Raw genomic sequence first — 43,023 nt, forward strand, 5'->3', positions numbered from 1 at the left:
TCGCGGGTCGGGACGATCACCGAGACCAGCGGCGCCGGTTCCGGCAGTGACCGCACCAGGCGGTTGAAGCCCAGGGGCCCCCGCACGGCGCTGGCCCCCATCGGCGCGGCGATGTCCGCGAGAGCGTTCAGCCGTGCCGCCTCGGCCCTCGCCAGGGCCCGGTCCGAGAAGGTCCCCGAGCCGCTCGCGGCGCGCCAGTGATAGAGGACGCGCGGCACATGGCGGATGCGCGCGGCCTCGAGCCTCGCGGTCACGCGCAGGAGAAGGTCGTGATCCTGGCTCCCCTCGAAGCCGGGGCGCAAGCCGCCGGCCGCGCGCAGGATCTCGGCGCCGATCACCGTGAGGTGATTGATGTAGTTCTGGCCGTAGAGCAGCTCCCGATCGAAATCCGACTTGAAATGCGGCTCGAATCGGCGCCCGCGCCCATCGATCTTATCCTCGTCGCTGTAGATCAGCCCGAGCTCGGGATCGGATCGGATCGCGGCGGCGACGTGATAGAGCGCCGTCTCGGCCAGCACGTCGTCATGGTCCAGGAACGCGATATAGGCGCCGCGGGCCTCGGCCAGCGCGTCGTTGGTGGCACGGGCGATGTGACCGTTCCGCGCCCGTCGCGTCACGCGGATGCGCGGTTCCTCGGCGGCATGGCGGGCGAGGAGCCGGGGGATCGCCGGATCGGTCGAGGCATCGTCGGTGATGCGGAGTTCCCAATGCGGGTAGAGCTGGTTCCGCACGGAGCGGATCGCCGCCTCCAGAACGCGGGGGGCGGGGTCGTGGACCGGCATCACGACGGAGATCAGCGGGGGCGCGTCCCCGGCCGGGCCTCGCCCGCCCCAGGTCGCGATCTCCTCGCGGATGCGCCGGCGATCCGGATCGGTCAGGGTGTCGAACCGGGCGATCCAGGTGCCGTAGCTCGTCTCCGCGCGGCGATCGAGCGCCCGCAGGAGCAGGCCCCGTCCCCGGACCTTCAGGCCGAGGCCGCGCCAGTAGACCGCTCGGGCCGTCATGGCGAAATCCCGGCGCAGGGCCTGCGCCACCAGGCCGAGGCGGCTCCGGCGCCGGATGGCGAAAACCGAGAGGTGGAACGGGGCTTCGCGCCCCAGGGGCGAGAGCCGCAGCGACCGCAGGCCCTCCGGCAGCCGCCCCGTCCAGGCGTAATCGTCGCCGCCGACCGCCTCTTCCGACAGCGTGACCGTGATGCCGGCGCCGTCCGCGCCGCGCGCCAGCGCGCTGAGGACGAGACGCCCGACGCCGCCGCTGCCCGCATCGCGATAGCGGATCGTCACCCAGGCCTCGCCGAGAGCCGCGTCCGCCAGATCCAGGGTCAGGGTCGCCCCATCCTGCGTGAAGGCCCGGTTGCCGGGCCCACCGCGCGGCCGGGGGAGGGTCGCCACCGGCGCTGCCGTCATGCTCAGACGGTCCAGCCCTTGGACACCGCGTCGCGGACCGCATCCGTCATGGCGATGTCGAAGACCAGCATTTCCTGGGCGGCCTTCAGCCCGCGCAGACGGTCCGCGAGCACCAGCGTCTCGGCCGGAATCGGCTCGGGCGTCGGAGGCTGCGCGTCGATTCCGAGCCGGTCGAACAGGGTGGCGGCGAAGGCCTCGAAATAGTCGCGGTGCCCGACGATGCCCACGCGGGCGATGATCTCGATGGCGATGATCGAGTGCCCCGGCATGAGGCGCTCGTCGGGCAGCTTGGTGCTGAACTGCCGCGTCGTGGGGTTGTAGAGCATGCGGTAGGCCGTCTCCGGCAGCATCCGGAAGAAGCGCTTGAGGCTCCTGTTGTCCGACAGATCGTACTCGGTGATCGCCTCCACCGCATCCTTGAGCTGGCCCGCGCGCCAGGCCTGCACGGGATCGGCCGTCACGGAGGCCCGGGCCTTCAGCCAGAGCAGGCGGCTCGCCATCTCCACATAGGGATCGTGGAGCAGTGCCGTCGTGAGGAGGTTGTCGCCGACGAAGTAGCCCTCGTAGCGGGCCAGCGCGATCGTGCCGGAGAGGAACGACGAGGTCAGCCACGGACTCTCGAACAGGACGCGCAGCACCTCGTCCGAGAGGGAGCCGATCCTGAAATAGCTCTGTTGGAACCGGTCGAACACGATGGATTGGAGCGCGCTGTCGCTGTTGATGCTGGCATCCACGAGCAGCACCTTGCCCTGGATCGGGCTGGGGTTCGGCGAGCGCCGGTAGATCAGCACGTTCGTGTCGGCATCGTAGATCTCGACCCGCCGCGCGGCGCTCACCCCCGGAACCTCGTCATCGGTGATCTCGAACACGCATTGCCCGGTGGAGTGCCAGCCCTGCGCCCGGATGACCGGATCGACGAGCCAGGCCTCCATCTCGGCGACCCGGCGTCCCTCGAGGCCCACATAGACCCGGCTGATGGCGGCCGGGTTGTCGGGAATGACCCAGCACCGGATGCGGTAGCCCAGGTCATGATCGACGTAGAAGCGCATTCCTCGTCCGTTGCTCGTTGCACAGCAGACCCGCCCGAGGCGGATCAGGTTCGGGACGACCCATCCCGCAATCGTCCGGCCCCGACCCGGTGACCTGTCGGAGGCGGCGACCCGTCGGGGCCGAGGCGGGCGGACCCACGTCCCCGCGCGCCATCCACCCGATCGATCATCGAACCGACATGCGGGCCTTAGCGCATTTTTCATCGCAGTGCAGCGTCATCCGGACGCCGCGCATCTTCGATGCGCGATGGGCCTTGCGCGCCTCCGGACCCCACGCTATAGCCCCCGTCATCGGCGCCGGACGGCACCGGTGAGGGCGCGTAGCTCAGCGGGAGAGCACTACCTTGACATGGTAGGGGTCACAGGTTCGATCCCTGTCGCGCCCACCATTCCACCTCGATGGAATGGTCGAGAAAAACGGGCTCCCTCGCGGGGGCCCTTTCTCGTTGGAGATCGGCGTGCCGTCACCGTCCGCCATGCGGGCACCGAGCGGAACCGCCCGGCGGAGCAGTCCCCGACGCCCGGCGAACCGGTCCCGACGCGATCGGTCCTCGACCCCTATCGCGGCCCCTCGATCGGGGCCTGTCCGAGCGGCGACGGCCGACGGTCCCGACGCTCACGGAATCCACCGGAGCGCCGCGCAGCCCGGACGATCCGGCGGCTCGAACGGGCCCCTATCGGTTCGACTGCGCTTCCGCCAGATCGGAGCGCACCATCTCCTCGACCAGTTCGAGGAACGTCACGGTGTGCTTCCAGCCGAGCTTCTCGCGGGCCTTGGTCGGGTCGCCCAGGAGTTGCTCCACCTCCGTCGGGCGGAAATGGCGCGGGTCGATCTTGACGAGGATGTTGCCGGTTCTGGCGTCGATCCCCTCCTCGTCAACGCCCGCGCCCCGCCATTCGATCGTCTTGCCGACGACCGCGAAGGAACGCTCCACGAACTCGCGCACCGAGTGCATCTCACCGGTCGCCAGCACGTAATCGTCCGGCTCGTCCTGCTGGACGATGCGCCACATGCCCTCGACGTAGTCGCGGGCATGCCCCCAGTCGCGCAGCGCATCGAGATTGCCCAGGAACAGCGTGGGTTGCTGGCCGACCTCGATCGCCGCCACCGCGCGCGTGATCTTCCGGGTCACGAAGGTCTCGCCACGCCGCGGACTCTCGTGGTTGAAGAGGATGCCGTTCGACGCGTGCATCTTGTAGGCCTCGCGGTAGTTCACCGCGATCCAGTAGGCGTAGAGCTTCGCGACCGCATAGGGACTGCGGGGATAGAACGGCGTGGTCTCCCGCTGCGGGACTTCCTGAACCTTGCCGTAGAGTTCCGACGTCGAGGCCTGATAGAAGCGCGTCTTCTCGCTCAGTCCGAGGATGCGGATCGCCTCCAGAATGCGCAGGGTGCCCACCGCGTCGGAGTTGGCGGTGTATTCGGGCGTCTCGAAGCTGACGGCGACGTGGCTCTGCGCGCCGAGGTTGTAGACCTCGTCCGGAACCGTTTCCTGCATGATCCGGATCAGATTGGTCGCATCGGTCAGCTCACCGTAATGCATGTAGAAGTTCGTCGATTTGATCCGAGGGTCGGTGTAGAGATGATCGACCCGTCCGGTGTTGAACGACGAGGATCGCCGCTTGAGGCCATGGACGACGTAGCCTTTTTCGAGCAACAGGGAGGCGAGATAGCTTCCATCCTGACCCGTCACGCCCGTGATCAGAGCTGTCTTCTGTGTCATTGCTATGCATGGCTCCCTGATGACCCGAAGATCAAGCTCCGGTCCGATCGAGTCTCTTATCTGATCTCAAAACCGTGTTGCATAGACGTTTACGCCTCCGGATGATTTTGACGGAACCACGCGTAAGCTCCGGCGATCCCCGTTCGGAGATCGATCCGGGCCTGCCATCCGAGATCGTGGAGGCGCGTGACGTCGAGAAGCTTTCGCGGCGTGCCGTCCGGCTTCGTGGTGTCGAACGCCAGTTCGCCCTCCCAATCCAGGACTCGGGCGATGGTTTCGGCCAGTTCGCGGATCGTGAGTTCCTGACCGGACCCGACGTTGACCGGTTCGTCGCCCGAATAGTGCTTCATCAGAAACACGCAGGCATCGGCGAGATCGTCGACGTGGAGGAATTCGCGGAACGGCGTCCCGGTGCCCCACAGCGTGATCATGCCGAGACCGGCGCGCTTGGCCTCGTGGACCTTGCGAAGCAGCGCGGGAAGAACGTGGCTGTTCTCGAGGTCGTAATTGTCGGCCGGTCCGTAGAGGTTCGTCGGCATCGCCGAGATGAAATCGGCCCCGTGCTGGCGCCGATAGGCCTGGCACAGCTTCAGCCCCGCGATCTTGGCGATGGCGTACCACTCGTTGGTGGGCTCCAGCGGCCCCGTCAGAAGCGCGCTTTCCTTGATCGGCTGGTCGGCCATCTTCGGGTAGATGCAGGACGAGCCGAGAAACAGCAGCTTCTCGACACCGACCGCATGCGCACTCCGGATCAGGTTCGCCTCGATCATGAGGTTGTCGTACAGGAAGTCGGCCGGATAGGTGTCGTTGGCGCCGATCCCGCCGACCTTGGCGGCGGCGAGGAAGAGGGCCTGTGGGCGTTCCGAGGCCATCCACCGCTCGACCTCGGCCTGCCGGCGCAGGTCGACCTCGTCGCGCCCGATCGTCAGCACCGTGCAGTTCTCGGAGGCCAGCCGCCGAACCAGGGCCGAGCCAACCATGCCGCGATGGCCCGCCACGAGAACGCGCTTCCTGGAGAGGTCGTACATCTTGTTCATGGGACAACCCGATTCCCGAGCCCGGCTTGGGTCGGCGAGACCTGTCTCGCCATGATCCAATTCATTTCGATCCCGCGGCAGTAGCAGAACCGGATCACCGAAATCTGCGCCTCGCAGATCGGGAGGTCGAGGTCCCACGCAATTTTACAGATTTGCGTTGCGAAGTTCATAATGAGGAACCGCGAATGACGCGGTGGCGCTTCACGTCGATGAAGCGGACGTGGAACGGACCGCTTCCGACCCTCGCGGACGGGGCCTTTCGCCGGGGCGTACTGCGAATCTTCCCGCACGCGGCACCGGGCTGCGTGAACGGCGTCCGCGCGACGACCGGCACCTCGACGGTTCGCCCGCGGAATGCGGGCCCGGCCGATGGGACGAACCGAGGCGAAATGGACACACGGGCCGGTTTCGTCCGGATCGGTACGACGTCACGCCGGCTTTTCGCCCGCGACCGACATCCCGATCACCACGACCTTTGGTAGGGTGAAACGGCGGCAGCCGGATGCCTTCCGATCCGCACGACGCTCTCCCCTCGTGGAAACGGCCATGCAGCGCGGCGTCTTCCGCGATCAGATCCGCCAGCGGAGACATCCCGGACAGCCCACCCCACGGCCTGGAACGCGCGTCTTCGTCCGCGCGAGGCTTCTGTGCGCCCTTCCGCTCGGAGCGATCCTCGCTCCGGTCCTCGCCATGGCGGAGGCTCCGACCGAGGGCGTCACCCTGGAGGAACTCTCGGTCGGGCGTTCGGAAGGGGGAATCCCCTTCGGCGTCATGGCGCCGCCGGGTTCGGCGCCCGGCGTGATCGAGCATCCCGTGGGTCAGGTCGTCAGCACGGTGGGGCGGGACGACACCATCGCGAACCGCGCCGCCACCGATATCGGCGCGGTCCTCGTCAACAGCCCCGGCGTCACCGTACGGCCGGGCAGCGGCGGGCGCGACGTGGTGGTCTCGATCCGGGGCAACAACGCGCGCTCCACGGCCGTCCTGCGCAACATGGTGGTGCTGGAGGACGGGTTCGTCCTGACCCAGCCCGACGGCGTCTCGCGCTTCGACCTCGTGGATCCGCGCGCCTATAGCCGCATCGACGTGTTCCGGGGTCCGCAATCGGCCCTGTTCGGCAATTACGCCACCGGCGGCGCGCTCGCCTTCCGCACCCGCACGGGGCGGGAGATCGACGGCTACGAGATCGGCACCGATGCGGGCAGCTTCGGCTACCTCAGCAATTACTTTACCGTGGGCGGGGCCAGCGGCCCCTTCGAGATCAGCCTGTTCGCCAGCAGGGTCCGCTCGGACGGTTTTCAGGAGAACAGTGCCTACGACACCCAGACCGTCAACCTGCTGGCGAGCTATACGCCATCGCCCGACACGCGGCTGACCCTCAAGGTCATCAGCAACGCGCTCCAGGCGAGGGTGCCGGCGCGCGCCTCCCTCGACCAGTATCGGATCAACCCCGACCAGCGGGGCTGCGCCACCGCCGCCACGGCGGCCCCCGGCTGCACCCTGACGAACCTCTTCCGCAACGGCGCCTTCGGAGCCACCGTGCCGGTGACCGCCGCTCAGGCCGCCTTCGGGCGCGACGACCCCCGCACATTCGTGGCGGCGCGCCTGGAGCACGACATCGACGCGCAGACGACCTGGCGCGTGCAGGCCGGCTTCGACGACCGCAACTTCAACCAGCTCTTCTACACCTCGGCGTTTCTGGGGTCCGATCCGTCCTGGAACCTCCTGACCGACGTGACCCGGCGCTTCGACCTGTTCGGCCTGCCGGCGGTCGGATACGCGGTGCTGAACTACGAGACGCTCGACATCCAGGTGACGACGTTCAACCGGGTGCTCGGCGACGGGCCGGCGCTGGGCGCCCTCGTCGGCGACCAGCGGGGACGTCAGACCAATCTCGGCGGCCGCGCGCGCACCGAGGTGGCGCTCTCGGACCAGTGGACAGGCATCCTCGGGCTGGGCGCGACGCAGACGGGCATCACGGGGCGCAATCTCGCCTATGCCTATTCGCAGGCGGGGCGGACGACCAGCGTGGTCGATGCCCGGCGCAGCTTCCAGAACATCGCGCCCGAACTGGCGCTCCTCTACCGGCCGAACCCGGCCTGGGCCCTTCGCGGCCGGGCCGCGACCGGATACGCCACGCCGAGCGGCAGCAATCTCTTCGTCAACACCAATGGGATGCCCGGCAACAACACCGAGCTCCAGGCACAGGAAAATCTCGGTTTCGACCTGGGGGCGGACTGGACGCCCACGGAGACCCTACGCCTCAGCCTCACGGGCTTTCGCGAGTTCTTCCGCAACGAACTCCTGTCGCAATCCCCGGGAGGGGGGCGCCTCAGCTACTTCGTCAACGCACCCGCCTCTGAACATCGCGGCATCGAATTCGGGGGCGCGTGGAGCTTCGCGCCGGGCTGGCGCGGCGTGCTCGCCTACACCTTCGACGATCAGATCTATACCCGCTTCTCCGAACAGCTGAGCGCCGGGGCCGTCACCGCGCGCTTCGACCGGGCGGGCAAGCGCATTCCCGGCGTGCCGGCGCACCAGCTCCTGGCACGGGTCGGCTACGACCAGGCGGGCGGCCCCCTGGATGGCCTGGGCGGCTTCGTCGAGATGGTGGCCCAGGACGGCGTCTTCATCGACAACGGAAACCAGCTTCGGACGCCGGGCTATGCCATCCTCAACGCCAATCTCCACTATGTCACGAACCTGACGGGCGCCGCCGCCAAGCGCCTCAACCTGTACGTCGAGGTCCGAAACCTGCTCGACACCACCACCGTGGCCTCCGCCCAAAACCTCGCCAGTTCCCTCGATGCGGTCACGCGCCAGCCGAACAATGCCGCGGTCCTGTCCGCGACGACGGGCTCCATCCTGCCCGGCGCCCCGCGAACCATCGTGGGGGGATTGAAACTGTCGTTCTGACGGTGCCACGAATTCGGGCGCGGGCCGCGCCGAGCCGCCGCCGAGTTCGGGGCGATGAGCGGCGCTCCGCCCGTGCGGGCGGCGACGTTCGCCCGAGCCCGGCGGTCACGGGCGGGGCGGCATCACGCTCGGGCGAGCCTCGGGATCGTCACCCCGACCGCAACCCGGCCTTCGCCCTGCGCCGCTGGAGATACAGGCTGGTTCCCAGGGCGAGGCCGATCACCGCGAGCGACAGGCCCGTGGTGAGGGTGCCGAGGGCGTAGATTTCCGGCGTCGTCACGGTCGTGGTCAGTCCCTGCAGCTCGAGCGGCAACGTATTGCGGCCGCCGATGGCCTGGCTGGTGCGGGCGAGTTCGTCGAAGGACAGGGTGAAGCCGAACAGGGCGACGCCGACGAGGGAGGGGCCGAGGATCGGCACGACCACGTGCCGCAGGGTCTGCGGGCCGGTGGCGCCGAGGTCGCGGGCGGCCTCCTCGTAGGCCGGATCGAACCGGTTGAAGACCGCGAACATGATCAGCAGCCCGAAGGGCAGGGTCCAGGTCAGGTGCGCGCCCAAGGCCGAGGTGTAGAGGCCCATCAGCGTGCCGTGCTCCTGGAGCCAGCCCCAGCCGCTCCGGGCGGCGGCCCAGTTCACCGCCTCGTCGAGGAGGCGGAATTCCAAACCGATGCCGAGCGAGACCACGATGGAGGGCACGATCAGGCTCGCCACCGCGACCGTGAAGAGCGCGCCCTCGCCGCGGAAGCGCTTGCGGAAGGCGAGGCCGGCGAAGAACGCGATGCCGACGGTGAGCAGCATCACCACGAGACCGAGGCGGAGCGAGCGCCAGAGGGCGCCCCAGATGTCGACGATGCCGAGCCCCGCCCAGAGCTTGCCGAACCAGTGGGTCGAGACCCCGTTCATCGGGAAGGTCAGGCCGCCCTGCGGTCCCTGGAAGCTGAGGACCAGGATAGTCAGCGTCGGCCCGTACAGGAACGCGACGAACAGGGCGAAGAACGCCGCCAGGGCGTAGAAGGCCGGGGAGCGGGGCCCGTCGCCCATCCTAGAGTTCCTTCCGGAGGTCGATGAGCCGGGTCATGGCCACGATCATCAGCATCACGGCGCCCAGCAGCACCACCGCGTTGGCGGCCGCCGCCGGAAGCTGCAGGGCCGACATCTGGACCTGGATGACCTTGCCGACCGAGGCGATCTGCTGGCCGCCCATGACGCCGACGGTCACGAAGTCGCCCATCACCAGGGTCACCACGAAGATCGACCCGATGGCGATGCCGGGCTTGGCCAGGGGCACCACCACGTTCCAGAGCGTCTGCCAGCCGGTGGCCCCGCAATCGTGGGCCGCCTCGATCAGCGACCGGTCGATGCGCGCCATGCTGTTGAAGATCGGCACGATCATGAAGACCGTGTTGAGGTGGACGAAGGCGAGCACCACCGAGAAGTCGGAATAGAGCAGCCCCTCGATCGGCGTCCTGATGATCCCCATCCCCATCAGCGTGTCGTTGACGAGGCCGTTGCGGCCGAGCAGCGGGATCCACGAGATCATCCGGATCACGTTCGAGGTCCAGAACGGGATCGTGCAGAGGAGGAAGAGCGCCATCTGCACGGTGCGCGAGCGGACGTGGAAGGCGACGAAATACGCCACCGTGAAGCCGATCAGCAGGGTGCAGATCCAGGTCAGGACGCAGAATTTCAGGGTCGAGAGGTAGGTGCGCACGGTGGTGCAGACATCGGCCGTATCGAGGCAGCCCTCGAACACGTCGAGGTAGTTCCGCACCGTGAAGGCGGGGATGATCTCGTACTCGTTGTACGCCCAGAAGCTGACGATCACGGTCAGCGCCAGGGGCACCACGAAGAACACCAGGAACACCAGCGCCATCGGCAGGGCCTGGAGATAGGCCAAGGCCCGCCGGCGCCGGGTCTTCGCCGTGAGGCTAGCGGCCGATGCCGGTGCGGCCGGGATGTTCGCGGCGGCGGGCATCGCGGAAAGGGCAGTGTCGGTCATGGCTCACCCCTCATGACACGCGAAACCCTCCCCCCTCTGCGGGGGAGGGTGGCCCGCGCGTGAGCGCGGGTCGGGCCGGGACGAAATCCCGCAAGAGGGGAGCGCGTTGTCCGGAGAAGTCGCCCCCTCTCCCGCCCGCTCCGCGGGCACCCTCTCCCGCAGAGGGGAGAGGGTCGTGCCGCGCCCCCGCTCACGCGGCGATGAACTCGTTCCACTTGCGGACCATGTAGGTGTTCTCGTCCATCACGGCGTTCCAGCAGGCGACGCCGCCCATGCGGGCCTCGAAGGAACCGCCGTCGCGGATGGCGCCGGCCTTCTCCAGCACGCCGCCATCCGGCCCCTTGATGTCCTTCTCGGCGGCCTTGCCCTCCATCCAGTAGGCCCACTCGTAGGGCTCCATATGCGCCTTGGCGGTCTCCGGCACCGCCGAGTAGTAGCCCTGGCGGTTGAGGTAGGCGCCGGCCCAGCCGGACAGGAACCAGTTGATGAAATCGTAGGCGGCGTCGAGCTTCCGGCCCGCCAGGGTCTTGGGCAGGCCGAAGCCCGTGGCCCAGGCGCGGTAGCCCTCCTTGAGCGGCTGGTAGGTGCAGGCGACGCCCTGTGAGCGCACCTTGGTGACGGCGGGCGACCACATCGACTGGATCACGGTCTCGCCGGAGGCCATCAGGTTCACGGATTCGTTGAAGTCCTGCCAGAAGGCCCGGAACTGACCGGCGCGCTTGGCCTCGATCAAGAGCTTGATGGTGCGGTCGATCTCCGCCTTCGTCATGTTGCCCTTGTCGGGATAGGTGTAGTCGCCTGTCGCCTCGATCACCATGGCGGCATCCATGATGCCGATGGACGGAATGTTGAGGATCGAGGCCTTGCCCTTGAACTCGGGGTTCAGGAGTTCCTTCCAGCTCGTGATCGGGCGCTTGATCAGGTCGGGGCGGATGCCCAGCGTGTCGGCGTTGTAGGTGGTGGGGATGAGGGTGATCCACTCGGTGGCCGAGGCCGCGAAGGCCTTGGAGTTCTGGCCCTCGAGGTAGAACACCTTCTTGGGCGCGGTGCCCTGGTCGCCGATCGTCTTGCCCGCGACCTCGCCCTTGGTGAAGACCGGGGTGATGTTGTCGGCCTGCTTGATCCGGCGGGCATCCATGCCCTGGATGTTGCCGGAGGGGATGAGCTTCTTGAGGCTGAAGAACTCGGTGTCGAGGAGGTCGAACGAGTTCGGCTGCGTCACCACCCGCTTCGTCACCTCGTCGGTGACGACGGGGATGTACTCGATGGTGATGCCGAGATCCTCCTTCACCTTGCGGGCGATGTCGCCGGACTGATTCACGGCGGTGCCGAGGTAGCGCAGGGTCACGGGCTCGGCGGCGATCACGTTGGGAAAGCCGGTGATCGGGCCGGCGCCGAGCGCCAGTCCGGTGGCGCCCGCGCCCTGGAGCAGGGTGCGGCGACTCAGCTTGATCGTGGTCGTCATGCGGAATCCTTTGTGGAAACGGATCGGGTCAGGCGCTCAGGCGATGGGCGGCGTCGGCGTCCCAGCCGAGCGGCACGGTCTGGCCGAGGGCGAGGGGATGGCCCGCATAGGCGCGGTCGTCGATCACCGCCGTGAGCGCGGTGGCGGCCTCGCCCAGGCCCTCCGCCTCGAAGCCCACATGCACGCTGGCGCCCTGGTACTCCACGGAGACGACGCGGGCCGGCACCGCCTCCGGGCCGGCCTCGAGGCCGACGCGCATCCGGTCGGCGCGGACCGCGACTTCGGTCGCGTCGGGGAGGCGGATGACGTTGTGGCCGCCGATGAAGCGGGCGACGAAGGCGGTGGCCGGGCGCTCGAACACCGTGCGAGGGTCGGCCGCCTGCTCGATGCGCCCGCCATTCATCACCACCACGAGGTCGGAGAGCGCCATCGCCTCCTCCTGGCTGTGGGTGACGTGGATGAAGGTGAGCCCGAGCTCGGCCTGGAGCCGCTTCAGTTCGGTCCGCATCCGCACCCGCAGGAACGGATCGAGGGCCGAGAGCGGCTCGTCGAGGAGCAGGACCTTGGGTCCGGTGACCAGCGCACGGGCGAGCGCCACGCGCTGCTGCTGGCCACCGGAGAGCTGCGCCGGCAAGCGCTCCGCCAGATGACGCATCTGCACGAGGTCGAGCATGGCCAGCGCCTTGGCGCGGCGCTCGGCCTTGGGCAGGCCCCGCATCTTCAGGCTGAAGGCGACGTTGTCGCGGCAATCGAGGTGGGGAAACAGGGCGTAGCTCTGGAACATCATCGCGGTGCCGCGCTCGGCCGGCGTGGCATCCCCCACGGCGCGCGGACCGATGACCACGTCGCCGGAGGACACGGTCTCGTGCCCGCCGATCATCCGCAGGGTCGTGGTCTTGCCGCAGCCCGAGGGACCGAGCAGGCAGCAATAGGCGCCCGAGCGCACCTTCAGGTCGATGCCGTCCACGGCGGTCGTGTGGCCGTAGCGCTTGGTCAGGCGGATCAGCTCGACGTCCATGATTGTCTCCCCGCCCGGTCCCAGCAAGGGACGGGCCAGCCGACCGGCGGTCCGGCGCCGCGCTTCTCGCCCGATCGCGGCCCGGCGGATCAGACCGCCGGCCCGGGCGTCACCCTTCGGTCGAGGACCCGCCCCCGCCCCGGCGTCCCGACCACCCGCCCGTCCTCGGCCACCACCTCACCCCGCGCGATGGTCATCACCGGCCAGCCCGTCACCGCGAACCCCTCCCAGGGCGTGTAATCCGCGCCGTGGTGCAGGTCGGACTGCCGGATCGTCTCGCGGCGGTTGGGGTCCCAGAGCGTGAGGTCGGCGTCGAACCCGATCCCGATCGAGCCCTTTCGCGGATAGAGCCCGTAGAGCTTGGCGTGGTTGGTGGCGGTCAGGTCCACGAAGCGGTTGAGCGAAATGCGCCCGGTCGAGACGCCCTCGGAGAACAGGACGGCCAGGCGCGTCTCGATGCCCGGGATGCCGTTGGGCACCCAGCGGAACGAGGTCCGACCCTTCGGGTTCAGCTTGCCGGCCGGATCGTCGTAGCGGAACGGGCAATGGTCGGAGGAGACCACGTCGAACAGGCCGGTCTGGATGCCGCGCCAGATCGCGGCCTGGTCGGAAGCCTCGCGCGGAGGCGGCGAGCAGACGTATTTCGCCCCCGCCATCGGGTCGTCGGAGCCGAGGCCCTTCATGTGGTCGGCGGTGAGGGTCAGGTATTGCGGGCAGGTCTCGGCATGGATCTTCAGGCCGCGCTCCCGGGCCCAGGCGATCTGCTCCATCGCCTCCGCCCCGGAGACGTGGACGATGACGATCGGCAGGTCGACGAGTTCGGCGTGGGCGATCGCCCGGTGCGCCGCCTCGCGCTCCACCACCTGCGGACGGGACAGGGCATGGCCGAAGGGACGGGTCTCGCCGGCCTTCTCCAGCCGCTCGGTCATGTACCGGATGGCATCGTAGCCCTCGGCATGGACCATGACGCGCGCGCCTTCCCGCCGCGCGAGGTCGAACACGTCGAGGATCTGGCGGTCGTTCAGGACGAGGTCGTCATAGGTCATGAAGACCTTGAACGAGGTGTAGCCCTCGGCGATCAGGGCTGGCAGTTCCTGGCCGAGCACGGCCGGCGTCGGGTCCGAGACGATGAGGTGGATGGCCACATCGATGTGGCACTGCCCCTCCGCCAGTGCCCGGTAGGCGTGGGTCGCCGCCCGCAGGGAAGCGCCGCGCGGCTGCAGCGCGAAGGGCATTACGCAGGTGTTGCCGCCGGCCGCCGCCGCCCGGGTCGCGGAAGCGAAGTCGTCCGCCATGACGATGCCGGGACCCGAGGCCTGCGCGATGTGGACGTGGCTGTCGATGCCGCCGGGCAGGACGAGAAGGCCGGAGGCGTCGAGGGTGCGGGCCGCGTCCGTGATCCGCTCGGCCAATGCCGCGATGCGTCCGTCGCGGATGCCGAGATCGGCGGGAAACGTGTCGGTGGCGGTGACCACGGTGCCGCCCCGGATCGCGAGGTCGAATTCGGGCATGCCGCTCATTCCTTCAGGCGGGCGATGTTCGCCTCGGGGCCGCCGGAGATGCGGGGGGCCGGTGCGTCCGGCCTATCGGCCCCCCCGACGCGGGCGCGGCCGGTCCCGCACGCGCGAAACCGGCATCGTCGGGCAGGCATCGTCCCGCGGGACCTCACGCCGGGTCGGGCGGCCCGTCCCCCGTGCCCACGAAGGGAATCCCCTCGATCGGGCATTCCTCGGTGCCGACGCTCTGACGGGTGATGGCGCGGACCGCGTCGCGGGTGGCGTCGGGGTCCTCGATCCAACGGCGATAGAAGTCGTAGGGGCATTCGGAGAGGCCGTGGCGATTCTCCTTCGAGGCGATCATGCCGGTGTAGCCCCGGTGGAGCAGCTTGAAGAGATGGTTCTCCGATTGCCCGTGCGCGCGGGCATCGCGGATCAGGAACTTCGAGAGGGCGGCGTACTGGATGCCCATCTCCTCCTCGCCGCACTCGCCGAGGGTGCGCCCGTCGAAGCCGACGATCGCCGAGTGGCCGAAATAGCTGTAGACGCCGTCGAAGCCCGCCGCGTTGGCCACCGCCACGTAGGTGTTGTTGGCGAACGCCATGGCCTTCGACATCAGGATCTGCTGCTCCTTGGCCGGATACATGTAGCCCTGGCAGCGGACGATGAGTTCGGCGCCCCGCATGGCGCAGTCGCGCCAGATCTCGGGGTAGTTGCCGTCGTCGCAGATGATGAGGCTGACCTTCAGGCCCTTCGGGCCGTCGGAGACGTAGGTCCGGTCGCCCGGATACCAGCCCTCGATCGGGGTCCAGGGCATGATCTTGCGGTACTTCTGCACGATCTCGCCCTGGTCGTTCATCAGGATCAGGGTGTTGTAGGGCGCCTTGTTCGGATGCTCCTCGTGCCGCTCGCCGGTGAGCGAGAACACGCCCCAGACCCGCGCCTTGCGGCAGGCGGCGGCGAAGATGTCGGTCTCCGGCCCCGGGATCGTGGTGGCCGTCTCGTACATCTCGGCCCCGTCGTACATGATCCCGTGGGTCGAGTATTCGGGGAAGATCACGAGGTCCAAGCCCGGCAGGCCGGACTTCATGCCGACGAGCATGTCGCCGATCTTGTTCGCGTTCTCCAGGACTTCCGCCTTGGTGTGGAGGCGGGGCATCTTGTAGTTCACCACCGCGACGCCGACGCTGTCGGCGCTGGACGAGATGTCTCCGTGCATCATGGCGTCGGTTCCTCAGGGTTTCCGCATCTTTCCTCCCCCCTCTGCGGGGGAGGGTGGGCCTCGCGTCAGCGAGGGTCGGGAGAGGGGAGCGCCGTATCCGGAAGCGTCGCTCCCCTCTCCCGACCCGCTTCGCGGGCCACCCTCCCCCGCAGAGGGGAGAGGGGGTGTTGGCGGTGTCAGTGGCTGATCATCCACGGCCGCGCGTTGGGGAAGCTCTTGGCAGCAGCCGGTTGCTTTGGTTTCGCGGCACCCGAGCAGCAGCCGCAGCCGGCCCCGTGCCCGGACGATTTGCGGGGCGCGTGCTGGCTCCGCTCGTTCGTGGCGAAGGCCTTGCGCCGGCCCGCATCCATGGAGGCGAGGTTGGGCGCGTTAAGAAAGGCGCGCCCGCACGCCGTCCCGCAATCGGGGCAGTCGTGCGGGTCCCGGAACTGCGCCATCGGGCGCAGCACCGTGAACGGCCCGCAAGTGTCGCAACTGTAATCGTAGACGGGCATGGAGACGCTCCCGAAGCCTGAAGCATGAAGCCAGCCCGCCACGCCAGTGAGGGGCACGACCGTGCTCCCTCTCCTGAAAGGAGAGGGTTGGGGTGAGGTGTGGGACATCTCCGAAAAGGTCACACACCTCACCCTGTCCCTCTCCTTCCAGGAGAGGGGACCCGCGCCCGATCCGACGCGCGGGCGTACCCTCAAAGGTCCGGCGAGAGCGGCATCTGGATCGAGCCGTCGAGGAACTTCGTCGGTCCGTCCGCACCGGGATTGATGTCGAACTCGAAGATCTTCGTCGGAATCCACAGGGTCGCGCAGGCGTTGGGGATGTCGACCACGCCCGAGATGTGGCCCTGGACCGGCGCGGTGCCGAGGATCGAGTAGGCCTGCGCGCCCGAATAGCCGAACTTCTTCAGGTACTCGATCGCGTTGAGGCAGGCCTGGCGGTAGGCCACCGTGACGTCGAGGTAGTGCTGCTTGCCGTACTCGTCGACGGAGACGCCCTCGAAGATGAGGTGGTCGTCGAATTTCGGCGTGATCGGCGACGGCTTGAAGATCGGGTTCCTGATCCCGTACTTCGACATGCCGTCCTTGATCAGGCTGACCTTGAGATGGACCCAGCCCGCCATCTCGATGGCGCCGCAGAAGGTGATCTCGCCGTCGCCCTGGCTGAAATGCAGGTCGCCCATGGAGAGGCCGGCACCCGGCACGTAGACGGGGAAGTAGATCTTCGAGCCGCGCGACAGGTCCTTGATGTCGCAATTGCCGCCGTGCTCGCGCCCCGGCACCGTGCGGGCGCCCGTGGCCGCCGCCTTGTCGCGGCCCTCGCCCTTGAGCCGGCCCATATGGGCGGTGGGCGCGAAGGGGAGGGTAGCGAGCGCCGGAACCCGGTTGGGGTCGGTGTCGAACAGGGCCTTCTCGCGGGTGTTCCAGGTCTCCAGCATCTTCGGGTCGGGCAGGCAGCCGATCAGGCCCGGATGGATCAGGCCGGGGAAGCGCACGCCGGGGATGTGGCGAGACTTCGTGAACATGCCCTCGAAGTCCCAGATCGACTTCTGGGCCAGGGGGAAGTGCTCGTCGAGGAAGCCGCCGCCGTTCTTCTTGGAGAAGAAGCCGTTGAAGCCCCACTGGCTCTCGGGCTTGGCGCCGATGTCGAGGAGGTCGACCACGAGGAGGTCGCCGGGCTCGGCGCCCTCGACGCCGATCGGGCCGGACAGGAAGTGGACGATGGAGAGATCGATGTCGCGCACGTCGTCGGCGGAATCGTTGTTCTTGATGAAGCCGCCGGTCCAGTCGTAGGTCTCGACGATGAAGTCGTCGCCGGGGTTGACCATGGCCACCATCGGGATGTCCGGGTGCCAGCGGTTGTGGACCATGTCGTTGTCGTAGGCCGATTGCGTGAGATCGACCTTGATCAGGGTCTCTGCCATCGTCACGTGCTCCCTTCCCTAGATTCGGGACTTGCCCTGGTTCGGGACTTGCCCTGACTTGAGGACATGCGTCCCCGTTCGCGCGGGCCGGTTGCTGGCCCCGCAAGTGGTGTGTTCGGCAGTGGCGATGGGGGCAGCGCCCCCGGACGCTCAGACGGAGAGGAAGCGCGCCACCTGGGCCTCGTCGATCTCGGCGCGCGCGGCCTCGTGCACGATCGCGCCGTTCTCGATGACGAGCACCCGGTCGGCGACGTCGAGGGCGAAGCTCAGCACCTGCTCGGAGACCACGATGGAGAGGCCGCCCGCGTCGCGGATCGCCTTCAGGGTCCGGCCCATCTCGCGGATGATCGAGGGCTGGATGCCCTCGGTCGGCTCGTCGAGGAGCAGCACCTTCGGCCGGCTCGCCAGCGCCCGGGCGATGGCGAGCTGCTGCTGCTGGCCGCCCGAGAGGTTGCCGCCGCGCCGGCCCTTCATCTCCAGCAGCACCGGGAACATCTCGTAGAGCTCGCCCGGCACCCGGCGCTCGTTCGTGACGGTCAGCCCCGTCTCGATGTTCTCCTGCACGGTCATGGCCGAGAAGATCATCCGGCCCTGCGGCACGTAGGCGAGGCCGCGCGCCACGCGCTGGTGGCTCTTCAGGCCGCCGACCTCGACGCCGTCGACCCGGATCGAGCCGGATTTCACCGGCACGATACCCATGAGGGTCTTCATCAGGGTGGTCTTGCCCATGCCGTTGCGGCCCATCACGGCGACGATCTCGCCGGGCGCCACCGCGATGTCGAGGCCGTGCAGCACCTCGCTCTGGCCGTAGGCGGCGTGGAGGTCGCGGATCGCCAGCATCGGCTCGACGCCGGCCTGGATCGGGGGGACGGCGGAGGATGTGGGCGCGGTCTGCAGCATGGGGCCGTTCCTCCTCAATGGCCGAGATAGACTTCGATGACCTTGGGGTCGTTCTTCACCCGCTCCATCGAGCCCTCCGAGAGGACCTTGCCCTGGTGGAGCACGGTGACCCGGTGGGCGATGTCCTCGACGAACTTCATGTCGTGCTCGATCACCAGCACCGAGCGGCCCTTGATGATCTCGTTGAGGAGTTCGGCGGTCTTGATGCGCTCGCCGACGCTCATGCCGGCCACCGGCTCGTCGAGCATGAGGAGTTCGGGGTCCTGGATCAGCAGCATGCCGATCTCGAGCCACTGCTTCTGGCCGTGGCTGAGGAACTCGGCCCGCTCCAGGAGCTGGTCCTTGAGGAAGATCATGCTCGCGACCTCCTCGATGCGGTCGCGCACCTGGGCGTCGCGCTTGAAGGTGAGGGCGCCCAGCACCGAGCGGCCGCGCGGATAGGAGATCTCCAGGTTCTCGAACACCGTGAGATCATCGTAGATCGACGGCGTCTGGAACTTGCGCCCCACCCCGGCCAGCACGATGGCGCTCTCGGAGAGCTTCGTGAGTTCCTGACCCTTGTACTTGATGGAGCCGGAACTGGCCTTGGTGCGGCCGCAGATGAGGTCGAGCACCGTGGTCTTGCCGGCCCCGTTGGGGCCGATGATGACCCGGATCTCGTTGGGATCGACGTAGAACGAGACGTCGTTGACCGCCTTGAAGCCGTCGAAGGAGACGGTGAGCCCCTCCACCGCCAGCAGGAAGTTCTTCTCCGCCGGGTCGGCCCCGATGAGGTGCGAGGGCAGGATGGCTGCGTTCATCGGGGCTCCTACTCGGCCGCGTGGGGCAGGGCGACGGCGGGCGCGGGCTCCAGGGCCTTCACGCGCCGGGTCAGGCGGGGCTCGACATAGGTCCGATAGATCCCCGCCAGACCGTTGGGGAAGGCCAGCACCACGGCGATGAAGAGCGCGCCGAGGCCGAAGAGCCAGAGCTCCGGAAAGCTCTCCGAGAAGGTGGTCTTGGCCCAGTTGACCAGCAGCGTGCCCCAGACGGCGCCGAACAGGGACAGGCGCCCGCCGACGGCGGCGTAGATCACCATCTCGATGGAGGGCACGATGCCGACGAACGAGGGCGACATGAACCCGACCTGCAGGGTGAACATCGCACCCCCGATGGCGGCGAACACGGCGGCGAGGCAGAACGCGAAGGTCTTGAAGCTCGCGACCTGGTAGCCCGAGAACCGGACCCGGTCCTCCTTGTCGCGCATGGCGAGCAGGATGCGCCCGAGCTTCGAGCGCTTCACGTATTGCGCGAACAGGATGCAGGCCACGAGCAGGCCGCCGTTGACGAAGTAGAGGATGTTGTGGGCGCTGTCGGTGCGGATGTCCCAGCCGTGGAGGGTGCGAAGATCCGTGATGCCGTTGATGCCGCCGGTATAGCCCTGCTGGCCGACGATGAGGATCGTCAGGATGGCGGCGATGGCCTGGGTGATGATGGCGAAGTAGGTGCCGCCGACGCGCCGCCGGAACATGGCCGTGCCGATGACGAAGGCGAAGAGGGCCGGCACCACGAGCACCGCCAGGATGGTGAAGGGCAGGCTGGTGAACGGCTTCCAGAACCACGGCAGCGCGGTGATCTGGTTCCAGTCCATGAAGTCGGGGATGCCCGGCGTCGATTGGATCTTCGTGTTCTCGATGCTGGAGGCCTCGAGCTTCAGGTACATGGCCATGAGGTAGCCGCCGAGGCCGAAGAACACGCCCTGGCCCAGCGACAGGATGCCGCCGAAGCCCCAGCAGATGACGAGGCCGAGCGCCACGAAGGAATAGGTGAGGTACTTGCCGACGAGGTTGAGCCGGAAGGCGTCGAGCAGCATCGGCAGGACGAGGAAGATCACGGCGGCGAGGAGCGCGAGGCTGATCCACTCCATGGGCTTCATGAAGGGGTTGTCGTGGACGTTCGAGGCAGGGGAGCGGGTCATGTCGGGCATCTCCTCAGCGCCGGACCTTCAGGGTGAAGAGACCCTGCGGCCGCAGCATCAGGATGCCGACGACGGACAGCAGCGTGATCACCTTGGCGGTGGAGCCGGACAGGAAGAATTCGAGGGTCGACTGGGTCTGCGAGATCGAGAAGGCCGAGGCGATGGTGCCGAGGAGCGAGGCGGCGCCGCCGAAGACCACGATCAGGAAGGTGTCGACGATGTAGAGCTGGCCCGAGGTCGGCCCCGTCGAGCCCACCATGGTGAAGGCCGAGCCCGCGATGCCCGCGATGCCGCAGCCGAGGCCGAAGGTGAGGCGATCGACCTTTTCCGTGTCGATGCCCACCGCCCCAGCCATGGGCCGGTTCTGCACCACGGCGCGGACCTGGGCGCCGAAGCGCGAGCGGTACATCAGGAGCGCGACGCCGGCGGTGATAAGGAGGGTGACAGCCATCACGAACATGCCGTTGATGGGGATCTCGATGGTGTCGGTGACCTGCACCGAGCCGATGAGCCAGGCGGGGAGCTCGACGCCGACCTCGCGGGGCCCGAAGATCGTCCGGTAGGCCTGCTGCAGGATGAGCGACAGACCCCAGGTGGCGAGCAGCGTGTCGAGGGGACGCTTGTAGAGGTGGCGGATCAGCGCCCATTCCACCAGCATCCCCAGTGCGCCGGAGGCCAGGAAGGCCAGCGCCATGGCGACGAAGAAGTAGGCGGGGAACAGGGCGGGCAGGTGGGTCTGGAAGAAGCCCGAGCAGAGATAGGTCATGTAGGCGCCGAGGATCATGAACTCCCCGTGGGCCATGTTGATCACGCCCATCTGGCCGAAGATAATCGCCAGCCCGAGGGCCATGAGCGTGTAGACCGAGAACAGGATCAGCCCGGCGAAGCCCTGCATCACGAAGATCGAGCTGAGGTCCGTGAGGGAATAGTCGCCGAGCATGTCTTGTGACCTTCCGAGGAATGCGGCCATCGCTTTGCAAGCATCGGGCCGCCGAGGGCGGACGCGGCCCTCTCGAAGGGCTCGCGACAGGCTCCCTCTCCTGCAAGGAGAGGGGACCCGCGGAAACTTCGAAAAACCGACCCGTCCGCTAGCGGCGCAAGTCTTACTGGTAGCCCTTCGGGAAGGGGTTCGGCTCGATCAGATCGGGGCTCTCGTAGACCACCTCGAACTGGCCCGTGGGCAGGGCCCGCGCGACGCGGGTCTTCGACCAGAGGTGATGGTTCGGGTGGATCTTGACGTAGCCTTCCGGCGCTTCCTTGAACTCGATGCCCGGAGAGGCGGCGACCACCTTGTCGACGTCGAACGAGCCGGCCTTCTCCACGGCCATCTTCCACAGGAACGGCCCGAGATAGGCGGCCTGGGTGACGTCGCCGATGACGGTCTTCTCGCCCCACATCTTGTGGAAGGCGGCGACGAACTTCTCGTTGTTGGGGTTCTTGAGCGACTGGAAGTACTTCATGCAGGAATAGGCGCCCGCGATGTTGTCGCCGCCGATGCCGTCGATCTCGTCCTCGGTGACGGAGATGGTGAGCAGGGTCTGCTTCGAGAGGTCGATGCCGGCCGCTTTCAGCTGCTTGTAGAACGCCACGTTCGAGCCGCCGACCACGTCGGTGAAGATCACGTCCGGCTTGGTGAGCTTGAGCTTGTTGATCACCGAATTGAACTGCGTGTGGCCGAGCGGGAAGTATTCCTCACCCACCACCTTGGTCTTGAGCACGTTCTCGATGTGCTTGCGGGCGATCTTGTTCGAGGTGCGCGGCCAGATGTAGTCCGAGCCGATGAAGAAGAACGTCTTGGCGCCCTTCTCCTTGGCGACCCAGTTCAGCGATTCGAGGATCTGCTGCGTGGCCTCCTGACCGGTGTAGATGACGTTCTTGGACTGCTCCAGGCCCTCGTAGAAGGTCGGGTAGTACAGCAGGCCGTTATACTGCTCGAAGACCGGCAGCGCGGCCTTGCGCGAGGCCGAGGTCCAGCAGCCCATCACGGCGGCGCAATGGTCGTTGACGAGGAGCTTCTTCGCCTTCTCGGCGAAGGTCGGCCAGTCGGAGGCGCCGTCCTCCTGGATGACCTTGATCTTGCGGCCCAGCACGCCGCCGGCCTCGTTGATCTGCGCGATCGCGAGCTTCTCGGCCTGGATCGAACCGGTCTCGGAGATCGCCATCGTGCCGGTGGCCGAGTGCAGGATGCCCACCGTCACCTCGGTGTCGGTGACCGCGAGGCCGGTGGTGTTCACCGCCGAGGTGGGAGGCGCGGCCGCGAAGCTCGTGCGCGGCAGCAGCGCGATCGCCGGAACGCCGGCGAGCCCCATGAGAAGCCTGCGCCGCAGCGCCGATTGCAGGCCGTTGCCCTTGTCCTCTGCCATCGTGCCCAAAACCCCTGTCGGTCGTCGCACGGCGCATCGGACGGCCGTGGATCGACGAGGGGAAGGCTAGGCCGCGTTGTGCAATGCGGTCGATACGCTGTTTTGCGTATGTCGGGCGCCCGCGCGCCGGGCCATGCTGGCGAACTTTTCGCGATTCCCCACGGCGCCGGGTCCGTCGGCCCCGGAACGACCGCTCCGCCCATGGGCGCGTCCCACGGGGCGGGGGTGGGGCGGCCCTGCCCACGGGGCATGGTCTTTGCTAAGGTGTGGAACGGCGGGGCATCGCGGCCCCGCCCGCCATCGGACGGACCGGGACGCCGCGCGCTCCCGCGCGCCGCATGGTAGCGTCCGCGCCGAACAGTATGACCGAGCACCAGCGCATCCTCCCGATCCGGCGCGACTACAACCGCCTCGTGGCCGACGAGACGCTGGAGGATTATGCCCTTCGCTTCACCGCCAAGAAGGCGCGGCGCTGGTCGGGGTTCCGGGTGGCGCAGACGGCGCTCGGGGCGCTCTCCTTCCTGGCCCTGGAGGCGATCGGCGGCACCCTGGTGCTCACGGTGGGCTTCACCAACACGCTGGCGGCCCTCCTCGTGGTGAGCGCGATCATCTTCGCCACCGCGACGCCGATCAGCCTCTACGCCGCCCGCTACGGCGTCGACATCGACCTGCTCACCCGGGGCGCCGGCTTCGGCTATATCGGCTCCACCGTGACCTCGCTGATCTACGCGAGCTTCACCTTCCTGTTCCTGGCCATCGAGGCCGCCATCATGGCGCTGGCGCTGGAACTCTGCTTCGGCCTGCCCCCAAGTCTCGGCTACCTCGTGAGCGCGCTGGCGGTGATTCCGCTCGTGGTCTACGGCATCACCCTGATCAGCCGGTTCCAGATCTGGACCCAGCCGATCTGGATCGTCCTCAACCTGGTGCCGCTCGCCTGCATCGTCTGGGCGGGCGACGCGCCCGTGGCGGCCTGGCTCAGCCATCCGGCCGCGGACGGGGCCGGCGGCTTCGATTGGGCGAAGTTCGGGCTCGCCTCCGGCATCCTCCTCGCCCTCCTGGCCCAGGTCGGCGAGCAGGTCGACTTCCTGCGCTTCGTGCCGGCCCGGGAACCCGGACGGGAGGGGCGCTGGTGGGCGGCGGTGCTGGGGGCGGGCGGCGGCTGGATCCTGCCCGGAATGCTCAAGATCCTGCTCGGCTCCTTCCTCGCCGTGCTGGCGCTGGCGCACGGGGTGCCGGCCGAGCACGCCGCCGAGCCGACCCGGATGTACGCGGTGGCCTTCGGCTACGTGGTGCCCTCGCCCGCCGCCGCCGTGGCGCTGATGACGCTGTTCGTGGTGGTGTCGCAGCTCAAGATCAACGTCACGAACGCCTATGCGGGCTCGATCGCCTGGTCGAACTTCTTCTCGCGCCTGACCCACAGCCATCCGGGCCGGGTGGTCTGGCTCGTCTTCAACGTCGCCATCGCGCTGCTGCTGATGGAACTGGGCATCGACAAGACCATCGTCAGCACGCTCTCGCTCTACGCCGTGGTGGTCTCGGCCTGGGTCGGGGCGCTGGCGGCGGATCTCGCCGTCAACAAGCCGTTCGGGCTGTCCCCTCCCGGCATCGAGTTCAAGCGCGCGCATCTCTACGCCATCAACCCCGTCGGCACCGGCGCGATGGCGGCGGCGATCCTCACCGGGTTCGTCGCCCATGCGGGCTGGCTCGGCACGCCGGCCGTGCCCTTCGCGCCGATGCTGGCGCTGGCCGTGGCGTTCGCGAGCGCCCCCGCCATCGCCTGGGCGACGGGCGGGCGCTACTACCTCGCCCGCAGCCCGCGGACCGACTGGCACGGGGCCTCCGAGATCACCTGCCGGGTCTGCGAGCACCCGTTCGAGCCCGAGGACATGGCCCAATGCCCCGCCTACGGGGGGCCGATCTGCTCGCTCTGCTGCTCGCTGGACGCCCGCTGCGGCGACCTGTGCAAGCCGCACGGACGCCTGGAGGCGCAGGCGCAGGGGCTGCTCGCCCGCATCGCTCCGGCCCGCACCGCCGCCTGGATCGGCGCGCCGCTGGGGCGCTACCTCGCCCTGATGCTGACGCTGGTGGCGGCGATCGCCCTCATCCTCGGCATCGTGCATGCGGGGGCCAGCGCCGAGCATCCCGAGCACCGGGCCGTCCTCGGCGCGGCGCTGACCAGCGTCTTCCTGATCCTCATCGTGATCCTGGGCATCGTCGCCTGGCTCTTCGTGCTGGCGCAGGAGAGCCGCCGGGTCGCCCTGGAGGAGACCGCCCGCCAGACCGGCCTCTACCAGGCCGAGATCGAGGCTCACAAAGTCACCGACGCCAAGCTGCAGCAGGCCAAGGAGATCGCCGAGGCCGCCAACCTCGCCAAGAGCCGCTACGTCGTCGGGATCAGCCACGAGTTGCGCACGCCGCTCAACGCGGTGCTGGGCTATGCGCAACTGCTCGAAGGGGACCCCACCATCCCGGCCCCGCGCCAGAACGGCATCCGGGTGATCCGGCGCTCGGCCCAGCACCTCTCGGGCCTGATCGACGGCCTCCTCGACATCTCCCGGATGGAGGCGGGGCGCCTGCAGATCCACCGCAACGAGGTGCGGCTGACCGAGTTTCTCGACCAGATCGTCGACATGATCCGGCTCCAGGCGCAGGGCGCCGCCCTCGCGTTCCGCTTCACCCGGCCGGATTCCCTGCCGGCGGTGGTCGCCACCGACGAGAAGCGCCTGCGCCAGATCCTGCTCAACCTGCTCTCGAACGCCATCAAGTTCACGCCCGAGGGCCACGTGGCGCTGGAACTGACCTATCGCAGCCAGATCGCGGTGTTCACCATCCGCGACACCGGCCTCGGCATCCGGGAGGCCGACCTGGAGCGCATCTTCGAACCCTTCGAGCGCGGCTCGATGGCGGCCGCCCGCTCCACGCCCGGCACCGGGCTCGGGCTCACCATCGCGCATCTGCTGGCGCAGGTGATGGGCGGCGAGATCACCGTGGAGAGCGAGGTGGGGCGCGGCACCTGCTTTCGCCTGCGTCTCATGCTCGCCTCGGTGGCGCGGCCGAAGCCCGTCCTGGCGGCGCAGGCGGGCGCCCCGGCGCGGACCTATGCGGGTGCCCGCCGCACCATTCTGGTCGCCGACGACGATGCCGCCCATCGCGGCCTGATGCGCGACATCCTCGAACCCCTCGGCCTCGTGGTGCTGGAGGCCGCCGACGGCCCGGCCTGCCTGGACCTAGCCGCGACGCGCCCGCCCGACCTGTTCCTCCTCGACATCGCCATGCCGGGCATGAGCGGCTGGGTGCTGGCCAAGGCCCTGCGCGAGGCCGGCCACACGGCCCGCATCGCGATGATGTCGGCCAACGTGCACGAGATCAGCCCGTCGCGCGGCGACGACGCCCCCCACGACGCGATCATCGCCAAGCCCTTCGACCTGCGCGATTTCCTGGAATGCATCACCGGCCTGCTCGGCCTTGCCTGGACGGCGTCGGAGCCGGCCGCGCCTCCCGTTTCCGACCCCATGCCGGCCTCGAAGCCCGGCGCGGGGGATGTCGCCGACCTGCTGCGCCTCGTGCGGATCGGCCACGTGCGCGGCATCGAGGCCAAGCTCGCGGAGATGGAGGCGCGGACCGGGGCGCCGATGGCGTTCATTGCCCGGATGCGGGAACTCGCCGCGACCTTCGACCTGCGCCGCGCACGCGCCGTGCTGGAAGGCCTGACGGAGGCCGCCTCCGATGAGTGAGGCGCAGCGCGACGTCGTCCTCGTGGTCGACGATTCCCCCGAGACCCTGAGCTTCCTGACCGAGGCCATCGAGCGCTCGGGCGCCACCGTGCTGGTGGCGGTGGCGGGCGACCTCGCCCTGGCGCTGGTCGAGGAGGTCACCCCCGACGTGATCCTGCTCGACGCGATGATGCCGGGCATGGACGGATTCGAGACCTGCCGCCGCCTCAAGGCCCGGGGCCACCTCGCCCACGTGCCCGTCATCTTCATGACCGGCCTGTCGGAGACCGAGCACATCGTGAAGGGCCTGGAGGCGGGCGGAATCGACTACGTCACCAAGCCCATCGCGCCCGACGAGATCCTGGCCCGCATCCGGGTCCATCTGGCGAGCGCCCGCGCGGCGCAGAGCGCGCGGGCCGCCCTCGACACCACCGGGCGCACCCTGTTCGCGGTGGACCGGGCCGGGCGCGTCCAATGGTGCACGCCCCAGGCGGCGCGCCTGCTCGGCGGCTTCACCGAGCCCGGCGCCCCCTTGAGCCTGCCGCCGCAGGGCGCCGCCTGGCTGCGCGCCTGCCTCGCCGGCGCGAGCCCCGCCCTCACCCTCGCCGACCGCGCGGGCGCGGTCCACACGCTGAGCTTCATCGGCGGCAGCGGCGACGAGATCCTGCTGCGGCTGGCGCGGGACGGCACGGAGGCCGGGCTGGAGCGTCTGCGCGCGCGCCTGCGCGTCACCGGCCGCGAGGCGGAGGTGCTGCTCTGGCTCTCGCGGGGCAAGTCGAGCCGCGACATCGGCGAGATCCTGGGCCTCAGCCCGCGCACGGTGACGAAGCACCTGGAGGGCATCTACGCGAAGCTCGGGGTCGAGAACCGCACCGCCGCCTCGGTCATCGCCGCGCGCCACCTGCAGGACCTCGACTGAGGCCGGACGACGCCCCGGCGCGATCCGCGTCCGGCGGCGCGGGAGAGGCGGATATTTGCACCAGTGGCCCTCGCTTTGGCGCGACCGCACCCGATCTATCCCAACAGGAACAGGGCGGGAGCTTCGTGATGAACTGGATGACGTGGTTGGTGGGCCGCTGCGTGGACCTCACGGAGCGGGTCTCGCCGGGAGCGGACAGGCGTGAGCCGGGACGCGCGGCCGGAACCGCGGCCCCGCGCGGCCGGGTGCGGGGCTCCGGCTCGGAGCCCTCCGTGATGCGGCCAAGCGCGGGAATCCGGCCTGAGTAGCCCGCGCCAACGCGGGGGGCGGTCCCGTCAGGCCAGCGCCCGGGCGGCGGCGCTGACCTGGCGCACCGCCCCGTCGACGTTCGAGGCGGCGAGGGCGATCCCGTCCATGTTCTGGCGGACCAGTTCGACGCTGCGCGCGGCGGTGTGCATGTTCACCGACATGTCGCGCGTGACCGCGGCCTGCTCCGTCACCGCCGAGGACACGCTGAGCGAGATCTCGCTGAGATGCGCGATCGTGCGGGCGATGGCCTCGATGGCGTTCACCGCCTGGTTCGTGGAGTCCTGAACCGCGGCGATCTGGGTGCCGATCTCCTCGGTGGCCCGCGACGACTGGTTGGCGAGCGCCTTCACCTCCGCCGCCACCACGGCGAAGCCGCGCCCGGCCTCCCCGGCCCGCGCCGCCTCGATGGTGGCGTTGAGCGCTAGGAGGTTGGTCTGGTCCGCGATCGAGCGGATGACCGAGATCACCTCGCCGATCTTGTCGGCGGCCGAGGTCAGGCCCGCGATGATGCCGCCGGCCTCCTCGGCCCGGATCACGGCCTCGTCGGAGGCGGATTTCGCCTCGATCGCGTGGCGGTTCAACTCCTCGATGGAGGCCGAGAATTCCTCGGCGCCGGCGGCCACCGCCTGGACGTTGCCGGAGGTCCGGGCCGCCGCCTCGGCGGTGACGGTCGCCTGACGGCTGACATCGGCGATCGAGCCGGTGATGCTTCCGAGATCCTGGTCGATGGCGCGCTGGCCCTCCACGCGCCGCAGCCGGTCGGCCACCTGCGCCGTGACGTCGCTGGCGAACTTCACCACCGCGATGGGTCGTCCGTCCGGCCCGAGCACGGGCGTGTAGGCCCCGTAGATCCAGACCTCGCGCCCGCCCTTGGCCATCCGGCGGAACTCGCCCGCCTGGTAGGTGCCACCGGCGAGGGCCCGCCAGAACGCCGCGTAGGCGGGGGTGTCCCGCTCGCCCGGCGCCATGAACTGGCTGTGATGCCGGCCCTTGATCTCGTCGAGGCGATAGCCGAGCGCCTCGAGGAAATGCGCGTTCGCATCGGTCACGATGCCGTCCGGCGTGAAGTGGATCACCGCCTGCGAGCGGTTGATCGCCGCGATCTGCCCCTCGTAGGCCGCGTTGCGCTGGGTCTGCGCGGTGATGTCGGTGGCGAATTTCACGACCTTGATCGGTCGGCCGCGCCGGTCGAGGATCGGGTTGTACGAGGCCTGGATCCAGACGTCGCGCCCGTCCTTGGCGATCCGCCGGAAGTCCCGCGATTGGTGCTCGCCCCGCCGCAGGCTTTCCCAGAAGGCCCGATAGGCCGCCGAGTCACGATCTTCGGGCGTGACGAAAAGACTGTGCGGCCGGCCGCGGACCTCGTCGAGCGTGTATCCGACCAGATCGAGGAAGATCTTGTTCGCGTCACGAACGTTTCCGCCCATGTCGAACTCGACTCGGCCCTGGGATCGATCAATGGCGTCCAACATGGCACGAAGACCTGAACCCAACATCGAGCCTGCCCTTCCAATCGAATATAGGGCGCGAAGGACACCATTCCTGTCTCGCCGGATTATTTTTTACTTATAATCTAATCGTCATAAACTTATTAATTTTGCATTTAATTTCACCGGACCTGTCTTCGCTCGCATAGCAACCCCGGCGAACATTTGCATAACGAATCCGTGAGCCGAAGGTCCGTTCAGAATCCGCGCATCCTTGGATCCCCGCCGCTCCGGATTTCGGAGGTTTCCCGGAACGCGCCGTGCGATGAACCTTGGCCGCGTCCTCGTGCGTTGGGCCTGAGATGATCGACGACGATCGCCGAACACCCGAGAGACGCGAAAGAATGACGATGACGCGCAGCCAGTCCTTCGCCCGCACACGCCTATCCAGCACCTCCGCCCCGTCGCGGATGCGGCCCTTGCTCGCCCGGAGGGCCGGCATGGGGTCGACGACGGCCGCCTGCCTCGCGATGGTCCTCTCGGGAGCGGTCCTGGCCTCCGGTGCCGCCGAGGCCCAGACCCCGCAACCCGCTTCGGGCGCGACCCTCAGCAAGGTCGCGAGCTTCGAGCATCAGGTCACGGGCGTCACCGTCGCGAAGGATGGACGGATCTTCGTCAACTTCCCGCGCTGGACCGAGGACACCGAAGTCTCGGTGGGCGAACTCAAGGACGGCAAGGTGGTGCCCTTCCCGGATGCCGCCTGGAATTCCTGGCGCAACGCCCGCAAGGACGAGGTCACGGCCAAGGATCACTGGATCTGCGTCCAGAGCGTGGTGGCGAGCCCGGACGGCAATCTCTGGGTGCTCGACCCGGCAGCCCCCGCCATGGCGGCCCTGGTGCCGGGCGGCGCCAAGCTGGTCGAGATCGACCTGAAGACTAATCAGCCCGCCCGGACCATCGCTTTCGACGAGACCGTGGCACCCCAGGGCTCCTATCTCAACGACGTGCGCTTCTCGCCCGACGGCAAGACCGCCTACCTCACGGATTCCGGCGCCAAGGGTGCGCTGGTGGTGGTCGACCTCGACAGTGGCCGGGCGCGCCGCGTCCTCGACGGCGATCCCTCGACCCAACCCGACACGAGCGTGACCGTGACCTATGACGGCAAGCCCCTGCGCCGACCCGACGGGCGCGGCGTCGAGTTCGCCGCCGACGGCATCGCCCTCTCGCCCGACGGCAAGACGCTGTACTGGCAGGCGATCAAGGGCAAGACGCTCTACAGCCTGCCCACCGAGACCCTGGCCGGCGGCATCACCACGGCGCTGATGCCCACGACGCTCGCCGACAAGAGCGTGGCGGGCCGCATCGAGACGGTGGGTGAGAACGGCCCGGCGGACGGCCTGATCATCGCCCGCCGCGACGGCCGCATGTACGTGACCTCCCCGCAGGACGATTCGATCAAGGTCCGCGACCTCTCGGCCAAGAACGCCGCGCTCGCCACCGTGGTGCAGGACAAGCGCCTGCGCTGGCCCGACACCTTCGCGGAGGGGCCGGACGGGACGCTCTACGTCACGACCTCGCACATTCAGGACTCCGCCTTCTACAAGCCCGACGCTCCGGCGGCCCTGCCGACCGAGTTGTGGAGCCTGAAGTTCGGCCCGGCCGAGACCACCGGCTCGACCACGCCCGCGCCGGCCGCCCGCTGAAGACGCCGCGCGCCGCCTCCGAACCGGAGCGGCGCGCCGCGCTGCGCATCCTCGATTGTCTCCAGACCCGGACCCCGATGCCGACGATTCGACGACGCACGCTCATCGGTGGCGCCCTGGCGGGCCTCGCCCTGTCGGCGTCCCGCGCCCCGGCGGCGCCGGTCCTGCGCGGCGACGACCCGCGCTTCGCCGACGTGGTCGCGCCCGGCACGCCGCTGCTCACCCTGTACGCGCAGGGGCGCTGGTGCGAGGGATTGTGCTACGCCAAAGCCCTCGGCGGCCTGATCGTCAGCGACGTTCGGGCCAACCGGATGCTGTGCGTCGCCGATGACGGCGGGACACGGGTCTTCCGTGATCCCTCGAACAACGCCAACGGCAACACGCTCGACGGCGAGGGCCGCCTCGTCACCTGCGAGCATCGCGGGCGGCGCGTGGTCCGGCGTGAGCATGACGGCCGCCTCACCGTGCTCGCCGACGCCTTCGAGGGGCGGCCCCTGAATTCCCCCAACGACGCCGCGCTGGCGCCGGACGGGGCGATCTGGTTCACCGACCCCGTCTTCGGCATCACCATGCCGGACGAGGGCCTGATGGCGACGCCCGCGCAAAGGGCGCGGCGCGTCTACAGGATCGATCCCTCCGGCACCCTCACGGGCATGACCGAGGCGGTGGGGCAGCCCAACGGCATCGCCTTCAGCCCGGACGGACGGCGCCTCTACGTCAGCGACACCAGCGCCGCGCTGAAGAACCCGGAGGGCGCCCGCTCCATCCTGGCCTTTCCGGTCGAGGGCGGGCTCAAGCTCGGCGCGCCCGCGACCTTCGCCACCCTGGAGGCCGGCGTGCCGGACGGGCTGGCCGTCGATGCCGATGGCCGGCTCTACGCGGCCTGCTTCGACGGGGTCCGGGTCTACGCGCCCGACGGCACCCGCCTCGGCCGCATCGCCACCGCCACGGATGCCGCCAACGTGGCCTTCGGCGGGCCGGACGGGCGCCGCCTGTTCATCGCCGCCGGCCCCTGTCTCCACGCCATCGACCTCACGGTGCGCGGCTGAGCCGCCCCACGCGCCCGAACCGGAATCGTCCCCATGACACTCGCTCGCCGTGACCTCCTCGCCGCCGGCCTCACCGGCGCGGCCACCCTCTCGCTCGGGCGTGAAGCCTCGGCGGAAACGCAGGTGGCCGAGCGGCGCGCGGCGGGCGGACTCGAACTCGCCTTCACGGCGAACGCGCCCTCCACGCCCACCGGCCTCGCGATCGCGCGCGGCGGCCGGCGCTTCGTGATGATGCCGCGCTTCAACGCGAAGGTGCCCTACACCCTCGGCGAGGTCATGCCCGACGGCGCGGTGCGCCCCTATCCGGACCTCGCCACCAACCAGCCCGACCCGGAGCAGCCGCAGGCCCGGCTGTTCCACGTCCCCAACGGCGTCTTCGACCGGGACGACACCCTGTGGTGCCTCGATGCCGGGCTGCCCGACGGCTCCGGTCCGCCGGTCAAGGGCGGCGCGAAGCTGGTGCAGATCGACCTCTCCGACGACCGCATCCACCGCGTGGTGCCGCTGGAGGCCGGCATCACCCCGACCTCGTCGCTGAACGACCTGCGCGTGGACATCCGCGATGGCCATGCCCGCGCCTACATCACCGACCAGGGCCAAGACGGGGAGGGCGCCATCCTGGCCGTCGACCTCGCCACCGGCCGGGTGGTGCGGCGCCTGGCCGGCCATGCCAGCACCAAGTCGCAGAAGGGGCTCCTCAAGATCGTGGAGGATCGCGCCGTGATGCAGCGGAAGGGCGAGGGGCCGCCGCGCCCGGTCCAGGGCGGCGCCAACGGCATCGCCCTCAGCCCGGACGGATCGCGGCTCTACTACGCGCCCCTGATCGGCCGGCGGCTCTACTCCGTCGGCACCGCCGCCCTCCTCGACCCCGAGACCGGCGATGCCGGGGTGGCGGCCGGGGTCGAGGACCTCGGCGAAAAGGGCATGACGGGCGGCCTCACCACGGATTCGAAGGACCGGGTCTACCTCGCCATGCAGGAGTTCAACGCGGTCGGCCGGCGCAACCCGGACGGCAGCGTGGAGATCCTCGCTTCCGACCCGCGCCTGATCTGGGCCGACACGTTCTGGATCACCCCCGACCGCTGGCTCCACGTCTCGGCCGCGCAGGTGAACCGGCGCCCGGAATACAACGGCGGCGAGGACAGGCAGACCCCGCCCTACGCGATCCTGCGGATGCGCATCGACGCCGACCCGGCGTGATCCCTACTCGGACCAGCGCAGGGCCGCGGCCGCCGCGAGCGTGCCGATCACCCCCGCGATCAGGCTGAGCGCGCACAGGATGGCCAGCGGCGTGGTGAAGGGCACCGTGCCGCCGAGCGCCGCCTCGCTCGCCGAGACGCCGAAGATCAGCGTCGGGATCATAAGCGGCAGCACCACCACCGCGAGGATGAGCCCGCCGCGCCGGATCGAGGCGGTGAGCGCCGCGCCCACCGCGCCCACGAAGGTCAGCGCCGGCGTGCCGACCAGCAGGGTGAGGGCGGTGGCGCCCATGGCCCGGTCGTCGAGGGCGACGAGCAGCCCGAAGAGCGGGGAGGCGAGGGCGAGCGGCAGGCCCGTGGTCAGCCAATGCGCCAGCACCTTGGCCAGAACCACGCCCTCCAGCGGCACCGGCGATCCCGTCATCAGATCGAGGGACCCGTCCTCCTCGTCGGCCTGGAACAGGCGGTCGAGGCCGATCAGGGTGGAGAGCACGGCGGCCAGCCACAGGATCGCGGGGCCGATCCGTGACAGGAGGTTGAGGTCGGGTCCGAGCGCGAACGGCACCAGGGCGACGATCATCAGGAAGAACACCAGGGAGAGCGCCCCGGAGCCGCCGACCCGGGCGGCGAGCGCGAGATCGCGGGCGACGAGGGCCCGCAGGGCACGGGTCACCACCAGACCTCCTCCGCCGGAGCGCGCGCCCCGATGTCATCAGGCCGAGGCTTGGCCGCCTCGATCCGCAATTCCCGCGCGTCCTCCAGGCCGAGCGCCTGGTGGGTCGCCGCGATGACGAGGCCGCCCTCCGCCCTGTGCCGGGCCATCATGCCGGCGAGCAAGCCCTGCGAGGCCGTGTCGAGGGCCGCCGTCGGTTCGTCGAGGAGCCAGAGCGGGCGCCGGCAGACGAGGAGGCGGGCCAGGGCCACCCGCCGCCGCTGGCCGGCGGAGAGATAGGCCACCGGCAGCCTCAGGGCATGGCCGAGGCCGAGTTCCTCCAGGGCCGCGCGCGGGCTCGCGGTCGGCGCGCCGAGGAGGTCGCGCGCGAAGGCGAGGTTCTCCTCGGCGGTCAGCGGGCTCTTCAGCCCGTCGCGATGCCCGACCACATGGAGGCATTCGGATATCGTCGCCTCGCCGGCCTCGCTCACCGTGAGCGTGCCCGTCTCGGGCTTGAGCCGGCCGGCCAGCACCGCGAGCAGCGTCGACTTGCCGGCCCCGTTCCGGCCCGTGACCATCAGCGCCTCGCCGGGTCCGAGCGCGAAGGACAGGTCCGAGAAGATGCGGCGGCCGGAGCGGCGGACGGCGAGGTTCTGGGCGTTCAGCCGCACGGTTCGTCCTGATTCCTGAGCCTGCCCGAGAGGGTCATCGATACACGTCGCGCCGATGGCCGACCTCGACCACGAGGAGGCGAGGCGCGCCGTCCCCGATCGCGGCGATCGCGCGAACGTCACCGCTGCGAGTGTCTCAGGACGTGCCGAGCCCTCAGACCTCAGGGCTTCGCCCATCGCACGGGAATCGTCCCGTGGCGAGAGGCGATCACGCCGACGGCCCCAAAGGTCGGCTCGGCGCGATCTGTCCGCGGTTCCCAGTGGGGACACGGGCCCTTCGTGAGGAGAATGTCGTGAAACGCGCGCCGATCGGGCCCCCTCGAAGGATCGTATCCACGCGCCCGCTCCGACCTTCGCCTCCGCGCAGCATGCGCGGGACCAGATCGCGCGCCGCGCCGGACCTAGTCTCGAAGCATGGGGCCGCGGGCGCGGCTTCCTCGCATCGCGTGGCGGCATGGCCCTTCCGGACCGGCGTGACGCACGCTCGACCGACAGCGGACCAGACAGACCCGGCCGTCTGTCAGGCTCCCGGTAGCGGCCAGTTTCGAAGTGTTCTATAACGCGTTCAGGCTGCGCCGCGCGAGTTTCAGGGCGTCCAAATCGCCCTTCGCGCATCACCCTCATCCGGGCACCCCCGGGGCGGCGCGCGCTTCCATAGCGCTCCCAGCCGAACACGTGTTTTCGTGGCGCAGGTTATGCCTGCGCGTGTTCGACCAACCGCTCGCGAGGAAACAGACCGCCGTGGCATCGCTCGACAGCTTCCAATCGCGCCAGACCCTCACGGTCGGCGACAAGTCCTACACCTACTACTCGATCCCGCATGCCGAGACCGCCGGCCTCGCCGACGCCACCGCGCTGCCCTTCTCGATGAAGGTGCTGCTCGAGAACCTGCTGCGCTTCGAGGACGACCGCTCGGTCAAGAAGGACGACATCTCGGCCACCGTCGCCTGGCTCGGCAACAAGGGCAAGACCGAGACCGAGATCGCCTTCCGTCCCTCCCGCGTGCTGATGCAGGATTTCACGGGTGTGCCGGCCGTCGTCGACTTGGCGGCGATGCGCGACGCCATGGTCGCCCTCGGGGGCGATCCGCAGAAAATCAACCCGCTGGTGCCCGTCGACCTCGTGATCGATCACTCGGTCATCGTCGACGAGTTCGGCACGCCCAAAGCGCTGGCCGACAACGTGGCGCTGGAATATTCCCGCAACGGCGAGCGCTACACCTTCCTCAAGTGGGGCCAGTCGGCCTTCGACAATTTCTCCGTGGTCCCGCCAGGCACCGGCATCTGCCACCAGGTGAACCTGGAATACCTGTCGCAGACCGTGTGGACGAAAAGCGAGGACGGCACCGAACTCGCCTATCCCGACAGCCTCGTCGGCACCGATTCGCACACCACCATGGTCAACGGTCTGGCCGTGCTCGGCTGGGGCGTGGGCGGCATCGAGGCCGAGGCCGCCATGCTGGGCCAGCCGCTCTCCATGCTGATCCCCGAGGTGATCGGCTTCAAGCTGTCGGGCAAGCTCCCCGAGGGCACCACCGCCACCGATTTGGTGCTGACGGTCACGCAGATGCTCAGGAAGAAGGGCGTCGTCGGAAAATTCGTGGAATTCTACGGCCCCGGCCTCGACGACATGGCGGTGGCCGACCGCGCCACGATCTCCAACATGGCCCCCGAATACGGCGCCACCTGCGGCTTCTTCCCCATCGACCAGAAGACCATCGACTTCCTCACCGTCACCGGCCGCGCCGACGACCGGATCGCGCTGGTCGAGGCCTACGCCAAGGCGCAGGGCATGTGGCGTGACGCGGCCACCCCGGACCCGGTCTTCACCGACACCTTGGCCCTCGACATGGGCGACGTGCGCCCGTCCCTCGCCGGCCCCAAGCGCCCGCAGGACCGGGTGCTGCTGGACGGCGCCAAGCCGGGCTTCGCCGGCTCCATGGAAACCGAGTTCAAGAAGGCGGCCGACATCGCCAAGCGCTATCCGGTGGAGGGCGCCAACTTCGACATCGGCCACGGCGACGTGGTGATCGCCGCCATCACGAGCTGCACCAACACCTCGAACCCGAGCGTGATGATCGGCGCCGGGTTGCTCGCCCGCAACGCGGTGGCCAAGGGCCTGCGCTCGAAGCCCTGGGTCAAGACCTCGCTGGCACCCGGCTCCCAGGTGGTGGCCGAGTACCTCGAGAGCGCCGGTCTGCAGCAGCCCCTCGACGCGCTCGGCTTCAACCTCGTCGGCTTCGGCTGCACCACCTGCATCGGCAATTCCGGCCCGCTGCCGGCGGCGATCTCGAAGGCCATCAACGACAACGACGTCGTGGCGGCGGCCGTGCTCTCGGGCAACCGCAACTTCGAGGGCCGCGTGAACCCGGATGTCCGGGCGAACTACCTCGCCTCGCCGCCGCTGGTGGTCGCCTACGCGCTCGCCGGCTCGATGCAGATCGACATCACCACCGAGCCCCTGGGGATGGGGTCGGACGGCCAGCCCGTCTACCTGAAGGACATCTGGCCCTCGACGGCGGAAGTGCAGGAATTCATCGAGGCCAACATCACCTCGACCCTGTTCAAGTCCCGCTACGCCGACGTGTTCGGCGGCGACGATTACTGGAAGGCCGTCGAGGTCACCGAGGCCGAGACCTTCAAGTGGGATTCGACCTCCACCTACGTGCAGAACCCGCCCTATTTCGAGGGCATGCAGAAGACCCCGGCTCCGGTGGAGGACGTGGTCGACGCGCGCATCCTCGGCCTGTTCCAGGACTCGATCACCACCGACCACATCTCTCCGGCGGGCAACATCCGGGCGAACTCCCCGGCCGGCGCCTACCTGCAGGAGCATCAGGTCCGGGTGCAGGACTTCAACCAGTACGGCACGCGGCGCGGCAACCACGAAGTCATGATGCGCGGCACCTTCGCCAACATCCGCATCAAGAACCAGATGGTCCGCGACGAGGCCGGCAACGTGGTCGAGGGCGGCTGGACCCTGTTCCAGCCCACCGGAGAGCGGATGTTCATCTACGACGCCGCCCAGAAGTATCAGGCCGAGGGCACCCCGCTCGTGGTCTTCGCCGGCAAGGAATACGGCACCGGCTCGTCCCGCGACTGGGCGGCCAAGGGCACCAAGCTCCTGGGCATCCGCGCCGTGGTGGCCGAAAGCTTCGAGCGCATCCACCGCTCGAACCTCGTCGGCATGGGCATCGTGCCCCTGGTCTTCCAGGGCGAGACCTCCTGGGCCTCGCTGGGCCTCAAGGGCGACGAGACCGTGACGATCCGGGGCCTCTCGGGCGACCTCAAGCCGCGCCAGACCATGATCGCGGAGATCACCTCGGCCGACGGCACCAAGCGGGAGATCCCGCTGACCTGCCGCATCGATACCCTCGACGAGCTGGAATACTTCCGCAACGGCGGCATCCTGCCCTACGTGCTGCGCTCGCTCGCGGCGTAAAGGCGCGAACGCCAATGGGCTGAACCGAGGCCTCGCCCGAAAGGGCGGGGCCTTTTTCATGGCCACCACCCTTTAAAAAGTTCTTTCAGGTTTACAAATCAGCAGCTCTCAAACCTAGAGTTCGATAATTGCCGTGCGAGGCGCTCTCCGTGGAAGCCCCGCGATAACCTGGAGCGAAAAGATGGCCGACATTTCCTACCCTTGCTACAAGGTCAAGAAGGATACGAGGGGGCATTGGTACTGGGTCTACTACGCCAAGAACCGCGAAGAGATTTCGAAAAGCAGTGAAAGCTACGTGGCGAAGGCCGATTGCCTTCACGGCATCAAACTGAATAAGGCGTCAGGCAACGATCCCGTCTTCGAGGTGTGATCTGAGCCGGCTGGATAGGTCCGGGGGATGGGGCGAACGCGACGTCTCTCGGTGTCGGAACAATCGGCATCCCGCTTGACGCCACGGCGCGCCCGGTCGAAACCGCGACGCATGACGATGCGCCCCATCCTCTTCACCAACGCCGCGCTCTGCGACCCGGCCACGGGCCGGCAGGCGCCCGGCCACGTCGTCGTCCGCGACGGCCTGATCCACGACGTCGGCTGGGGTCCCCTCGCCGGGGTGCCGGACGAGGCCGAGACGATCGATTGCGGCGGCCACGTCCTCAGCCCCGGCCTCATCGATCTGCGCGCCTTCGTGGGCGAGCCCGGCGCGGAGCATCGCGAGACCCTGGCCAGCGCCAGCGCGGCCGCCGCCGCCGGCGGCGTCACCACGCTCGTCTGCATGCCCGACACCAACCCGGTCATCGACGGGCCGGCCATCGTCGACTTCGTGCTGCGGCGCGCCCGTGACACGGCGAGCGTCAACGTGCTGCCGGCCGCCGCCATCACCAAGGGGCTCGCCGGACACGAGATGACCGAATTCGGCCTGCTGCAGGAGGCCGGTGCGGTCGCCTTCACCGATGGCCTCAAGGCGGTGCGGAACGCCCAGGTGATGCGCCGGGCGATGACCTATGCCCGCGACTTCGGCGCCCTGCTGATGCAGCACGTGGAGGAGCCCGACCTCGTCGGCGACGGCGTGATGAACGAGGGCGAGATGGCCTCCCGCCTCGGGCTGCTCGGCATCCCGCGCGAGGCCGAGACGGTGATGCTGGAGCGCGACATCCGCCTCGTGCGCCTTACCGGCGCCCGCTACCATGCGGCGATGATTTCCTGCGCCGACTCCGTCGAGATCGTGCGCCGGGCCAAGCAGGACGGCCTGCCCGTCACCTGCGGCGCCTCGGTGAACAACCTCGTCCTCAACGAGGGCGACATCGGCCATTACCGGACCTTCTGCCGGCTCTCGCCGCCGCTCCGGCACGAGACCGACCGGCTCGCCCTGGTGGCGGCCCTGAACGAGGGCGTCATCGACGTCGTCGTGTCGGACCACAACCCGCAGGATGTCGAGACGAAGCGCCTGCCCTTCGCCGAGGCCGCCGATGGGGCGCTCGGCATCGAGACGCTGCTCGGCGCGGCCCTGCGCCTCGTCCATACCGGCGACGTCGCCCTGCCGCGCCTCCTGGCGGCCCTGACCACGAGCCCCGCCGCCCTGCTCGGCCGCCCGGCCGGACGCCTCGCGGCCGGCGCGCCCGCCGACCTCGTACTGATCGACCCGGACCTGCCTTACGTCCTCGACAAGCGCCGCCTGAAGTCCCGCTCGAAGAACTCGCCCTTCGACGAGGCCCGGCTTCAGGGCGCGGCGATCCTGACGATGGTCGGGGGCGGCATCGTCTTTCGCGCGCCCGACGAGACCGGGGCCGCCGCGTGACCGCGATGACTGGGCTTTCCTGGCCCCTCCTGCTCGCGGCCCTGGCGGGGGGCTACCTCCTCGGCTCGATTCCCTTCGGGCTGATCCTGACGCGCTTTGCCGGGCTCGGGGATGTGCGCGCCATCGGCTCGGGCAATATCGGCGCCACCAACGTGCTGCGCACCGGGCGCAAGGGCCTCGCGGCCGCGACCCTGCTGGGCGACGCGCTGAAGGGCACGCTCGCCGTGCTCCTCGCGGGACGGTTCCTCGGGCCGGAGGCGGCCCTGGTCGCGGGCCTCGGCGCCTTCCTGGGGCACCTGTTCCCGGTCTGGCTCGGGTTCCGGGGCGGCAAGGGGGTGGCGACCTTCCTCGGCGTGCTCCTGGCGCTCAGCCCGCTCGGTCTCGTGGCCTTCGCGGCGATCTGGCTCGGCCTCGCTTTCACGCTGAAATACTCGTCCCTGGCGGCGCTGGCCGCCTCGGCCCTGACGCCCCTCGTGCTCTGGGCCATCGGACAGCCCTCGGTTGCAATTCTGTTTCTCCTGCTCGCCGCCCTGCTATGGTGGAAGCATGCGCCCAACATCCGCCGGCTGATCGACGGAACCGAGGGGCGCATCGGGCAGAAGGGCTGAGGTCCCTCGCCCGCTCCGGAGGGGGAGGGCGATGCAACTCACCGATGCCCAGCGTCTCGACTGGCTGCGCCTGATCCGCAGCGAGGGCATCGGCCCGCGCACGTTTCGGACCCTGATCAACCGCTTCGGCGGTGCGGGGGCGGCCCTGGAGGCCCTGCCGACGCTCACGGGGCGCAGCGGCAAGCGCGTCACGCCGCCCGGCCGGGCCGAGGCGGAGGCCGAGATCGCCGCCGCCGCCCGCCTCGGCGCGCGCCTCGTGGCCCTGGGCGAGGCGGATTACCCCAAATTGCTGCAGGCGGCCGATTCCGCGCCCCCGCTGATCGCCATCCGGGGCGAGGCCACGACCCCGAACCGGCCCGGCATCGCCATCGTCGGCTCACGCAACGCCTCGGCCGCCGGCCTCGGCTTCACCGAACGGCTGGCGCGCGGCCTCGGCGAAGCCGGGCTCGTGGTCGTGTCGGGGCTGGCGCGCGGCATCGATGCCCACGCCCACAAGGCCACGCTCCAGTCCGGCACCGTGGCGGTGCTGGCCGGCGGACACGACCGGATCTATCCGGCCAACCACGCCGCCCTGGTCGACGCGATCCTGGACGCGGGCGGCGCGGTCGTGGCCGAGATGCCGATGGGCTGGGAGCCGCGCGGACGCGACTTTCCCCGGCGCAACCGCATCATCTCGGGGCTGGCCTACGGCACCGTCGTGGTCGAGGCCGCCCGCCGCTCGGGCTCGCTCATCACCGCGCGCTTCGCCCTCGAACAGGGCCGCGAGGTCTTCGCCGTTCCGGGCTCGCCCCTCGATCCCCGCGCGGAGGGCACCAACGACCTCATCCGCCAGGGCGCGACCCTGGTGGCGCAGGTCGAACACGTGACGGACGTGGTCGCGCCGCTGATCGGCGGCGGCGCGTTCGCGCACGGGGAGGGCGTCCTGGCGCTCGACCGGCCGGACCTCGCCGACGCTCCGATCTTCTGGGACGAATTCGACGTCGACGGCATCGCGCTGCCGCCGGTCCCGGACGACCTCGACGTGCCCGAGCCGGCCGACGCGCGCACCCGCCTGATCGCCTATCTCAGCCCGACCCCGATCGGCACCGACGAACTCGCCCGCGCGGCGGGCCTCAGCGTCCGCGTGGTGCAGACCACCCTGCTCGAACTGGAGCTCGACGGCCGTATCGAGCGACACGGCAGCAACGCGGTTTCGCTGCTGGGGTGAGGGCAAGCGGCGGCGAGGGAGCGACGGCAGGCGTCCGATATCCTTAACCCGGCGTTGAGACCCGATGCGTTAACCAAGTTCTGAAGATGGCTACAAAGCCGCAGCACAGGGTTTCCGTGTCGTGACCAGCCTGCTGACCAACAACGCCGCCCTCACCGCGCTGACGACCCTGATGGGGACCAGTCGGCAGGTCGACGCGACGAGCAAGCGCATCTCCACCGGCCAGCGCGTCTCCGACGCGGCGGACAACGCCGCCTATTGGTCGATCGCCACCGCGATCCGCTCCGACAACGCCGCTCTCGGCGCGGTCAAGGATTCCCTTGGCCTCGGCGCCTCGTCGGTCGACACGGCCTATAACGGCCTCACCGGCGTGCTCGGCGATCTGCAGACCCTGCGCGCCAAGCTCCAGACCGCCCTTCAACCCGGAATCGACCGCGCGAAGGTCCAGACCGAGATCCAGGCCATCCAGGCCCGGATGAAGGCGACGGCGGATTCCTCCACGGCCAGCGGGCGCAACTGGATCTCCGTGGATTCCTCGCCCGCCAACCCCGCCTATCGGGCCAGCGAGACGGTGATCGGCGGGTTCTCGCGCGACAGCAGCGGCACCGTGACGTTCTCGAAGATCGCCATCGATGTCGCGGCGATCCGCCTCTACGACGCCGGCAGCGCCAGCGCGAGCGTGCCCGCGACCAGTGCGCAGTTCACCGCACAGGTCGCGCTGGGCGGCTCGCCCGGCTTCGGCGCCGGCACGGCGGATTTCAGCGGCACCAACGAGGTCGCCATCCGGATCGTCGGCTCCGGCGGCATCGAGACCCTGATGCTGAACCGGACGACGCTCGCCTCGGCGGCCCAGGACCTTTCCAAGGTCAAACCCGCCGAAGTCGTGTCCGCGCTCAACAACCAGATCGCGGCCTCGGCCTCCATGCGGGGAAACGTCGTCGTGTCCCTCGATACGTCGGGCCGGCTCCACTTCGAGACCACCGCGACGGGGAAGGACACGAATCTCAACATCCTGTCCGGAACCGAGACGGCGGGCGCCACCTGGCTCGACCTCGGTTTGGGAGCCAATGGCGGCACGGCGCTGTACCAGCCCCTCGTCTCCGCGGCCTCGGCCTACGCGAACCTCAACCTGTCAGGGGCCCACACGAAGACCATCGCGGTGAGCGACGGGACGACGACCACCAGCGTGACCCTGAACGCCGCGAGCCTGCCGGCACCGGCCGACGCCACGTCGGTGACCATCGAGGAGGTCCGCGCCATGCTGAACGCCAGCCTGTCCGCGCAGGGCACCCCGATCCGCTTCGGCCTGACCGGCCCCACGAACGCACCCGACCACCTCGTCCTCATCGGCGCGGCGGGCGGCCCTTCCGGCACCGTCACGATCACGGGTACCGGCGTGGCGGCGCTCGGCTTCACCAGCGGGCAGACGGGCACGAGTGCCACGGCGATCAACACCAGCTACCGGCCGACCGTCTTCGGCAGCGACAACGCCACCACGTCGACCCGGGGCATCCTCGATACGCCCGGGACCTCCGGCATGGCGGTGGGCACCCTCGACATCTCGACACTCACCGGCACCGCCGGCGATGCCACTCTGGCGGCCCTGATCACGCAGGTCGACAAGGCGATCGCCAGCGTCACCAACGCCGGCACCAAGCTCGGCGCCAACAAGACCCAGATCGACGGCCAGAAGACCTTCGTCGACACCCTGATGAAGGCCAACGCCCGCACCATCGGCATCCTGGTGGACGCCGACGTGGAAGAGGAGTCGACCAAGCTCAAGGCGCTCCAGACCCAGCAGCAGCTGGCGACCCAATCCCTCAGCATCGCCAACGGCGCGGGCGCCGGCCTGCTCTCGCTCTTCC

At 69.1% G+C, this 43,023-nt stretch carries 32 protein-coding genes and 1 tRNA gene; 13 read left to right on the forward strand and 20 right to left on the reverse strand.

Going from position 1 to position 43,023, the window contains the following annotated elements; all coding sequences use genetic code 11:
* Both MKK54_RS01825 and MKK54_RS01830 read right to left on the reverse strand, forming a co-directional pair.
* Window positions 1-1,406: glycosyltransferase family 2 protein (locus MKK54_RS01825; RefSeq protein ID WP_244008798.1), on the reverse strand; the 1,406-nt coding region annotated here is incomplete at its 3' end.
* Between the two features lie 2 nt (window positions 1,407-1,408).
* Entirely contained in the window at window positions 1,409-2,455 is a 1,047-nt protein-coding gene (locus tag MKK54_RS01830; RefSeq protein WP_244008799.1) for a hypothetical protein, read from the reverse strand.
* Between the two features lie 314 nt (window positions 2,456-2,769).
* On the opposite strand from MKK54_RS01830, the gene MKK54_RS01835 reads away from it, so the two are divergent.
* Window positions 2,770-2,844, forward strand: a tRNA-Val gene (locus tag MKK54_RS01835).
* A 285-nt stretch (window positions 2,845-3,129) separates the two neighbouring features.
* On the opposite strand, the gene gmd is transcribed toward MKK54_RS01835, so the two are convergent.
* Together gmd and MKK54_RS01845 are read right to left on the reverse strand one after the other, a co-directional pair.
* Window positions 3,130-4,179 carry a GDP-mannose 4,6-dehydratase gene (gene gmd / locus MKK54_RS01840; protein WP_244008800.1) on the reverse strand — a complete coding sequence of 350 codons (1,050 nt, stop codon included), beginning with the start codon at window positions 4,177-4,179 and terminating at the stop codon, window positions 3,130-3,132.
* Window positions 4,180-4,268: 89 nt separating this feature from the next.
* Window positions 4,269-5,207 carry a GDP-L-fucose synthase family protein gene (locus MKK54_RS01845; protein ID WP_409564112.1) on the reverse strand — a complete coding sequence of 313 codons (939 nt, stop codon included), beginning with the start codon at window positions 5,205-5,207 and terminating at the stop codon, window positions 4,269-4,271.
* A 699-nt stretch (window positions 5,208-5,906) separates the two neighbouring features.
* On the opposite strand from MKK54_RS01845, the gene MKK54_RS01850 reads away from it, so the two are divergent.
* The gene (locus MKK54_RS01850; protein ID WP_244008802.1) at window positions 5,907-8,132 is read left to right on the forward strand and encodes a TonB-dependent receptor family protein; all 2,226 of its coding nucleotides are present in this window, start codon (window positions 5,907-5,909) and stop codon (window positions 8,130-8,132) included.
* A 148-nt stretch (window positions 8,133-8,280) separates the two neighbouring features.
* Here MKK54_RS01850 and MKK54_RS01855 read toward each other — a convergent pair whose 3' ends face one another.
* From MKK54_RS01855 to urtA, 13 genes are all read right to left on the reverse strand, one after another.
* On the reverse strand, window positions 8,281-9,171 hold the full coding sequence (locus MKK54_RS01855) for an ABC transporter permease (RefSeq protein ID WP_244008803.1): 891 nt from the start codon (window positions 9,169-9,171) through the stop codon (window positions 8,281-8,283).
* Between the two features lies 1 nt (window position 9,172).
* A complete protein-coding gene (locus MKK54_RS01860) occupies window positions 9,173-10,129 on the reverse strand; it encodes an ABC transporter permease (protein ID WP_244008804.1) in 957 nt (318 codons plus the stop codon).
* A gap of 190 nt (window positions 10,130-10,319) precedes the next feature.
* The gene (locus MKK54_RS01865) at window positions 10,320-11,594 is read right to left on the reverse strand and encodes a PotD/PotF family extracellular solute-binding protein (protein WP_244008805.1); all 1,275 of its coding nucleotides are present in this window, start codon (window positions 11,592-11,594) and stop codon (window positions 10,320-10,322) included.
* 28 nt (window positions 11,595-11,622) lie between these two features.
* Window positions 11,623-12,612 (reverse strand): ABC transporter ATP-binding protein, encoded by a 990-nt coding sequence (locus tag MKK54_RS01870; protein WP_244008806.1) that lies wholly within the window; start codon window positions 12,610-12,612, stop codon window positions 11,623-11,625.
* An 89-nt stretch (window positions 12,613-12,701) separates the two neighbouring features.
* A complete protein-coding gene (gene hydA / locus MKK54_RS01875; protein WP_244008807.1) occupies window positions 12,702-14,123 on the reverse strand; it encodes a dihydropyrimidinase in 1,422 nt (473 codons plus the stop codon).
* A 154-nt stretch (window positions 14,124-14,277) separates the two neighbouring features.
* Window positions 14,278-15,330 carry an aliphatic amidase gene (locus MKK54_RS01880; RefSeq protein WP_244008808.1) on the reverse strand — a complete coding sequence of 351 codons (1,053 nt, stop codon included), beginning with the start codon at window positions 15,328-15,330 and terminating at the stop codon, window positions 14,278-14,280.
* Window positions 15,331-15,506: 176 nt separating this feature from the next.
* On the reverse strand, window positions 15,507-15,824 hold the full coding sequence (locus MKK54_RS01885) for an FmdB family zinc ribbon protein (protein WP_244008827.1): 318 nt from the start codon (window positions 15,822-15,824) through the stop codon (window positions 15,507-15,509).
* A 191-nt stretch (window positions 15,825-16,015) separates the two neighbouring features.
* Window positions 16,016-17,245: a formamidase gene (gene fmdA / locus MKK54_RS01890; protein WP_244008809.1), complete on the reverse strand. Its 1,230-nt coding sequence runs from the start codon at window positions 17,243-17,245 to the stop codon at window positions 16,016-16,018.
* A gap of 150 nt (window positions 17,246-17,395) precedes the next feature.
* Window positions 17,396-18,085, reverse strand: coding sequence for an urea ABC transporter ATP-binding subunit UrtE (gene urtE / locus MKK54_RS01895; RefSeq protein ID WP_244008828.1), 690 nt, complete (start codon window positions 18,083-18,085; stop codon window positions 17,396-17,398).
* A 74-nt stretch (window positions 18,086-18,159) separates the two neighbouring features.
* Entirely contained in the window at window positions 18,160-18,945 is a 786-nt protein-coding gene (urtD, locus tag MKK54_RS01900) for an urea ABC transporter ATP-binding protein UrtD (protein ID WP_244008810.1), read from the reverse strand.
* A gap of 8 nt (window positions 18,946-18,953) precedes the next feature.
* A complete protein-coding gene (urtC, locus tag MKK54_RS01905) occupies window positions 18,954-20,111 on the reverse strand; it encodes an urea ABC transporter permease subunit UrtC (protein WP_409564111.1) in 1,158 nt (385 codons plus the stop codon).
* Between the two features lie 4 nt (window positions 20,112-20,115).
* Entirely contained in the window at window positions 20,116-21,042 is a 927-nt protein-coding gene (urtB, locus tag MKK54_RS01910; RefSeq protein ID WP_244008812.1) for an urea ABC transporter permease subunit UrtB, read from the reverse strand.
* Window positions 21,043-21,205: 163 nt separating this feature from the next.
* Window positions 21,206-22,465, reverse strand: a complete 1,260-nt coding sequence (gene urtA / locus MKK54_RS01915) for an urea ABC transporter substrate-binding protein (protein ID WP_244008813.1) — start codon at window positions 22,463-22,465, stop codon at window positions 21,206-21,208.
* A gap of 362 nt (window positions 22,466-22,827) precedes the next feature.
* Here urtA and MKK54_RS01920 point away from each other — a divergent pair, with 362 nt between their 5' ends.
* Window positions 22,828-26,199, forward strand: a complete 3,372-nt coding sequence (locus tag MKK54_RS01920; RefSeq protein WP_244008814.1) for an ATP-binding protein — start codon at window positions 22,828-22,830, stop codon at window positions 26,197-26,199.
* Window positions 26,192-27,097, forward strand: coding sequence for a response regulator transcription factor (locus tag MKK54_RS01925; protein ID WP_244008815.1), 906 nt, complete (start codon window positions 26,192-26,194; stop codon window positions 27,095-27,097). Before MKK54_RS01920 ends, MKK54_RS01925 begins: the two co-directional genes overlap by 8 nt.
* Before the next feature lie 335 nt (window positions 27,098-27,432).
* On the opposite strand, the gene MKK54_RS01930 is transcribed toward MKK54_RS01925, so the two are convergent.
* On the reverse strand, window positions 27,433-28,902 hold the full coding sequence (locus tag MKK54_RS01930; RefSeq protein ID WP_279597109.1) for a PAS domain-containing methyl-accepting chemotaxis protein: 1,470 nt from the start codon (window positions 28,900-28,902) through the stop codon (window positions 27,433-27,435).
* Window positions 28,903-29,333: 431 nt separating this feature from the next.
* Between MKK54_RS01930 and MKK54_RS01935 the strand changes: the two genes are divergently transcribed.
* Genes MKK54_RS01935 through MKK54_RS01945 form a run of 3 tightly spaced genes read left to right on the forward strand, consistent with a single transcriptional unit; the run spans window position 29,334 to window position 32,785 of the window.
* Window positions 29,334-30,536, forward strand: a complete 1,203-nt coding sequence (locus MKK54_RS01935) for an SMP-30/gluconolactonase/LRE family protein (protein WP_244008817.1) — start codon at window positions 29,334-29,336, stop codon at window positions 30,534-30,536.
* A complete protein-coding gene (locus tag MKK54_RS01940; protein WP_244008818.1) occupies window positions 30,470-31,585 on the forward strand; it encodes an SMP-30/gluconolactonase/LRE family protein in 1,116 nt (371 codons plus the stop codon). Before MKK54_RS01935 ends, MKK54_RS01940 begins: the two co-directional genes overlap by 67 nt.
* A 33-nt stretch (window positions 31,586-31,618) precedes the next feature.
* Window positions 31,619-32,785, forward strand: coding sequence for an SMP-30/gluconolactonase/LRE family protein (locus tag MKK54_RS01945; protein ID WP_244008819.1), 1,167 nt, complete (start codon window positions 31,619-31,621; stop codon window positions 32,783-32,785).
* 3 nt (window positions 32,786-32,788) lie between these two features.
* Here the strand turns inward: MKK54_RS01945 and ccmB are convergent, their stop codons facing one another.
* Together ccmB and ccmA are read right to left on the reverse strand one after the other, a co-directional pair.
* On the reverse strand, window positions 32,789-33,457 hold the full coding sequence (gene ccmB / locus MKK54_RS01950) for a heme exporter protein CcmB (RefSeq protein WP_244008820.1): 669 nt from the start codon (window positions 33,455-33,457) through the stop codon (window positions 32,789-32,791).
* Complete coding sequence (gene ccmA / locus MKK54_RS01955) at window positions 33,454-34,107, reverse strand: heme ABC exporter ATP-binding protein CcmA (RefSeq protein ID WP_244008821.1); 654 nt, start codon at window positions 34,105-34,107, stop codon at window positions 33,454-33,456. Before ccmA ends, ccmB begins: the two co-directional genes overlap by 4 nt.
* Before the next feature lie 741 nt (window positions 34,108-34,848).
* On the opposite strand from ccmA, the gene acnA reads away from it, so the two are divergent.
* The 6 genes from acnA to MKK54_RS01985 form a co-directional block, all read left to right on the forward strand.
* Window positions 34,849-37,548: an aconitate hydratase AcnA gene (gene acnA, locus MKK54_RS01960; RefSeq protein ID WP_244008822.1), complete on the forward strand. Its 2,700-nt coding sequence runs from the start codon at window positions 34,849-34,851 to the stop codon at window positions 37,546-37,548.
* Between the two features lie 181 nt (window positions 37,549-37,729).
* Window positions 37,730-37,918 carry a YegP family protein gene (locus tag MKK54_RS01965; protein ID WP_244008823.1) on the forward strand — a complete coding sequence of 63 codons (189 nt, stop codon included), beginning with the start codon at window positions 37,730-37,732 and terminating at the stop codon, window positions 37,916-37,918.
* Window positions 37,919-38,035: 117 nt separating this feature from the next.
* On the forward strand, window positions 38,036-39,343 hold the full coding sequence (locus MKK54_RS01970; RefSeq protein ID WP_244008829.1) for a dihydroorotase: 1,308 nt from the start codon (window positions 38,036-38,038) through the stop codon (window positions 39,341-39,343).
* 5 nt (window positions 39,344-39,348) lie between these two features.
* Complete coding sequence (gene plsY, locus MKK54_RS01975) at window positions 39,349-39,951, forward strand: glycerol-3-phosphate 1-O-acyltransferase PlsY (RefSeq protein ID WP_244008824.1); 603 nt, start codon at window positions 39,349-39,351, stop codon at window positions 39,949-39,951.
* 31 nt (window positions 39,952-39,982) lie between these two features.
* The gene (gene dprA, locus MKK54_RS01980; protein WP_244008825.1) at window positions 39,983-41,158 is read left to right on the forward strand and encodes a DNA-processing protein DprA; all 1,176 of its coding nucleotides are present in this window, start codon (window positions 39,983-39,985) and stop codon (window positions 41,156-41,158) included.
* A 121-nt stretch (window positions 41,159-41,279) separates the two neighbouring features.
* On the forward strand, window positions 41,280-43,023 hold a 1,744-nt coding region (locus tag MKK54_RS01985), incomplete at its 3' end, for a flagellin (protein WP_244008826.1).

Source organism: Methylobacterium sp. J-068, assembly GCF_022829445.1.
In the GTDB taxonomy this organism is placed as follows: Bacteria; Pseudomonadota; Alphaproteobacteria; order Rhizobiales; family Beijerinckiaceae; genus Methylobacterium.

What these genes read in the sequence shown, in the direction of transcription:
- MKK54_RS01830 (WP_244008799.1), bottom strand. Translation starts at nt 2,455, where the DNA reads ATGCGCTTCTACGTCGATCATGACCTGGGCTACCGCATCCGGTGCTGG.
- gmd (WP_244008800.1), bottom strand. Translation starts at nt 4,179, where the DNA reads ATGACACAGAAGACAGCTCTGATCACGGGCGTGACGGGTCAGGATGGA.
- MKK54_RS01845 (WP_409564112.1), bottom strand. Translation starts at nt 5,207, where the DNA reads ATGTACGACCTCTCCAGGAAGCGCGTTCTCGTGGCGGGCCATCGCGGC.
- MKK54_RS01850 (WP_244008802.1), top strand. Translation starts at nt 5,907, where the DNA reads ATGGCGGAGGCTCCGACCGAGGGCGTCACCCTGGAGGAACTCTCGGTC.
- MKK54_RS01855 (WP_244008803.1), bottom strand. Translation starts at nt 9,171, where the DNA reads ATGGGCGACGGGCCCCGCTCCCCGGCCTTCTACGCCCTGGCGGCGTTC.
- MKK54_RS01860 (WP_244008804.1), bottom strand. Translation starts at nt 10,129, where the DNA reads ATGACCGACACTGCCCTTTCCGCGATGCCCGCCGCCGCGAACATCCCG.
- MKK54_RS01865 (WP_244008805.1), bottom strand. Translation starts at nt 11,594, where the DNA reads ATGACGACCACGATCAAGCTGAGTCGCCGCACCCTGCTCCAGGGCGCG.
- MKK54_RS01870 (WP_244008806.1), bottom strand. Translation starts at nt 12,612, where the DNA reads ATGGACGTCGAGCTGATCCGCCTGACCAAGCGCTACGGCCACACGACC.
- hydA (WP_244008807.1), bottom strand. Translation starts at nt 14,123, where the DNA reads ATGCCCGAATTCGACCTCGCGATCCGGGGCGGCACCGTGGTCACCGCC.
- MKK54_RS01880 (WP_244008808.1), bottom strand. Translation starts at nt 15,330, where the DNA reads ATGATGCACGGAGACATCTCGTCCAGCGCCGACAGCGTCGGCGTCGCG.
- MKK54_RS01885 (WP_244008827.1), bottom strand. Translation starts at nt 15,824, where the DNA reads ATGCCCGTCTACGATTACAGTTGCGACACTTGCGGGCCGTTCACGGTG.
- fmdA (WP_244008809.1), bottom strand. Translation starts at nt 17,245, where the DNA reads ATGGCAGAGACCCTGATCAAGGTCGATCTCACGCAATCGGCCTACGAC.
- urtE (WP_244008828.1), bottom strand. Translation starts at nt 18,085, where the DNA reads ATGCTGGCGATCCGCGACCTCCACGCCGCCTACGGCCAGAGCGAGGTG.
- urtD (WP_244008810.1), bottom strand. Translation starts at nt 18,945, where the DNA reads ATGAACGCAGCCATCCTGCCCTCGCACCTCATCGGGGCCGACCCGGCG.
- urtC (WP_409564111.1), bottom strand. Translation starts at nt 20,111, where the DNA reads ATGCCCGACATGACCCGCTCCCCTGCCTCGAACGTCCACGACAACCCC.
- urtB (WP_244008812.1), bottom strand. Translation starts at nt 21,042, where the DNA reads ATGCTCGGCGACTATTCCCTCACGGACCTCAGCTCGATCTTCGTGATG.
- urtA (WP_244008813.1), bottom strand. Translation starts at nt 22,465, where the DNA reads ATGGCAGAGGACAAGGGCAACGGCCTGCAATCGGCGCTGCGGCGCAGG.
- MKK54_RS01920 (WP_244008814.1), top strand. Translation starts at nt 22,828, where the DNA reads ATGACCGAGCACCAGCGCATCCTCCCGATCCGGCGCGACTACAACCGC.
- MKK54_RS01925 (WP_244008815.1), top strand. Translation starts at nt 26,192, where the DNA reads ATGAGTGAGGCGCAGCGCGACGTCGTCCTCGTGGTCGACGATTCCCCC.
- MKK54_RS01930 (WP_279597109.1), bottom strand. Translation starts at nt 28,902, where the DNA reads ATGTTGGGTTCAGGTCTTCGTGCCATGTTGGACGCCATTGATCGATCC.
- MKK54_RS01935 (WP_244008817.1), top strand. Translation starts at nt 29,334, where the DNA reads ATGGGGTCGACGACGGCCGCCTGCCTCGCGATGGTCCTCTCGGGAGCG.
- MKK54_RS01945 (WP_244008819.1), top strand. Translation starts at nt 31,619, where the DNA reads ATGACACTCGCTCGCCGTGACCTCCTCGCCGCCGGCCTCACCGGCGCG.
- MKK54_RS01965 (WP_244008823.1), top strand. Translation starts at nt 37,730, where the DNA reads ATGGCCGACATTTCCTACCCTTGCTACAAGGTCAAGAAGGATACGAGG.
- MKK54_RS01970 (WP_244008829.1), top strand. Translation starts at nt 38,036, where the DNA reads ATGCGCCCCATCCTCTTCACCAACGCCGCGCTCTGCGACCCGGCCACG.
- plsY (WP_244008824.1), top strand. Translation starts at nt 39,349, where the DNA reads ATGACTGGGCTTTCCTGGCCCCTCCTGCTCGCGGCCCTGGCGGGGGGC.
- dprA (WP_244008825.1), top strand. Translation starts at nt 39,983, where the DNA reads ATGCAACTCACCGATGCCCAGCGTCTCGACTGGCTGCGCCTGATCCGC.